The sequence below is a fragment of the Pseudarthrobacter sp. NPDC058362 genome, from assembly GCF_042723515.1.
In the GTDB taxonomy this organism is placed as follows: Bacteria; Actinomycetota; Actinomycetes; order Actinomycetales; family Micrococcaceae; genus Arthrobacter.
This window is the reverse complement of record NZ_JBHXIW010000004.1, coordinates 243,198-300,868: the sequence shown is the minus strand read 5'-3', so window position 1 is coordinate 300,868 and position 57,671 is coordinate 243,198. Positions and strand designations below refer to the sequence as shown.

Genomic DNA, 57,671 nt, shown 5'->3' with positions numbered 1-57,671 from the left:
GTCCCACGCGACACCAGTCCTCGGACCTCGTCGAGGAGTCGCATGATCCGCGGCACCTCAGCGGGCGGGCCGCTGATGGTCAGTTCGTTGCCACGGACGTGGAAGTTGACGTTGGGGAACTGCTCCTCGATAAAGCGAAGCGCTTCATCATGGCTGCCCAGGGACTGAACCATCTGGTCGGAGTTATCGAAGAGGACCACCTCCGTCCGGACTCCCGGAAGGGAATGGGGGAACTCTGCTGCGGCGCCCTCTCCGGTGAGCCGGCGCTTTCCGTTCGCTGATTCAGTCATAGTGCTGGCCCGCGGGCCCGTGATCCCCTTCAAGTCTGATAAACGTTTGCCGCCGGGAAAGGGCGGAGCCGGTGCCGGCGTCGTTCTTCCCAACGGGTCCTTACATCTTACGCCAGGAGGCCCCCTCCGGCCGCTCCTGACCGCTCACGTAAGCCTGCCCCGGGGTGCCGACCGGCGGCACCGGCCGATTATGTCTCAAGTTCATATCAGCCGGATATCGTTCCCGTTGCAGTTCGCTCCGGAGGGTCTGATCCGGGGTTCCAGCCACGGGTCCTGTGCGATGCTGGAAATCCAGCTTCCGTTGGAAGGAGCCGCCCGGGGATCGGCGCACCACCCAGAAAGGACAGGGACATCATCGTGCCGGAAACCACCGCTCCCCGCAGGGGCGCACGCGCGGACCGCCGTGTGCGTACCGCGGTCGTGGCGGGTTTTCTGGCGGTGCCCCTGCTGACCGGATGCATCGCAGAGCCTGTCCCGGAACCCACAACACCTTCCGGCTCCGGCACGACTGCAGCGGGAACTCCGGGCGTCCCGGCCACAAGCGCACCGCTTGAAACGACACAGTCCTCCAACAAGGCCCCGGTCTATTGGATTGGCCGCAGCGGCCCGAGCGTCTTCCTTTACCGCGAGTTCCGGGACGTGCCGGAGCAGGAGAATCCCGTGACCCGGGCGCTGCGGGCCATGATGTCCGAGGAGCCGCTGGATCCTGATTTCTTCACGCCCTGGCAGAATCCCAGCAGCCTTGCCACGTCCATCTCGGGCAAGGACGTCATCAACGTGGACGTCTCCGAGGATGCCTTCAACAGCAACCTCGATGCGGATATGGCTGCCCGCGCGGTGCAGCAACTGGTGTACACGGCAACGGCCGCCGCGGCGAGTTCCGGGCTGATCGACTCCGGCCAGCAGATCAGGGTGCGCATCCTGGTGGACGGCCATACCGACTATCCCGCCTTCAAACATATCCAGCTGGGCGACCTGATGTCGCGCGCGCCCGGGATGGTGGCTCCGGTCTGGATCATCGACCCGCAGGAGGGCGTGGAACTGGGCGCGGGTACCGTCAAGATCACCGGACGCAGCACCAAGGCCGGAAGCAAGCTGCGCTGGCAGGTCCTGAAGGGCGCCGAGGGCGAGGCGAAGGCGCCGTACCTCACCGGTGAAGCGACAGCCGCCGCGGAAGCCGGGCGGTCCGGCGTCTTCACCCTGGACCTGAAGCTTCCCGCTGGTGACTACGAGCTGAAAGTTGCGCAGGCGGGTGCCGGTGACGGACCCGACCGGAACGCAGATACCAGGTCGTTTACCGTCCGGTAGTGTCCCAGCGGCCCAAGACATCGCTGGCGAGGACGACGGCGGCGGGCCCGGCCGTCGAGGAACGCAGGACGTGCGTGCCGAGCAAGGCCGTCACCGCCCCCTTATCGCACAGCCGTGTCACCTCGCGCGGACTGATGCCGCCTTCCGGACCAACGATCAGCAGCACTTCCCGCACGCCGTCGCCACGGACCCGCCATGCTTCAAGGACGTTTCGCAGCGGGCGGACCGCGTCCTCATGCAGGATCACGGCCAGGTCTGCGGCTTCCACGGCCGCGGCAAGCGCGGAGGTGTCGACCGCGGGACGCACCTCGGGGATCCACGCGCGCCGCGCCTGCTTTGCGGCCGCCGCAACCACGGACTGCCATTTGGAGTGCGCCTTTGCGGCCCGGTCACCCTTCCAGCGCACGATGGAACGTTCCGACTGCCACGGAACAACCGCGTCGATGCCCAATTCAGTGGCCGTCTCGATGGCCAGTTCGTCCCGGTCGCCCTTAGCGAGGGCCTGTACCAGTATCAGCCTGACGTCCGGCCGTGCCTCGGCTGTGATGGTAAGGCACTCGACTTCCAGCCGGGACGGCCCGGACGAGGTGACCGTCCCGGTCAGGCGCCTGCCGACGCCGTCCACGATGTCCAAGGGTTCACCCTGCGCCAGGCGTTTTACGGCGACTGCGTGCCGCGCCTCGGGGCCTTCCAGGACGAAGAGCGCGCCGGGACGAACCCCGTCGAGGCTTCCGGCGGGGGCGAAAAAGACCGGGTTGCTCACCGCTACAGGTTACCCAGCCGGTCCCGGAGCTTGGCGAACATGCCGCCGCTGGCGGCCAGCTTGCCTTCGGTGATCTGTTCTCCACGCAGCTTGGCCAGCTGGCGCAGCAGGTCTTCCTGGGCAGCATCCAGCCGTGCCGGGGTTTCCACCTGCAGGTGGACCTTCAGGTCTCCGCGGCCGTAGCCGCGCAGGTGGGTTACGCCAAGTCCGCGGAGGGTGATGATTTCGCCCGACTGCGTGCCCGGCTTGACGTCGATTTCCTGGATCCCGTCGAAGGTCTCCAGGCTGACATCGGTGCCCAGCGCTGCCGCCGTCATGGGGATGTTCAAGGTGGCGTGCAGGTCATCGCCGTCGCGGACGTAGGTGGCATCGTTGTTGACGCGGATTTCCACGTAAAGATCGCCTGACGGACCGCCGGCGGGGCCCGCCTCTCCCTGTCCCGAGAGCTGGATCCGGGTGCCGGTGGCAACGCCGGCAGGCACCTTGATGGTCAGTGACCGGCGGCTGCGGATACGGCCCTGGCCGCTGCACTCGTTGCAGGGATCCTTGATGACAGTGCCGAAACCTTCGCAGCTGCCGCAGGGTGCGGCGGTCATGACCTGGCCCAGGATCGAGCGGACCGCCCGCTGGACCTGGCCGCTGCCGCCGCAGATGTCGCAGCGCTCCGGGTGGGAGCCCGGCTGGCAGCAGGAACCTTCGCAGGTGGGGCAGGTGACCGCGGTATCCACCTCAAGCTTCTTGTTGACACCGAAAACGGCGTCGCGCAGCTCGATGCGGACGCTGATCAGGGCGTCCTGTCCGCGCCGTACACGCGATGCCGGACCGGTGGTGCCGCCGGCGCCGAAGAACGTGTCAAAGATGTCCTGGAACGCAAACCCCTGGCCTGCATATCCGCCGCCGCCGAAACCGTTGTCGGTGCCGTTCTCGTTCCCCGTGGTGTCGTAGACACGGCGCTTCTGCGGGTCCGAGAGGACCTCGTAGGCGTGGGTCACTGCCTTGAAGCGGTCCGAGGCATCCTGGCCGGGGTTGACGTCGGGGTGGAGCGTGCGGGCCAGCTTGCGGTAGGCCTTTTTGATCTCTTCCCCCGTAGCCTCCGGCGAGACTCCAAGGACGTCATAGTGGCTGCTCAAAGTTGGTTTCTCTTCCTTGTTGTAACGTCAGGGTCCCAGGATCCGGGACAGGTACCGTGCCACGGCGCGCACAGCGGCCATGGTGGTGGGATAGTCCATCCGGGTGGGCCCGAGTACTCCGATTTTCGCTGCGCTGTCCGGACCGTAGCCCGTGGCCACCACGGAAGCTTCCGCCAGGCCGTCGTAGGGGTTTTCCCGGCCGATGCTCACGGCCACGCCGCGGTGGTCCTGCGCCATTTCGCTCAGGAGGCGCAGCATGACCACCTGCTCCTCCAAGGCTTCCAGGACAGGGCCGATACTCAGCGGAAAGTCCACGTTGGAACGGGCCAGATTTGCTGTGCCGGCCATGACCATACGGTCTTCCCGGCTGTTGTGTGCCAACGCTTCGAGGCCGTGCGCCAGGGCCTGTGCCGCCTGCCGCTGCCCGGGGCTAACCGCGGTGACTACTGCGGAGAGGGACTGGGCCAGCTGGCTGAGCGGAGTTCCGCCCAGCGATCCCAGGAAGCGGGTCCGCAGCGCGGCCAGGGCGTCGTCCCCCAGGTCCTGCCCGACGTCGATCACCCGCTGGTCCACCTTGCCGCTGTTGGCGATCAGCACCACCAGCACCTTGCGCGGGGCCAGCAGTACGAATTCGATGTGGCGGACCAGCGCCCGGCTGAGGTGCGGATACTGCACCACGGCCACCTGGTTGGTGAGCTGCGACAGCAGGCGCACGGTCCGGTCCAGGACGTCGTCGAGGTCGTCCGCGCCCTCCAGCAGCGACTGGATGGCGCGGCGCTCCGCCTGGGACAGGGGCTTCACTGCCGAGATTTGGTCCACGAACAGCCGGTAGCCCTTGTCCGTGGGTATCCGGCCCGCACTGGTGTGCGGCGCGGTAATGAGTCCCTCATCCTCCAAAGCGGCCATGTCGTTGCGGATGGTTGCGCTGGAAACGCCAAGATGGTGCCGCTCCACGAGGGCCTTCGAACCCACCGGTTCGCGCGAGTGGACGTAGTCCTCGACGATGGCCCGCAGCACTTCCAGCTTGCGCGGTTCGCTCACACTCCACCTCCATCCAGGGTCCGGGACGGCCTCGCCTCCCCGTTCAGTCCGCCTTGGCGGTTAGCACTCGACATGCCTTAGTGCTAACAGTCTATTATGCCTCGGCCCGTTGTTAGCATTGGAACCGCTCCGGGCAGAACCGGGTACTGACTAGCACTAGGCGGAACGAATCCATGGATTACCAGAACTGGGGCCCCCGTGACCTAGCGGCTCCCGCCAGGACCGCGCCGCCAGAGGTCCCGGTTGAGCGTGGCATGGTCCTGGAGGACGTCCAGTCGGGCTGGGTGGGAGCAGTGACCCGGGTCGAGAAGTCCGGCGGTATGCACGTGGTCGCACTGGAGGACCGGCGCGGAAAGTCCCGCTCCTTCAAATTGGGATTCGGGTTCCTCCTCGATGGCCGGCCCATCCGGCTGATGCCGCCTGCTCCCCGCGCAGCCGCGGGACGGCCGGGCGCAGGACAGCCGGGCGGACCCGGCCGCACCGCGTCCGGGTCTGTACGTGTGACCGGGCAACGCGCCCAGGTGGCCAAGGCGAGCCGCATCTGGGTGGAAGGCAAGCACGACGCCGAACTGGTGGAGAAAGTCTGGGGGGACGACCTCCGGGTGGAGGGAATCGTCGTCGAACCCCTCCATGGCATTGACGACCTCGCCGCGGCGGTCTCGGAGTTCCGCCCCGGCCCCGAACGGCGCCTCGGTGTCCTGGTGGACCACCTCGTTCCGGATTCGAAGGAATCCCGCATCGCCGAGGCGGTGATGCGCTCCCCCGGCGCAGCCGGGAACGTCCTGATCGTCGGTCACCCGTACGTGGACGTCTGGCAGGCAATCCGGCCGTCCGTCCTGGGCATCGACCGGTGGCCTGTGGTGCCCCGCGGGCAGGACTGGAAAACCGGGATTCTCGCGGCGTTCGGCTGGCCTCATGAGACGAAGGAGGACATCGGCCTGGGCTGGCAGAAACTGTTGGGCGCAGTCCGGACCTACGCAGACCTCGAGGCGTCGCTGCTGGGACGCGTGGAAGAAGTGATTGATTTCCTGACCGTCCCCTAGCAGGAAGGGGGGAGTCATGGCCGGCAGACAGTATTCTTGGTAGTGCGGGTTCGCAGAATCATGGCGGACCGGCAGCACTGGGCACCAAGCGCAGTTGGCACAACGCACTTTAGAAGGAATCAGACCGTGGCAGAAAACGCACGTGATCACAGGAACCGCCAGGACGGCCCGGGCCGCTCCGAATACCACGGCGTTCCAGCGAATGCGCTGCCGCTGACGGCCAGCGAGGACCGGCAGTGGGCCACGCTGGCGCACTTCGGCGGCATCCTGGGTTGCGTGCCGTCGCTCCTGATCTACCTGATCTTCCGGGACCGCGGCCCGTTCACGGCGCAGGAATCCAAAGAGGCGCTGAACTTCAGCCTGCCGCCCACCATCGCGGCCGTGATTGCCAACATCCTGGTGTTCGTCCCAGTAGTAGGCAACATCTTCGCGGTCATCGCCACCCTGATCTGGATAGCGCTGACCTGCTTCTCCGTCTCCGCCGGCATCCATGTGAACAAGGGCCAGCCGCACCGGTACCAGTACAACCTGCGCTGGATCAAGTAACCTCCAGCAACGCAGGGTCAGTCCGGGAGGAGTCGTCGCACCACGGCGTCTGCCAGGAGACGCCCCTTGAGGGTGAGTACCAGGCGGCCGCGAAACGCGGCGACGGGATCCACCAGCCCGTCGGCGATCAGTCCGGCCACCTCGTGGCGGCCCGCCGGAGTCAGTGAGTCGACCGTAAGCCCCGTCGCCAGCCGCGTCTCCAGCATCACGTGTTCAACGGCCTGGGTCCCGGGGTCCAACGTTTCCCGGCCCGCAGCCGGTGACAGCCCCTGGACCAGCCGGCCGGCGTAGGCCGCGGGGTGCTTGACGTTCCACCAGCGCACCCCGCCCACGTGCGAGTGTGCACCGGGGCCAATCCCCCACCAGTCGTCCCCACGCCAGTAGGCCAGGTTGTGCCGGCAGGCGTGGCCCGGCGTCCGGGACCAGTTGCTGACCTCGTACCAGCCAAGCCCGGCAGCGGTGATGAGCTGGTCGGCGAGCTCGTACTTGGTGGCGTGGTCGTCGTCGTCAATCCCCGGTACCTCGCCCCTGCGGATCTGTGCCGCAAGCTTGGTCCCGTCCTCCACGATCAGCGCGTAGGCGCTGATGTGGTCCGGACCGTAGGACAGCGCTGTTTCGAGAGAGAAGCGCCAGTCGTCCAGCGACTCCCCCGGTGTCCCGTAGATCAGGTCCAGGCTGACGTCCAGGCCGGCTTCCCGCGCCCACCGGACCACCTGCGGCACCCTCGCCGGCGAATGGGTCCGGTCCAGGACCTTGAGCACGTGCGGCACCGCGGACTGCATGCCGAAGGATACCCGGGTGAAGCCCGCCTCCTTGAGCACGGCGAGCGATTCCGGCGTGACCGAATCCGGATTGGCCTCCGTGGTGACCTCGGCGCCTGCCACGATGCCCCACCGCGCAATGGCCGTGCGCAGGATCAGGGCAAGGTCCGCGGCGGGCAGGAGCGTGGGCGTCCCGCCGCCGAAGAAAACCGTGCTGAGCGGACGTTCTGGCACACCGGACCCGGCCAGCACCCCGGCCGCGAGCTCCACTTCTGCGGCAGCGGTGGCAGCGTAGGCATCCTGCGACGCCCCGCCGCCGAGCTCCGTGGCCGTGTAGGTGTTGAAGTCGCAGTACCCGCAGCGTACGGCGCAGAACGGAATATGGACGTACAGGCCGAAGGCGCGGCCGTCCGCACCTTCCGCTGCCTGGGCAGGCAGAAGGCCGTCCGACGGCGCGGGGTCGCCGAGGGGAAGAACGCTAGGCATTGCTGCGGCCCTGGGTCAGTCCGGCCACGGTGATCACTACTTCTTCGCCTTGTCCTTGGACTCGTCGGTGGTCAGCGCGGCGATGAAGGCCTCCTGCGGGACCTCTACGCGGCCCACCATCTTCATGCGCTTCTTGCCTTCTTTTTGCTTCTCGAGGAGTTTGCGCTTACGGCTGATGTCGCCGCCGTAGCACTTGGCCAGGACGTCCTTGCGGATGGCGCGGATGCTTTCGCGGGCAATGATCCTGGAACCAATGGCGGCCTGGATGGGCACCTCGAACTGCTGGCGCGGAATAAGCTCGCGCAGCTTGGTGGTCATCATGACGCCATAGGCGTACGCCTTGTCACGGTGGGTGATGGCAGAGAAGGCATCCACCTGCTCACCCTGCAGCATGATGTCCACCTTGACCAGATCGGCGACCTGGTCACCATCGGCCTTCCAGTCCAGGGATCCGTAGCCGCGGGTCTTGGACTTGAGGATGTCGAAGAAGTCGAACACGATCTCGGCCAGCGGGAGCCGGTAACGGATTTCCACCCGGTCCTCGGAGAGGTAGTCCATGCCGCCCATCACGCCGCGGCGGCTTTGGCACAGCTCCATGATGGCGCCCACGAACTCGTTCGGGGCCAGGATGGTGGCTGCCACCATGGGCTCGCGGACCTCGGAGATCTTTCCGGACGGGTACTCGCTCGGGTTGGTCACGTGGACCACCTTCTTATCCTCAAGCGTTACTTCGTACTCCACGTTGGGTGCGGTGGAGATCAGGTCCAGGTTGTACTCGCGTTCCAGCCGCTCACGCGTGATTTCAAGGTGGAGCAGGCCGAGGAAGCCGACACGGAATCCGAAGCCCAGGGCCGCGGAAGTCTCGGGCTCATAGACGAGGGCGGCGTCGTTGAGCATCAGCTTCTCCAGTGCATCGCGCAGCACGGGGTAGTCCGTGCCGTCCAGCGGGTACAGGCCGGAGAAAACCATGGGCTTGGCATCAGCGTAGCCGGGGAGCGAGTCCGCGGCAGGCTTGGCCATGTTGGTGACGGTATCGCCCACCTTGGACAGGCGTACGTCCTTTACGCCGGTGATCAGGTAACCCACCTCACCGACCCCCAGGCCCTTGGACGGTGTGGGCTCCGGTGAGCTCACACCGATTTCGAGGAGTTCGTGGGTGGCCCGGGTGGACATCATCTGGATGCGTTCGCGGGGGTGCAGCATGCCGTCCACCACCCGGACGTACGTGACCACGCCGCGGTAGGTGTCATAGACGGAATCAAAAATCATGGCGCGCGCAGGGGCGTTGGCGTCGCCGTGCGGAGCCGGCAGGTCGCGGACGATTTTGTCCAGCAGTGCCTCGACGCCCATTCCGGTCTTTCCCGACACCCGCAGTACGTCCTCCGGGTCGCCGCCGATCAGGCTGGCAAGTTCTGCTGCGTATTTCTCGGGCTGCGCTGCCGGGAGGTCGATCTTGTTCAGGACCGGGATGATGGTCAGGTTGTTTTCCATCGCCAGGTACAGGTTGGCGAGGGTCTGCGCCTCGATGCCCTGGGCGGCGTCCACCAGGAGGATGGCCCCCTCGCACGCGGCCAGCGATCGGGAAACCTCGTAGGTGAAGTCAACGTGGCCGGGCGTGTCGATCATGTTCAGCGCGTAACTGGTGCCGTCGAGTTCCCAGGGCATGCGGACTGCCTGGGACTTGATGGTGATGCCACGCTCGCGTTCAATGTCCATCCGGTCCAGGTACTGGGCCTTCATATCGCGGGGCTGCACCACGCCGGTCAGTTGCAGCATCCGATCGGCCAGGGTGGATTTGCCGTGGTCAATGTGCGCGATGATGCAGAAATTCCGAATAATAGCCGGATCTGTCGCGGCGGGCACCGGGGCGGTGCGGGCCATGGGAGACACGCAAAGTCCTTACTGTTGGCTTTTCCGCGGCCGGCCGGCAGGAACGTTCACCATTACCTTCGGAGGGGCCGCACATCTTCAACGACCAGTGTCCCACGTCCTGGCAGGTGCCGCCGCATTCCCGTGCGGATTGCCGGGCAACGGCAAAGCGACAGCACCCGCCGGGGTAGCATGCCCGCCCTCCATCGCGGCCCGGCGATAGTGTTGCCACATGGCAATCAACCTCCGTTCCCTGGCGGGCGCCGTCCGCGCGGGCCTGCGCTCCCTGCGGCGGCAGGCGGCCACAACCGCTGCTTCCCTCCCGTCCACGTCCTATCCCGGGGATTTCCACGGCAGCGCCACCATCCGGTACACCCCCACCCCCGACGGCGATCCGGACCCCGGCGAAGTGGTGTGGGCGTGGGTGCCATATGAGGAGGACCCCAACCGCGGCAAGGACCGGCCTGTGCTGCTGGTGGGCCGGCACGGGCGATATCTGCTGGGCCTGATGCTTACCTCGCGGGACCGCGTACCCGCGCCGCCGCCGGCCGGTATGCCACCCCGGCCCCGTGAAGGGTCAGGCGATTACGTCGAACTCGGCCCGGGCGCGTGGGACAGGCAGGGCAGGCCCAGCGAGGTGCGCGTGGACCGGGTCCTGCAGATCAGGCCGGACAGCGTCCGGCGCGAGGGCGCCGTTCTGGACCGGAAGCGGTTCGATGCGGTGGCCTCCGCGCTGGTGCAACGCCAGGGCTGGACACGGCATCCCTGAAAATGGCCAGCCCGGGCCCTGACCTGCTATTCTTTATAGCTGTGTGTCCGTGCAGGTCGACGGCCACTGATGGTTGGCCGCCATAGGTATCCCCACGCCGCTCAGTCAATGGCCAATCTGAAAGCCCTCTAGACCATTTCCGCATTAAAAAGAGAGTTCACACGTGGCGAATATCAAGTCCCAGAAGAAGCGCATCCTCACCAACGAGAAGGCCCGCCTGCGCAACAACGCAGTCAAGTCCGAGCTGAAGACGGCCATCCGCGCCGTCAACACCGCCGTTGAGTCCACGGACAAGGATGCAGCTGCTGCTGCCCTGGTTGCTGCCAGCCGCAAGCTGGACAAGGCTGTCAGCAAGGGTGTTCTGCACAAGAACAACGCAGCGAACCGCAAGTCGGCGATCTCCAAGAAGGTCAACGCACTGTAAGGTTTCCAGTTCGTCTGAACTGATGGCTGTGGCCGGTACCCCTGGGGTGCCGGCCACACCGCTTTAAGTGGATTGCCCGGGTTCCAAGGCTCTTCCCGGGCGACCCCTCACCGGACGCGGCTATCTGCCCTTGACGGAAGTGGCAATGATGCGGACGGCATGCTCCACCGCATACACGGGGTCCCGGGAGAGCCCCTTCACCTGCGCGTCAGCCTCTGCGGTGGCCTGGATGGAGCGGACCAACCCGTCCGGCGTCCAGCGGCGGACGTCACGCTGCGCCTGCTCCACGAGCCACGGCTGCATGCCGAGCTCGGCCGCGACCTGCGCCGCCGAGCCGGAGGCGCCGGCGACCCGGGCCACAGTCCGCAGCTTGGCAGCGAGTGCCGCCACCAGCGGAACGGGGTCCGCGCCCGTCGCCAACGCATGGCGCAGGGTGGAAAGTGCCAGAGGGCCGTTGCCGGCCATCGCAGCGTCCGCCACCTTGAAGGCAGTGGCTTCGATCCGGCCGCCGTAATAGCGGTCCACTACTTCGACGGTGACGGCAGAGCCCGCGTCAGCGATCAGCTGGCTGCAGGCCGCCGCCAGCTCGGACAGATTGGCTCCCACCGCGTTGACCAGCGCATGCACTGCTTCCTGGTCGATCCGGCGGCCGGCAGCTTTGAACTCGGTGGCTACGAAGGCGGCCTTGTCCGCGTCCTTCTTGAGCGGCTGGCAGTCCACCACGGGCCAGCCGGCCTTCTTGACCGCGTCCAGCAGCTTCTTTCCCCGGTTGCCGCCGGCATGACGCAACACCAAGACCGCGTCGTCGCCGGGATGGCCGAGGTACGCCAAGGCGTCTGCCAGGAAGGCGTCATTCATGGCCTCCACGGCCTCGACCTCGATGAGCTTCCCTTCGCCGAACAGGGAGGGGCTGACCTGCATGGCCAGCGTGCCGGCCTCGTAGCCGGCGGCGTTCATCCTGGTAACCTCGACCTCCGGGTCCGCGGACCTGACTTTGGCTCGGATACTGTCCACCGCCCTGGCGGCAAGATAGTCTTCCGGGCCGCTGACCAGGACGACGGCGGCCGGGGCGGCGTCGCGCCAGGCAGACGCGTTCGATGCCGGCGAACGGGTTGCGCGTTTTTGCGCAGCGGCCATCGGGGGTTCCTTCCGGAAAGTGCTGTTGGGTATTCCAGTCTGCCATGCCCGCGCTTCGGGCCCGCGCCGCAGGAGCGGTCCTTGGCAGAAAGAACGTGTTCCACGAGTTCGAGCAGGCGTTCAGTCCGACGGTGCGCCCGAACCGCGAGCCCGACCATAACCGCGGGCCGCAGGATCGCCGCCAGCAAGCCATACATGAAGGCTGACAGCAGCATCATGGTCACCATCCCCGCAGGCCCCTCCGGCCATGGCAGCGAGGCCCCGGGAAGCCCGGCAGCACCCCTGGCCACTGCGGCAACCGCGCCGCAGAATGTTCCTGCCACCCCAATGAGCAGTGCCGCCGGCCATGGCGCCACGGCAACCAGCGGTACGGCAGCAGTTCCGAGCAGCGTGACAGGTGCCACCAGGGGCGCCGCCACGACGTTGGCAAGCAGCGAGTAGGTGGCGAACTGTGGCTGGAGGAGGACAATCACGGGCCCGCACAGGAGCTGCGCAGACAGGGGCACCGCCACCAGCGCCGCCACCCACCGGGGAACCCAACGGGGTGTGGCGTCCACGATGCCGCGCCCCAGGAGAATGATGCCCAGGGTAGCCAGAACGGAAAGGACGAACCCAAAGCTGCTGCCGAGGGCCGGATTGGCAAACAGCAGTCCCATGACCGCCAGACACAGGAAACTCAGGCCGCGGCCCGTCCGGCCGCCCGCAAGCGATGTAACTGCCACAGCACCCATCAGGGCGGCCCGCAGCACACTGGCGTCGGGCCCCACCAGGACCACGAACAGTCCAAGGCCCGCCAGGGCGGCACCCGCCGCCGGAGCGCGGGGCAGCCGCGCCCATCTGCAGGCGAACAGCAGCGCGCCCAGGACCAGGCTGCAGTTGGCCCCGCTGACGGCAGTCAAGTGGGTCATGCCCACCAGTTGCATGGCACCCTCGAGACCGCTGTCCAGCGCAGTAGTGTCGCCGGTGACCATACCGGGCAACAGTCCGCGCGCGTCCGTGGGCAGGAAAGCCGCCGCCGTGACGAAGCGCGCCCGCAGGTCCCTGGCCGCCCCCTGCAGCACCGTCGCCTGCAGCCCCGTCCCCGGGCCGGCCAGGGGCATCATGGAGGAAGCTGCCAGGACGCCTGCTTCAGGCCGTCCGGGATCGGCTGGCCGCAACGTGCCCGTCACCCGGAAGACCTGGCCGGGAACCACGGCCCCCCACTCTCCCCCGCCCGTGACGAGAAGCAGGGCACGCGTCCGGATGAGCGTGCCGCCGGCCGTGAGTTCGCGGGTCCTCACCGGCACGGCCCAACGGCCCGCCGGTACCGGTTCCGGCGTGGCAGCCGCCCCGGCCCCGGACCGATCTTCTGCACTCCGGTCCGCGGCCGCTCCCGGGCCCGCCAATGCCCGCGGCAACCCGCAGACTTCCACCAGCGCCACGGCCGTCCGCCTGGTTGCTGCAGCTTCTGCGACTGGTCCGTCGAAGCGGTGCACGGCCCCCGCCGAGGAGTGGGCAGCTGTGGCCACCGCGAGCAGCAGGGCGACCGCTCCGGTGGCGAGGAAGCTCCCCGTATATAGCCCACGCCTGCCCATCCGGTAGATCATCCAGGCTGCGGCAACGACCATCACGAAACAGAGCACGGCCAGCGCTGAAGCCGGCAGCCACAGGCCGGCCACGGAGGCACCCCAGACCAATAGCGCGGCAGGTACCGGCCGCAGGTCGGTACGACGCCGCGGGACGTCCGGGCCGCCGTCGGGCCCTTGTCCCGACCCTTCTGTCCGTCCCCACTGCCTCACGGCGTCAGCGGCACGCGTCCAGGACCGCGCACGGCGCGCCCGCGGCGTGTCAGGGACGGGCGCCTCCCATGAGGAAGGGCCCCCGCGAGAGGCACCACGGACTGCGGAGTCCACGTACCCGCTCCACGGGCTGGCGTGCCTGCCCCCCGGATGTGTGCGGTCCGCGGTCACCATGCCACCTCAGACCGTCACCAGGGGCAGCAGTGCTTCCAACATTTTTGGGCCCACCCCGTCCACGGCATCCAGGTCTTCGATGCTTTTGAACGATCCGTGATCCTTCCGCCAGTCCAGGATGCGCTGGGCAAGGACGGGCCCCACCTTCGGCAATGCATCCAGCTCCTCCAAGGTGGCAGAGTTCAGGTTGACCTTGGGGCTGTCCGCCCCGCCGGCACTGCTCCCCTCCACACCCGGGGCCGCCCCCTCCGGGGCTGCGGCAGTTGGGTCAGGGTGCCGGGCGTCGCCTTCCCTCGGCACCAGGATCTTCTGGCCATCGGCCAGCACCAGGGCGAGGTTCAGCCGGTTGAGGTCCGCGCCCGCTGCCGCACCCCCGACTGCGGTGATGGCCTGGTGCACCCGGCTGCCGGGCGGAAGCTGGACAACTCCGGGTTTGGCCACCGCCCCGGCCACATGGACCACCACCCGACCGTCACTCTCCCCTGCCGGTTCCCCCTCAGCATCGGCCGCGTAGGGCACTCCATCCGGCGTGCCGGTGCCTGAGCTGTGCGTGACCGGGGGCCCGGAGTCGGCGTCACTCAACGGCAGCACCTCCGGCCGGCCCGAGGCCGCCATAAACCAAAACCAGGCAGCGGCACCGAGCGCGAGGACGGCAAGGAGAAGCGACACGCGCAGCCCGACCCGCCACCGCAGGCGTACGTGCATCGGATCTGTGCGCGCCCCCGGTTCACCCTGTTCCGTGGTCAGCCGCTTCCCCGGTGTTGCTGCGTCCTGCCCGCGGCCGCGGGGACCATCTTCCGGGGCCCGGGACTGGAAGGGTTCCTGTCCATCCCCGCCGTCAAGGAGTGGGCGCACCGGGCCGCCGAGGGTAGCCTCGAGCCGGTCCCGGGCATGGCGTCCCTGGCGGCCTGGTCCTGGCTCCCGGCGTGACATGGTTCCAACCTATGGTCGGCCCCGGAGCGGAACAACGCCGGAGCGGCGTATGTGGATACCGCTCACCCCGGAGGCCCGGTCAGGCCGGGTCTTCGCCGACAATGACCGCCAGGACGCCCAACCCCGCGTGCGCCGCGAGGACTGCCGGCAGCGGGCTTATCTGGGCCGGCGGGCAGGACGGCAGGGCAGCTCCGAGTCGGGCCGCCAGGCTCTCGGCTTCCTCGGGATTGCCGAAGTGGTGTATAGCGAGCCGGACCGCCCCTGACCGCGCGCCGGCATCGGCGGCGACAATCTCCTCAAGGCGCGCCACCGCGCGGGCGGCAGACCGCACTTTCTCAAGCGGCACAATGCGCCCGTCTTCCATCGCGAGGATGGGTTTTATGGCGAGCATGGCGCCGACAAACGAGGCCGCGGCACCGATCCGGCCTCCCCGGCGGAGCTGCTCAAGGCTCGGGACGTAGAAATAGACGCGGGTGCGGCCGGCCTGCCCGGCAGCAGCCCGGGCCACCTCGGCCGCCGAACTGCCTTCCGCAGCGGCTTCCACGGCAGCCTGGACCGCAAGGCCCTGGGCCATCCCGGCAGTCCTGGAGTCAACCACTTCCACCGGAATGTCCACCCGCGAGGCCGCCAGTCGTGCCGCGTCCGCGGTTCCGGACAGGTCGCCTGAAATATGCACGGACACCACCGACTCGAAGCCGCGGCTCCGGGCGGCGCGGTAGGCCTGCTCAAACTGGCCGGGCGACGGTCGGGACGTCTTAACCGGCGTCCCAGCGGCCAGCGCAAGCGCCACCGTTTCAAGGATGTCATCTTCGCCCTCGCCGTAGATTTCGTCGCCCACCATGACCGGCATGGGGACCACGGCGAGGTTTCCGGCACCCGACACCCATTCCGCCGGAAGGGCGGCTGCCGAATCGGTCACCACAGCGGTGCGTACGACGGCGGCGGGCCGGCTCCCGCCGGCACCGGGAGCGGGTGCCGTGCGCAGCGCCGCCAGGCGTGCCCTTAGCCACGGCCAGGCGGCGGCGTTTCTGTCCGGCAAGCGTGCCTCCCCGGTGTCGGTGTCCGGCTAGGCCGGGACGATGTTCACCAGTTTAGGTGCCCTGACAATAACGGTACGGATACCGCGGCCGTCCAGGGCACGCTGCACGTTCTCCGATGCCAGGGCGAGTTCCCGAAGGCTGTCCTCGGAGACGTCGGGCGAAACCTCGAGCCGGTCCCGTACTTTGCCCTGGACCTGCACAACGGCGGTGACCGTCGCCTGGACCAGGAGCGCGGGGTCGTGGGACGGCCAGCCGGCGTTCGCAACCGAGGCCGGGTGGCCCAGGACGTGCCACATGTCCTCGGCCGTGTAGGGCGCGAAGAGGCTGAGGATGACGGCAACGGCTTCAGCTGCCTCGCGGACGGCCGGGTCTGCACCGCCCGCGCCCGAGTCAATGGCCTTGCGGGTGGCGTTGACCAGCTCCATCAGTTTGGCCACCACAACGTTGAACTTGTTGGCATCCAGGAGTTCAGCGGCGTCGGCAATGGTGCGGTGGGTTACCGAGCGGAGTGCGCGGTCACCGGCAGCCGCGTCCGTACCGGGGGCGCTCGCCACGTCCTGCGCCAGGCGCCAGGCTCGGGCAAGGAACTTGGCCGAGCCTGACGGTGACACGTCCGCCCAGTCCACATCGTCCTCGGGCGGCGAAGCGAAGATCATGGTGAGGCGGACGGCGTCGACACCGTACTTGTCCAGCTGTTCGCCGAGGTCCACACCGTTGCCGAGCGACTTGCTCATGGCCTTGCCGCCGTTGAGCACCTGGCCCTGGTTGAGCAGGGCGCTGAAGGGTTCGTTGGCTTCAATCATGCCGAGGTCGTTGATGACCTTGGTGAAGAAACGGGCGTAGAGCAGGTGGAGGATTGCGTGCTCCACGCCGCCCACGTACTGCCCCACCGGCATCCAGTCGTTGATCTTCTTCGGGTCGAACGGGCCCTCGGTGTACTGCGGCGAGACGAAGCGCAGGAAGTACCAGGAGGAGTCAACGAACGTGTCCATCGTGTCCGTGTCCCGCTTGGCCGGCCCGTGGCAGGACGGGCATTCGACGTTGACCCAGGACTCGGCGGCAGCCAGCGGAGAGGTGCCCTTGGGTGCCAGGTCTTCGCCGCGCAGGTCCGACGGCAGGGTGACGGGGAGCTGCTCGTCCGGTACGGGCACCTCGCCGCAGGATGGGCAGTGGATGATCGGGATGGGGGTGCCCCAGAACCGCTGGCGGCTGAGCAGCCAGTCGCGGAGGCGGAAGTTTACGAACTTCTCGCCTGTGCCCTGCTGTTCCAGGATGGCGATGGCGGCCGGGATGGCTTCGGACTTGGGCAGCCCGTCCAGTTCGCCGGAGTTGATCAGGGTGCCCTCGCCGGCGGTGGCCGTGCCGGACACGGCGGGGTCTTCCTCGCCGGTGTCCAGGACCGCGCGTACCGGCAGGTCGAAGGTGCGGGCGAAGTCGAGGTCACGCTGGTCGTGGGCCGGAACGGCCATGATGGCGCCGGTGCCGTAGTCGGCCAGGACGTAGTCGGCCGCCCAGACCGGCAGCTTCTCACCGTTCAGCGGGTTGATGGCGTAGCGGCCCGTGAACACACCGGTCTTTTCCCGCTCGGTAGACTGGCGCTCGATTTCCGAAAGTGCCTTGACCTGTTCACGGTACTGGTCCAGGGCCTCGGCGTGCTCGTCAGTGGTGAGTTCGACGGCGAGCGGCGCGTCCGCGGCGACCACGAAGAACGTGGCGCCGTACAGGGTGTCCGGACGGGTGGTGAACACCGTGACCTCTTTGGCGGGCTTCCCGCCGTCGGCCTCGATGACAAAGTTGACATGCGCGCCCTCGGAGCGCCCGATCCAGTTCTTCTGCATGGCGAGTACGCGCTCGGGCCAGTGGCCCCGCAGCTGCTCCATGTCATCCAGCAGCCGGTCCGCGTAGTCGGTGATCTTGAAGTACCACTGGTTCAGCGACTTCTTGGTGACCGTGGTGCCGCACCGCTCGCAGGCACCGTTAACGACCTGTTCGTTGGCCAGAACGGTCTGGTCCTTGGGGCACCAGTTGACCGGCGAGTCCTTGCGGTAGGCGAGCCCGCGCTCGTAGAAGCGCTTGAACAGCCACTGTGTCCAGCGGTAGTACTCCGGATCGGAGGTGTGCAGCCGGCGCGACCAGTCGGCGGAAATGGCGTAACGCTTAAAGGAAGCCGCCTGGGTGTCGATGTTGGCGTAGGTCCACTCGCTGGGGTGGGCGTTGCGCTTGATGGCGGCGTTCTCCGCCGGCAGGCCGAAGGAGTCCCAGCCGATCGGGTGGAGCACGTCGTATCCCTGCTGGCGCAGATACCGTGCCACCACGTCGCCCATGGCAAAAGCCTCGGCGTGGCCCATGTGAAGGTCGCCGGAAGGGTAAGGGAACATATCCAGGACGTAGCGCCGCTCGCGGGACCCATCGTCCACAGGCGTGAAGACCTTGAGGTCCTCCCACACCTGCGGCCACTTGGCCTCGATGGCGGTAAAGCTGTAGGTGCCTTCTTCGGGCACCTCCGCCGACACTGCTGATGTTCCGGTCTCTGTCTCCGGCTGAACGCCCACTGCTGCCCTCTTCTGTTCTGTCACGGCAATCTGTTCTGCCATAACGGCCTGATCCTCCTGTTGCCGGTCCGGAAGGCTCCCGGACACACAAAAGCCCCTCGCCAAGGGAGGGGCTGCCGCTCAGCTGTCCGCTATCCGGAAGCCGGCGGCTAGCTAAGCAGAAGGATCGAGCATACCCCCACTTTAGCGCACCTGACCAGCCCCAGTCGCAAACGAGCGGCTGAGGGAGCAGTTATATGGAAGGAGGGGCCGGTGGCTACCCGCCATGGTGTGGTGGGCACCGCGAAGCGGGCGGGCGGGAGTCACCGGCCCCTCTTGGAGGCAGCCCTGGACTACCTCACGTCCTCGTCGACCCAGTCCATGGATTTGGTGACGGCCTTCTTCCAGAGGCGCATTTGCCGTTCCTGCTCGTCCTTATCCATCTGCGGTTCCCAACGCTTGTCTTCGGACCAGTTGGCGGAGCACTCCCCCAGGTCCTTCCAGAACCCGACGGCCAGGCCCGCTGCGTAGGCGGCACCGAGGGCGGTGGTTTCCACGACCTTGGGACGGATCACCGGGACGCCCAGGATGTCCGCCTGGAACTGCATGAGCGCATCGTTGGCCACCATGCCGCCGTCGACCTTCAACTCGGTAAGGGGAACACCGGAGTCCGCGTTGACCGCGTCGAGAACCTCGCGGGTCTGGAAGGCAGTGGCTTCGAGTGCCGCGCGGGCGATGTGGCTCTTGTTCACGAAGCGGGTCAGTCCTACGATGGCGCCGCGGGCATCTGAACGCCAGTAGGGTGCGAACAGGCCGGAGAACGCAGGGACGATGTACACGCCGCCGTTGTCCTTTACCGACGCGGCAAGCGTCTCCACCTCCGGCGCGCTGCTGATCATGCCCAGGTTGTCGCGCAGCCACTGGATCAACGATCCAGTGACGGCGATGGAACCCTCCAGCGCGTAGTGCGGCGCCGCATCGCCAAGCTTGTAGCCGACGGTGGTGAGCAGGCCGTTCTTGGAGTGCACGATCTCCTCTCCGGTGTTGAAGATCAGGAAGCAACCGGTGCCGTACGTGTTCTTGGCCTCGCCCGTGCCGAATGCCGCCTGGCCGAACGTGGCCGCCTGCTGGTCTCCGAGGATCCCGGCTACGGGTACTTCGCGCAGCAGCTGTGACTTGTGGACGGTGCCGTACGTTTCGGAAGAGGACCGGATCTCGGGCATCATGCTGCGCGGAACCCCGAAGATCCCGAGGATCTCGTCGTCCCACTGGAGGGTTTCGAGATCCATGAAGAGGGTACGCGACGCGTTAGTGACGTCGGTTACGTGGACGCCGCCGTCCACGCCGCCGGTGAGGTTCCACAGGACCCACGAGTCGGTGTTTCCGAAGACCAGGTCGCCGGCTTCGGCCTTTTCCCGGGCACCTTCGACGTTGTCCAGGACCCACTTGATCTTGGTGCCGGAGAAGTAGGTGGCCAGCGGCAGGCCTACCTTCTGCTTAAATCGGTCGGGGCCGCCGTCCGCGGCAAGCTCGTCCACGATCGGCTGCGTGCGGGTGTCCTGCCAGACGATGGCGTTATAGACAGCCTCACCCGTGGTCTTGTCCCACACCACGGCGGTTTCGCGCTGGTTGGTGATGCCGACGGCGGCAATATCGTGCCGCGTCAGGTTCGCCTTGGAGAGCGCCGACCCGATGACCTCACGGGTGTTGTTCCAGATTTCGGCGGGGTCGTGCTCCACCCAGCCGGCCTGCGGGAAAATCTGTTCATGCTCCATCTGGCCAGTGGAGACGATGCTACCGCTGTGGTCGAAGATGATGGCCCTGCTGCTGGTGGTGCCCTGGTCGATGGCGATGACGTACTGGTTCATGCTGACATCCTTGTCTGTGCGTTGGTTTGAAACTGGTAAAGCCGGGTTTTTGCGGGGGTCACGAGGCTGCGACAACGATGATGGGTGCTATCTTGGCGACAATACCGCCCAGGGAGCCGCCCACAAGGGGTCCCACCACCGGAATCCAGGCATAGCCCCAGTCGCTGGAGCCCTTTCCCTTGATGGGCAGCAGTGCGTGGGCAATCCGGGGACCCAGGTCGCGCGCAGGGTTGATGGCATAGCCGGTCGGCCCGCCGAGCGAGACACCGATGCCTACCACGAGCAGTGCGACGGCCAGCGGGCCGAGGCCGGAGGGGGTTCCGCCAAAGGTGAGAATGACGAAGACCAGGACGAACGTGCCGATGATTTCCGTCACCAGGTTCCAGGGGGTGGAGCGGATGGCCGGGCCTGTGGAGAACACGGCGAGCTTGCTGGCTGCTTCGGGTTCCGCGTCGAAGTGCTGCTTGTAGGCGAGCCAGCAGAACGCTGCGCCGAGGGCAGCACCGAGCAATTCGCCGCCGAAGTAGGTAAGGGTGGATGCAACGGTCACGGGGACCTCCGGCGCATATTCGGCCTTGCCGTTGACCAGCAGTCCGAGGGTCACTGCGGGGTTCAGGTGCGCACCGGACTTGGCCGCGACGAACACGCCGGAGAACACCGCGATGCCCCAGCCCCAGGTCACCATCAGGAATCCGCCGCTGTTGCCTTTGGTTCCGCGTAGGGCGACATTGGCCACCACGCCGCAACCCAGCAGGGTGAGCATCGCCGTTCCGAACACTTCGGAAAGGAAAACAATTCCAAGAGACATCTTTGACTCCTTTGTAGAGGTTGCCGGCCCGCGGCAGGTTGGCGGGCCGGAGGGTGGCCGGGGCGCGCAGGCCCCGGCCGTCAGCGGGTCCTAGGAGACCAGGCTGGGTGTTTCCACCCGGTGGAGCCGCCGCAGCACATCCTGTGCGTGGACGATCTCCGCCGAACGTTGTGCGGCGTCCCAGCCGAGGCTGCGGGACAGGATGTCCGCCACCTCGTTCAGGAGTTCGCCGGTGACCAGGCCGCGGAAGGCCAGGGAGGTGCGCCGGATGAGGACATCCACGAGGTGTCCCACCTGTTCGTTGGCGGCCATGAACTCCAGTTCCCGGACACTCAGCTCCCGCGTGGAACGCAGGAGCTGGTCGGGACCGTCGTCGAGGTACGCCATGACGTCCTTGGCGCGCGTGCCGTAGCGGGTCAGCAGGACAGCTGTCCGGTCGGCATCACGTCCGGCGCCCATGTGCGCCTTGATCCACTTCTGGACACCGGCCTCGTCGGCGGGGAAATCCGCCCCGCCGCCGATGGCCAGCTGCGCCGTGGAAACCTTGCGCGCCATACCCAGCTCCCCGAGGACATCATTGGCCAGGTGCTCGGCCAGCGCGCGGAAGGTTGTCCATTTGCCGCCCACCAGGCTGAGTACGACGGCGCCGCTGCCGCCGGCTTGCGGGGCACGCCGCTCAATCCGGTAGTCGCGGGAGACGAAGCCCGGCTGGGTGGCGTCATGGCGCGGCAGCGGGCGGACACCCGAGAAGGTGTAGACGATCTGGTCCCGGCTCACCGCGATGTCCGGGAACACGTGGCCGACCAGGTCGAAGAAATAGTCGATCTCCGCGTCGGTGCAGACCGCATCCTGCGCCATGTCGGCATCCACATCCGTGGTCCCCACCAGGACGCGGTCGCCCATCGGGTAGATCAGGACGATGCGTCCGTCGGTGTGCTCGAAGAAGATTTCCCGGCCGCGGCAGGCGGCGAGCAGCCCGGGGTGGTCCAGCACGATGTGCGACCCCTTGGTACCACCCATGAATGATGAGGCCGAGCCCATCGCTCCATTCGTGAGGTCCACCCAGGCGCCGGTGGTGTTCACGATGACGTCTGCCGTGAAATCGAACTCTTCCCCGGACAGTTCATCACGCAGCCGGACAGTACCGCCGCGCCCGGTGCCGGTGTTCGGAGCGCCGGACATGGCGACGAGGGAGACGTAGTTGCTGGCGCGCGCCGAACTGCCGGAGCTGTTCCCCGCGCGGGCTGCCCCGGCTTTTTCGCCGTCCTGCAGGACATCCAGGGTGAGGCGTTCGGGGTTGTGCACGGATGCATCAAAGTAGGTGGCGGTGTACTTGAGATCGTGCCGGAGTTCCGGAAGTTCGGCCAGCGCACGCTTGCGGCCCCGGAATTGGTGGCGGGGAACAGCGCCGCCGTCGCGGGAGAACGAATCGTAGAGGCTGAGTCCCAGCTTGATGAGGAAAGCGCCGCGTTCCTTCGGCCTGCCCTGCTGCTTGTGCGTCAGGAATCGAAGGGGCGCCGCGAGGACCCCCGAAAAGGTGCTGAAGATGGGGATGGTGGTCTGCAGCGGCTTGACGTAGTGGGGAGCAATCCGCAGGAGACGGTTGCGCTCCACCACGGACTCCCGGACCAGCCGGAACTCGCCGTTTTCGAGGTAACGGATGCCGCCGTGGATCATGTGCGACGAGGCGCCGCTGGCACCCTGGCAATAGTCGCCGCGCTCCACGAGGGCCACATCCACGCCCTGAAGGGCCAGGTCCCGGAAGGTTCCCACTCCGTTGATGCCGCCGCCGACCACCAGGACCCTGGCATGCGGCCGCTGGCGGAGCCGGTTTACTGAAGGCCGTCCGGCTCCCGGCGTGGGCAGTGCGTCGCCGGCGTAACCGGCTGAATCCTTGCGTCCCAAAACTACTCCCTTGGGCTTTGGTATCTGATGCGGCCACCTTGGGTGCGCCGCCGTTCCCAACTATTCTTTGAACGTATGGAAAATGACGTCAAGCACAATGCACAAACGTGCAGATTGGACAGGTGATGGCTCCCTCGCGCACAGCCGATGCCCTTCGGGCGGCGCAGATGTACTACCTGCAGGACCTGACCATGGATGCCATAGCGCGCGAGCTGCGCACGTCCCGGTCCACGGTGTCGCGGCTCCTGTCCTCCGCCCGCGAGACCGGTCTGGTACAGATCCAGATCCGGAATCCACTGGATACCGGCCCGGAACTGGAAGGAATGATCAGGCAGCGGTATAGCGTCGACGTCCACGTGGTTCCGGTGCTTGAGAGCCTGAACGAAGCGGAAACCCTGGACCGCGTGGCGCTCCAGGCAGCCCGCACCATCGGGCCGCTGGTGGAGTCCAACGCCATTATCGGCGTGGCCTGGGGGTCCACGCTCAGTGCAGTCAGCAGGCACCTGACCCGCAAGATCACCCATGACAGCGTGATTGTCCAGCTGAACGGAGCGGGCAACATGCACACCACCGGCCTGACGTACGCCAGCGACATCATGCGGCGGTTCGGCACCGCCTACGGGGCCCGGGTGGAACAGTTCCCGGTTCCGGCGTTCTTCGATCACGCCGCCACCAAGACAGCCATGTGGAATGAACGCAGCGTTCAACGGATCCTGGCCCTCCAGTCGAAGATGGGCATTGCCATCTTCGGTGTTGGCTCCGTCCACGCCGACTTTCCCAGCCATGTCTATGCCGGCGGCTACCTCGACGAGGCCGACCTGAACATCCTCGCCGCCTCGGACGTGGTGGGAGACGTGGCCACAGTGTTTTTCCGCGGCGACGGCTCTTCCGACGGCATCGTCCTGAACGAGCGCTCCACGGGCCCGTCGCTTGCACAGCTGCGCCAGGTGCGCCGACGGATCTGCGTGGTCTCCGGCGAGTCGAAAGTCAACGGACTCCGGGGGGCGCTGGCGGCGGGACTGGCCACGGACCTCATCCTGGACGAAGGGACTGCGCGCCGCCTGGTGGAGTTCGAGGGTGTCACGGCCTGAAGTGGGTAAAGTCGAAACATGAGGAAATCACCGCAGCTCAGCCTGAACAACGGCGTGCTGATCGACCAGCTGGGCTTCGGACTCTATAAGGTGCCCCCGGCAGATACCGCAGACGTGGTGGCCACGGCCCTCAGCGCCGGCTACCGGCATTTCGACACCGCCGCCATGTACGGCAATGAAACCGGCGTGGCCCGCGGGATCAGTTCGCAACTGGACGGGCAGCCGGGAAACGGCGGATCCGGTGAGCTCCACCCCACCCTGTCCAGGGAGGACGTCTTCGTCACCACAAAGGTCTGGAACGAGGATCACGGCTACGATGCCACCCTCAAGGCCTTCGATACCTCCATGGTCAATCTGGGCCTGGACTACGTGGATATGTACCTCATCCACTGGCCGTGCGCCCGGCGGGGCTTGTTTCCGGACACCTACCGCGCCCTTGAAACGCTGTACCGGGAGGGCCGGGTCCGCGCCATCGGCGTCAGCAACTTCCAGCCCGCCCACCTGGACCGGCTCCTGCAGTCCGCCGAAGTGGTGCCTGCGGTAAACCAGGTGGAACTGCACCCCTGGCTGCAGCAGGAGGAGCTCCGTGCCAAGCACTCGGAACTGGGAATCCGCACCGAAGCATGGAGTCCTCTGGGCCGCGGCCAGGTCCTGGCCGACCCCGTTGTGGCCGCCTGCGCCACCGAGCACCGCAAAACCGCGGCGCAGGTAGTCCTGCGCTGGCACATGCAGCTGGGAAACATCGCCATCCCCAAAGCCAGTACCGAAGCACGCATCCGCGAAAACCTTGACATCTTCGGATTTGAGCTCTCCGACCGGGACATGGCCGCGCTCGCCGGCCTGGAACGCGGCCAGCGCACCGGATCCCACCCGGACAACGTCAATTAGGGGCGGCCCCGTGGAAACAGCACACACCGGCCGGTCCGCCGCGCCCCGTTTCATCAGCCCGGCCCTGGCGGAGCGCACTACCGCAGCCACGGTAGAGCTGGAAGATGCCACCGTAGCCTACTGGACCTATGAGCCGGAACAACCAACACCGGACACCCGCACCATCCTGGTGATCCACGGCTTCCGGGGAGACCACCACGGACTCCTGCGGGTGGCCGACCTGCTGCCGGATATGCGAATTATCATGCCTGACCTCCCCGGCTTCGGAGCCTCCACGGCTTTCCGGACCGGCGAGCATTCCGTGACCGGCTATGGCAGGTTCATCGCCGGGTTTCTGGCGGCCCTGGACCTGGGACCGGACACGGTGCTGCTGGGACACTCGTTCGGTTCCATCGTTGCTGCGCATTTCGTGGCGACACACCCCGGGGCCGTCACGCCGCTCATCCTGGTGAACCCTATCGCTGCGCCGGCGCTTGAAGGCCCCAAGGGGATCATGACCCGGCTCGCTGTCCTCTACTACAAACTGGCGGCCAGGCTGCCCAGCAGACCGGGGCAGGCCCTCCTGCGCAGCCCGCTCATTGTCCGCGTGATGAGCGAAGCGATGGCGAAAACCCGGGATCCGGACCTGCGCCGGTTCATCCATGGCCAGCACCATGCCTACTTCAGCGCGTTCGCCAACCGCGAGAGCCTGCTCGAATCCTTCCGGGCATCAGTGGGAAGCCACGTGTCGGAGGCGGCTGGCGGCCTCACCCTCCCCGTCCTCCTCATCGCGGGCGAAAAAGACGAAATCGCCGCCCTGCCCGACCAGCACCGACTGGCCGCGATCCTGCCTGACGCAGAACTCAAGGTGATTCCCGGCGTCGGACATCTGATCCACTACGAAACCCCGGAACCGGCCGCCGCACACATCCGCAGCTTCCTTAAGGACCATCCCGCGTGAAGATCATCATCGATGCACGATTTACCAGGATCGGCCACCACGACGGCATCAGCCGCTACGGCGCCAGCCTGATCGCGGCCACGGCCAGGATCGCCGAAGTTTCAATGTTGATCTCCGACACCAGGCAACTGGGGATGCTCCCGGACGTGCCGTACACAGTGATCAACAGCCCATTGTCTCCCCGCGAGCTGTTCGTCGCCCGGACAGTCAACAAACTCGGCGCCGACGTGGTGGTATGCCCCATGCAGACGATGGGCACATGGGGCCGCAGGTACGGCCTGGTGCTGACCCTGCATGATCTCATCTACTACGAACACCCCGCCCCGCCCGGCTTCCTGCCCGCCCCGGTCCGGCTCCTGTGGCGGCTGTACCACAAGGCCTACTGGCCGCAGCGGCTCCTCCTGGACCGGGCGGACACGGTGGCCACCATCAGCCGCACGACGCAGGCGCTGATCGCCAAGTACCGGCTCACCCGGCGCCCGGTCAGGATCATCAGCAACGCTCCGCAGCCGGGGCAGGTGCCACGGGACGCCGCCGCCGGAGCCGAGAAATCGCTGCTGTACATGGGTTCATTCATGCCGTACAAGAACGTCGAGGCCATGGTGGCCGGGATGGCAGGACTCCCTGGCTATACCCTGCACCTGCTCAGCCGGATCACTCCTGCGCGCCGGGCCGAACTCGAGCCCCTGGTCCCGCCGGGCGCGTCGGTGGTGTTCCACAACGGGGTCTCCGACGAAGAGTACGACGCGCTGCTGCGCCGGGCCACGGCCCTGGTGAGCCTCTCCCGTGCGGAAGGTTATGGCCTGCCGCTGGTGGAAGCCATGGCTGTCGGAACCCCGGTGATTGCCAGCGACATTCCGATCTTCCGCGAGGTGGGCGGCGATGCAGCCGGCTACGTTGATCCGGACTCCCCCGGCCAGTTCAGCGAAGCAGTGCTGCGGCTGCAGGATCCGGAGTACTGGGAGTCCGCCTCCCGCCGTTCAGTGCAGCGTGCCGCGGAGTTCAGTTGGGATGAATCCGCCCGGCAGTTGGTGGACGTGGCCGCCGAGATCGTTGCACGGCGCCGGCGCTAGAGGACGTCCACGCCGTCCAGCCGCAGCTGGACAGGTTCGTCGGTTCTTTTCGCTGCGGCAGCGGCCTTCGTCGCGCGGAGTACCCGGGCGACGGCGGACGCCTGGCCGTACGGGAAAAACAGCAGCGTCCGCACGTCCTCAGCGGGCCGCCGGGACGTTGCCGGACCGGAAAGCAACGGGGCGGGACCGGCGCTGCGGAGCGTGACGCCGGCTGCAGCGAGTTCTCCCAGGGCCGTGGCGGTGAAGTGTTCGACGGCGGCCCTTGGGCCAGTAACCGAGGCAATGCGGACTGCGGGGGGAAGCTGGAGTTCAACCCGCAAGGCGAGCTCGCGAGCGGCATAGCCGGACGGATCCCAGCGAAGCAGCGCTCCGACTGCGGCCGTTTCCGCTGCGGTCACCACCACGAGGCCACCTTTGGCTGCCGGGCGGACCAAGGCGGCAGCATTGAACCACCGGCGGACTGTGTCTTCACCAGCCCGCAGATTCTCGCGGCGCAGCAGTGAGTCCCCGTCCAGCAGCAGCGCCGCCGCGTACCCGCCCTCGGCCACCGGTTCTGCGCCGATGGTTGCCACTACGAGGGCCTTCGCCGCGCCAACGGAGGCCTTCACCTGGTCACCGGAGGAGGTGACAACTGTCTTCCCCGGAAAACCGCGGCCCAGTTCCTCGGCCGTACGCAGCACACCGGTGGCGCCCTTCCGCAGCCGGCGGCCGCCGCAGTGCGGGCAGGCCCAGTCGGGCGCCGTGGTGGAGCACCAGCGGCATTGGGGCGCCGGCGAGCTGCCGCCGGGATAGGCCAGCGGCCCCTGGCACACCTGGCAGCGCGCAGGCTCCCGACAAGTTTCGCAGGCGAGGGACGGCAGATAGCCGGCACGGGCCACCTGCACCAGGACAGGGCCCCGTTCCAGCCCTTCCCGGGCTGCACGCCACGCGGCACCGGGCAGCCGGGCAATGCTGGCAAGTGGGTCGCGTTCCTGTTCGAAGCTGTCCGCCGTGTTCAGCACGCGCGGCACCGCGCTACGCACAACCGCCCGGTCGGCCTCGACGGGCAAGGCCCAACCGGACTCCACCAGCCGCTGTACCTCGGTGCTCCGGGCGTGTCCGGCCAGGAGGCAGGCTGCGTTTCCCTGCCCGGCCCGCAACAGCAGGACTTCCCGGGCATGGGCATACGGGGCACGCTGTTCAATATGGAGGTCATCGCCGTCATCCCAGCAGATCACCAGGCCCAGATTCCGTACCGGCGCGTACGCCGCGGATCGGGTGCCAATGACAATCTGTGCCGTGCCGGCCAGGACCCGGAGGAAGTTGCGGTACCGCGGCGTCGGTCCGTCCTCAGCGGTCAGCCGTGCGATGGCCCCGGCGGGCACCAGGTCCGCCAAAGCCGCCTCCAGCCTGCCAAGGTCCCGCTGGTCCGGCACCACCACGATGGCGCCGCGGCCCGAAGCGTGGACGGCTGAAACTGCGGACGCGAGAAGGTGCGGCCAACCTGCGGGACCATACCCCTGGAGCGGGTTGACGACGGCGCGCGGGCACCCGCCGTCGGACAGGTGACGGAGGAACGCGGGGCCGTTGCGGTAGGTGTCCCAGGGGGTCGGCGCCGCAGAGCCGCCATGCGCCGTCGCCGCTCCGGGGGCAGGCGCTGCGGCCTCCGCCGCCACGTAGTCCTTCTCCGCACTGGCTACGCGCGGCGGTACCGCCACGCGCAGCACGTCACTGACCGTGCCGGCATAGCGGGCGGCGACGGCGAAGGCAAGGTCACGGACCTCAGGCGTAAGGACAGCGACCGGGGACACTACTTTCGCCAGCGGCACCAGCGAGTGGCCGGCGTCCGATTCCGCGACGCGTTCCAGCAGGTACCCGCCAAGGTCCTGGCCGTTGAACTTGACCTTGACCCGGACGCCCGGCTGCGCAGCCTGGTCCATGTCCACCGGAACGGCGTAGTCGAAAGGCCGGTCCAGGTGCGGCAAGGAGGACTCCACCAGCACCCGGGCCACTGGCAGGTGCGGCGCCGGGGTGATGCCCGCGGGCATCGTCCGGGTCGGAAAACCCTGCAGGAGGGACGGCTGGAGGGACTGTTCAGCGGCCACCCGGCTGCCTCCCTTCAGTGCGGCGGTGCTGCAGGGCAGCCGGAATCAGGCGTTGAAGTAGGCCTTCAGTTCGTCGACGCGGTCCAGCCGTTCCCAAGTGAAATCGGGTTCGTCCCTGCCAAAGTGGCCGTGTGCTGCCGTCTTGGCATAGATGGGCCGCTTCAGGTCCAGGGCATCGATGATGGCACGCGGACGGAGGTCGAAGATCTCCGCTATGGCAGCACTGATCCGGGCCGGGTCCACCGTCTCGGTGCCGAAGGTCTCCACGTAGGTGCCCACCGGGCGCGCCTGGCCGATGGCGTAGGCGATCTGGATTTCGGCCCGCTTTGCCAAACCGGCTGCCACCACGTTCTTGGCAACCCAACGCATGGCGTAGGCGGCCGAACGGTCCACCTTGGACGGGTCCTTGCCGGAGAAGGCCCCGCCGCCGTGGCGGGCCATGCCGCCGTAGGTGTCCACGATGATCTTGCGGCCTGTCAGTCCGGCATCACCCACCGGGCCGCCGATGACGAACTCGCCGGCCGGGTTGAGGATGTTCCGGGTCCGCGAGATGTCCAGGTTGGCACCGGCCAGGACGGGGTCGATCACGATCGAGGCCAGGTCCGCGCGGAGCTGGTCCAGGCTGGCGCCCTCGGCGTGCTGGCTGGAGATCACCACGGTTTCCACGGAGACCGGAACGTTACCGTCATAGCCAACCGTCACCTGAGTCTTGCCGTCCGGCCGGAGGTATGCCAGTTCCCCGCTCTTGCGGACCTCAGTGAGGCGCTCGGACAGGCGGTGCGCCAGCCAGATGGGCGTAGGCATGTAGGAGGCGGTTTCGTCGCTGGCGTAGCCGAACATCAGGCCCTGGTCCCCGGCGCCCTGGAGGTCGTAGTCGTCTTCCTGGCGTCCCTCACGGGCTTCGAGGGAGTTGAATACTCCGCCGGCGATGTCGTTCGACTGCTGGCCGATGGACACCGAAACGCCGCAGCGTGCACCGTCGAAGCCATTGGCGGAGGAGTCGTAGCCGATGCCCAGGATGGTCTCGCGGACAATCTGCGGGATCTCGACGTAAGCATCGGTGGTGACCTCGCCGGCCACATGGACCAACCCGGTGGTGGCCATGGTTTCCACTGCCACGCGGGATTCGGGATCTGCGGCGAGCAGGGCGTCCAGGATGGCGTCACTGATCTGGTCGCAGATCTTATCCGGGTGGCCTTCGGTCACGGACTCGGACGTGAAAAGCCGGAGTGCGGACGGCATGGCCGCGTGGGACGGGGGAAGATGCAGCGGTAAAGTCACTCAACTACCTTACTGGTTGGGATCCCTGCCCCCGTCGGGAGACGTCGGCAGATGTCGCAGTTCGAAGCAATCGTGGGCTGGAACACGTTTAAGGGCGGGGCGAGACCCGCTCCAGTTCAAGGCCGATCCTGGCCACGATGGCGGCGGCAACGTCGGCCTTGGTGCCGGCCGCCTCCTGTGGTTCGGCGCCGGAGCGGGCAAGGATGACCACGGAATTGGTGTCCTGGCCGAAAACCCTGTCCGTACCTACGTGATTGACCACCAGCAGGTCGCAGCCCTTGCGCTGGAGTTTAGCCTCCGCGTGGGCCAGCACGTCGCCGTCGTCGTCGCCCGTTTCCGCGGCGAACCCGACAATGAGTTGGCGTCCGGCACGGCCCGCCGCGTTCCGGCGTTCGACGAGTTCGTGGAGGATGTCCGGGTTCCGCACCAGGGCGATCATGGGATCCCCGGCGCCGTCGCGTTTCTTGATCTTGGTGTCCGACACCTCTGCGGGGCGGAAATCCGCTACGGCGGCGGACATGATGACGACGTCGGAACCCGCCGCTGCGTCCAGGGCGGCGTCCCGAAGTTGCAGCGCAGTGTCCACCCGGGCCACCTCGACCCCGGCGGGCGGCGCCACATCCATGTGCGCGGCAAGCAGGCGCACGGTGGCGCCGGCATTCCGGGCTGCCACGGCGAGGGCGACGCCTTGCTTCCCCGAGGACCGGTTACCCAGGAACCGCACGGGGTCCAGGGGCTCCCTCGTGCCGCCGGCGCTGATGGTTACGATGCGTCCCGCCAGCGGCAACTGATAGTCGGAGCGGCCCTGGACCAGTGCCATGGCGGCTTCGAAGATGGCTTCCGGTTCGGGCAGCCGGCCGGGGCCGGAGTCCGTCCCCGTGAGCCGTCCGGTGGCGGGCTCCAGGACAGCAGCGCCGCGTGAACGGAGGGTCTCCACGTTGGCTTGGGTTGCCGGGTGCTGCCACATCTCGGTGTGCATGGCCGGGGCGAAAAGGACGGGTCCGCGCGCCATGAGCAGAGTGTTGGTCAGCAGGTCCCCTGCCAGGCCCGCTGCAGCCTTCGCCAGGAGGTCTGCGGTTGCCGGTGCAATGACCACCAGGTCCGCCTCGTGACCCAGCCGGACGTGGTTGACCTGGTGGACATCGTCGAACACGCTGTTGCTGACAGGGTTCCCGGAGAGGGCCTCCCAGGTGGCGGTGCCGACGAACCGGGTGGCCGCTTCGGTGGGGATCACCGTGACGTCATGGCCGGCTTCAGTAAAAAGCCGGAGGAGCGATGCCACCTTGTAGGCGGCAATCCCTCCCCCGACTCCGAGGACTATGCGCACGTGACCTCCGTCAGCAGCGGGTCAGCCTGGGCAGATTATTCTGCGGCTTCGATCGGCGTGGAAACGAGCTTGCCCTCATTGATCTCGCGCAGGGCGATGGACAGCGACTTCTCGTTGAGCTTGGTGTCGACCAGCGGGCCGACGTACTCGAAGAGGCCCTCGTGCAGCTGGGCGTAGTAAGCGTTGATCTGACGAGCACGCTTGGCACCGAAGATCACCAGGCCGTACTTGGAATCGGCTGCCTCAAGCAGCGAGTCGATCGGCGGGTTGATGATGCCTTCAAGGTTCGTGGACACGAATTCTCCAAATTCCTAGCGGGCTGATGCGGTCCGGCGGTCAGCGCGGGTGCGGGGTCAGCCCCATGAGTGAAACAAGCTCGTCCGCTGCCCGGCGGACATCGTCATTAATGACGGTGTGGTCAAACTCCGGTTCAGCAGCAAGTTCCAGTTTAGCGGTTTCCAGCCTGCGCTGCTGTTCCTCGGGTGTTTCCGTGCCGCGGCCCACCAGCCGGCGCACCATTTCGTCCCAGCTGGGCGGGGCCAGGAAGACAAACTGGGCGTCCGGAACGGCGGCTTTGACCTGCCGGGCGCCCTGCAGGTCAATTTCCAGCAGCACCGACCGACCGTCCGCGATGGCCTGCTTCACCGTGCTGCGGAGCGTGCCGTAGGTGTTCTGGCCGTGGACCACTGCCCATTCCAGGAATTCCCCCTCGGCGACCAGGCGTTCGAACTCGTCCTTGGTCTTGAAGAAGTAGTGCACGCCATCCACTTCGCCGGGGCGGGGAGCCCGCGTGGTGGCCGATACGGAGAGCCAGACTTGGGGGTAGTTGTCCCGGATGTAGGTGGATACGGTGCCTTTGCCAACGGCCGTGGGGCCAGCGAGGACTGTCAGTCCGGGTTTCTTGCTCACGTATTCCTTTAGTGGAGGGGGTTCGGGGTGACGGGTGGGGCCACAGCGGACGCGGCGTCCGCCTATTTCTCGTCTATAAAATCTACCAGCGCCTGGCGCTGGTGCACGCCGAGACCGCGGACCCGCCGGGACGACGCAATGCCAAGCTGCTCCATGATGGCCGCCGCCCGGACCTTGCCGATGCCGGGCAGCGCTTCGAGGAGTTCCACGACGCGCATCCGCGCGAGGGCGTCGTCTCCGGCGGCGGCTCCGATGATGTCGGCCGCGGACCGTTTACCGTTCTTGAGGCTTTCCTTGGCAGCGGCGCGGGCGGCGCGGGCGGCCGCGGCCTTGTTCAGGGCATCAGCCCTTTCCGACGCGGACAATGGTCGCAGGACCATGGCAGGCACCCCCGGACTTGGCGGATTTCATCCAAGGGCGGCCGCCCATGGACCTGTCCTGAAACTACCCCCTGCCGCAGCATGAAGCAATGCATCGGGGAAAACGGGTGGCTATGCCGCCGTGAGCCCGTCCAGCGTCCGCGCCGCGGCCTCCCGGAGGCCCGCCAGGTCCGGACCTGCGGACAGGATTTCCCTGCTGGATGTGCCAAGGACCAGCGGATATGCGCCGCCGAAGGTGGAACGCAGGTCCGCCGGCGTGGCTCCCTGCGCACCCAGGCCCGGAGCGAGGACGGGGCCGCGGACGGCCGCGAGGTCCAGGCCGAGGTCTGCCAGGGCCTGCCCGACGGTCGCGCCGACCACCAGGCCCACCGATCCCATGGCGCCCGGGTACCGGGAGTTCTCCGCCGCAGCTGCCATGGCGATTCTCCGTGCCACCGAATCAGCGCCGCCGGCATGCTGCACGGACGGCCCTTCCGGATTGGAGGTCAGCGCCAGCACGAACACCCCACGGCCCGTGGCCGCCGCAAGCTCCAGGGCCGGACGGAGGGACTCAAAGCCCAGGTAGGGACTGAGGGTCACGGAGTCTGCTGCCAGCGGGGATCCGTCGCGCAGCCACGCATCGGCGTACGCGGCCATGGTGGAGCCAATGTCGCCGCGCTTGGCGTCGGCGATGGTCAGGACGCCCGCCTCGGCCGCGGCGGCCAGCAGTTCCTCAAGGACTGCAATACCCGCGGAACCGTGCCGCTCGTAAAGTGCCACCTGCGGCTTTACCGCGGCAGCGAGGGACGCCACCGCCTCAATAACCGTGTGCGAGAAACGGCGCAGCCCCTCGACGTCGTCCGCCAGGCCCCACGCTGCCAGCAGCGAAGGGTGCGGGTCGATGCCGACACACAAGGGACCGCGGGCGGCCATGGCCGCGCCAAGCCGGGCACCGAACGGTTCCCGGCCCGGCGCGGAAACCGGTACCGCCTGCTCAGGCATTCTGCAACGCCGCCTTCTGCGACTCGGCAAGGGCCGCGGCGTGCTCCTGCAGGCTGGTGACCGACCATTCGTAGGTACGCATCGCCTCGATGGCCTGGACCGCGGCGTTGAACTCAGCCACCGTCGTGATGCACGGGATGCCGATCGACGTGGCCGCGGCGCGCAGCTCGTAACCATCGCTGCGGGCCTCGCCACCGGAAGGCGTGTTGAAGACCATGTCGATCTGCCCGGCGACGATAAGGTCGGCGATGGTACCTTCGCCCTCGGCGCTGCTTCCCTCGGCGACCTTCCGGACCGGAGTGGCCTGGATGCCGTTACGGCGCAGCACGTCCGCGGTGCCGCCGGTGGAAACGATCTCGAATCCGAGGTCGGACAGCCGCTTGACGCCCATGATCACCGAACGCTTGTCCCGGTTGGCGACGGACACGAAGACCTTGCCCTCGGTAGGCAGGGCGTTGTTCGCTGCGGCCTGGCTCTTGGCGAACGCGGTGTCGAAGTGCTTGTCGATGCCCATGACTTCGCCGGTGGAACGCATCTCGGGGCCGAGGAGGCTGTCCACCACCTTGCCTTCCAGGGTGCGGAACCGGCTGAACGGCAGCACCGCTTCCTTGACCGAAACGGGCGAGTCCAGCGGCAGCGTGGAACCGTCCCCGGTTTCCGGCAGCATCTTGTAGGCGCTGCGCAGCTGCCCGATGGTCACGCCGGTACCGATCAGTGCGGCCGCCTTCGCCATCTGCACACCGGTGGCCTTGGACACGAACGGCACCGTACGGGACGCGCGGGGGTTGGCTTCCAGGACGTAGAGTACGTCCGAGGCCAGCGCAAACTGGATGTTGATCAGCCCGCGCACGCCTACTCCTTCGGCGATGGCGCGCGTTGCGGTGCGGACCCGTTCCAGGACGTTGGCTCCCAGGGTAATGGGCGGCAGGACACAGGCGGAGTCGCCGGAGTGGATCCCGGCTTCCTCGATGTGTTCCATGATGCCGCCCAGGTAGAGGTCCTTCCCGTCGAAGAGGGCGTCGACGTCGATTTCGACGGCGTCTTCCAGGAACCGATCGATCAGCACCGGGTGGTCCGGGGTGATTTCGGTGGCGTTGGCGATGTACCGGGACAGGTTGGGTTCGTCGTAGACGATTTCCATGCCGCGGCCACCCAGCACATAGGACGGGCGGACCAGGACCGGATAGCCGATCTCGTCAGCGATCTTCTTGGCGTCCTCGAAGGACACGGCGGTGCCGTTCTTCGGGGAAACCAGCCCGGCCTTGTCCAGGACCCGGGAGAACATACCGCGGTGCTCGGCGAGGTCGATGGCCTCCGGGGAGGTGCCCAGGATGGGGACTCCGGCGTCGGCCAGCTGCTGGGCCAGCTTGAGCGGGGTCTGGCCGCCGAGCTGGACGAATACGCCCATAACGCCGCCGGTGCGTTCCTCGGCCGCGATAACCTCCAGGACGTCCTCGAGCGTCAGCGGCTCGAAGTAAAGGCGTGTGGAGATGTCGTAGTCGGTGGAGACGGTTTCCGGATTGCAGTTGACCATGACGGTCTCGTAGCCGGCCTTGCGCAGTGCCATGGACGCGTGGACGCAGGAGTAGTCGAACTCGATGCCCTGGCCGATGCGGTTCGGCCCGGAGCCGAGAATCAGGATCGACGGCTTCGCGTGCAGCGCCACCTCGTCCTCCTCGTCGTACGCCGAGTAGTGGTAGGGGGTGTACGCGGCGAACTCGGCGGCGCAGGTGTCCACGGTCTTGTAGACGGGGCGGATGCCGAGGGCCTGGCGCACTCCGCGGACCACGGCCTCGGAGTTGTGGGTGAGGGAGCCGATCTGTTCGTCGGAGAAGCCGTGGCGCTTGGCCCGCTTGAGCATGTCCGCGGTGAGGGCGCCGGCCTGGCGGATTTCGTGCGAGATCTCGTTGAGGAGCTGGAGCTGGTCCAGGAACCAGGGGTCGATCTTGGTGGCCTCGAAGAGCTGCTCAACCGTGGCACCGCCCAGCAGGGCGCGCTGCACCTGGTGGAGCCGGTCCGTCGTCGGGCGCTTTGCCTTTTCGATGAGCTCAGCGACTTCCCATTCCGGGACGGAGCTGAAATCCAGCTGGGAGCCCTTCTGCTCCAGGGAGCGCAGGGCCTTCTGCAGGGCCTCCGTGAAGTTGCGGCCCATGGCCATGGCTTCGCCCACCGACTTCATGGTGGTGGTGAGGGTGTTGTCCGCGGCGGGGAACTTCTCGAACGCGAACCGGGGCACCTTGACCACCACGTAGTCCAGGGTCGGTTCAAACGACGCCGGAGTCTTCTGCGTGATGTCGTTGGGGATCTCATCCAGGGTGTAGCCCAGGGAGAGCTTGGTGGCGATCTTGGCGATGGCGAAGCCGGTGGCCTTGGAGGCCAGCGCCGAAGAGCGGGACACGCGGGGGTTCATTTCGATGACCACCACGCGGCCGGTGGCCGGGTCGATGGCGAACTGGATGTTGCAGCCGCCGGTGTCCACTCCCACTTCGCGGATGACGGCGATGGAGATGTCGCGCAGCCGCTGGTATTCGCGGTCGGTAAGGGTGAGGGCGGGCGCCACCGTGATGGAGTCGCCGGTGTGGACGCCTACCGGGTCGAAGTTCTCGATGGAGCAGACCACCACGACGTTGTCGTTCTTGTCGCGCATCATCTCGAGCTCGTATTCCTTCCAGCCCAGGATGCTCTCTTCGAGCAGCACCTCGCTGGTGGGGCTGTACTGCAGGCCCTGGCCCACGATGCGGCGAAGGTCGTCCTCGTTGTAGGCGAGGCCCGAGCCCAGGCCGCCCATGGTGAAGGAGGGGCGGACCACCATGGGATAGCCTAGGTCGTCGGCCGCCTTCAGGGCCTCGTCCATGCTGTGGATGATGTGGCTGCGCGCGGATTCGGCGCCGCAGCGTTCCACCACGCCCTTGAACTTCTCGCGGTCCTCGCCAAGTTCGATGGCTGCAATGTTGGCGCCGATGAGCTCCACGTTGTACTTCTCGAGCACACCGTTCTTGTCCAGCGCGATGGCCGTGTTCAGCGCGGTCTGTCCGCCCAGGGTGGGCAGGACGGCGTCGGGACGTTCCTTGGCGATGATCTTCTCCACCACCTCGGGAGTGATGGGTTCGATGTAGGTGGCATCGGCGAACTCGGGGTCCGTCATGATGGTGGCCGGGTTGGAGTTCACCAGGATGACGCGGAGGCCTTCATCTTTCAGGACGCGCAGCGCCTGGGTGCCGGAGTAGTCGAACTCGGCCGCCTGGCCGATGACGATCGGGCCGGAACCAATGACGAGGACGCTCTTGAGATCGGTACGTTTCGGCATTACTTCTTGTCCTCAGTCTGGTTGTGGTGCTGGTCGGCGTTCATGTCGGTTCCGGCTGCGGGGTTCTCCGCGCCGGCGGGGTGCTTCCCGTCCACCGGCTCCTTGGACAGGTTGGCGGTGCGCCCGTCGCGGGTGCCCTCCATGAGTTCGATGAAGCGGTCGAACAGGTAAGCGGCGTCGTGCGGGCCGGCGGCGGCTTCCGGGTGGTACTGGACCGAGAACGCCGGGATGTCCAGGCACGCGAGGCCCTCGACGACGTCGTCATTGAGGCTGACGTGGCTGACCTCGACGCGGCCGTAGCGCTCTTCCGGCGCCCGGGTGGCGCCGTCCAGCGGAGCGTCCACGGCGAAGCCGTGGTTCTGGGAGGTAATTTCCACCTTGCCGGTGCGGCGGTCCATCACAGGCTGGTTGATGCCGCGGTGGCCGTAGCGCAGCTTGTACGTGCCGAACCCGAGCGCGCGTCCCAGGATCTGGTTGCCGAAGCAGATGCCGAAGTAGGGAATCTTCTCGTCCAGCACCGAGCGCAGCAGGCTGACCTGGGTGTCAGCCGTGGCGGGGTCGCCAGGTCCGTTGGACATGAAGAAGCCATCCGGGTTGACGGCCTTGACGTCGTCCAGCGTGGCCGTCGCAGGCAGGACGTGGACCCGGACGCCGCGCTCGGCGAAACGGATCGGCGTCATGGCCTTGATGCCCAGGTCGATAGCGGTAATGCTGAACCGCGGTTCGCCTTCCCAGCCGTGGTCCTTCGGCTCCACTACGTAGGCTTCGTCCACGCTGACTTCCTCGGCCAGCCGCGCGCCCTCCATCGGGGCGCTGGCCAGGACGGCATCCACCAGGTCCTTGTCCGTGGCGAGTGCCGCGTCGCCGGAGAAGATGCCGGCGCGCATGGTCTTGTGCTCGCGCAGGTGGCGGGTGATGGCCCGGGTGTCCACGCCCTGGATGCCAACTACTCCCTGGGCTACGAGCTCCTCGTCGAGGGAACGCTCGGAGCGCCAGTTGGACGGGCGGCGGGCGGCGTCGCGGACAATGTAGCCGGCCACCCAGATGCGGCGGGACTCGGCGTCCTCACTGTTGACGCCGGTGTTGCCGATGTGCGGGGCGGTCTGGACCACCAGCTGGCGGGCATAGGAGGGATCGGTGATGGTTTCCTGGTAGCCGGTCATGCCGGTGGCGAAAACCGCCTCGCCCAGTGCGGTGCCGGTAGCGCCGTAGCTGGTGCCGCGGAAAATGCGTCCGTCTTCGAGGACCAGCGCTGCGGGAGCGGAGGTGGATGTTGTCACTGTATTCGCTTTCACTGTCTTACTTTCCACTGTTGGCGTCAGCCGCCGGGGCTGAAGAAATCAAGTTCCGGAGTGCCGTCAGCAGCACGTCCTTGTCCGCGGCCCGGCGGGTGCGGAAGCCTGTGTCCAATTCGTGCCGGCCATGCAGCCAGGCAAGCACCAGCAATCCGTCCGTTTCCACGAACTTACCGGCCATGCCGCTTTCCTGGCGAACATCCGCCAGGGCTGCTGCGGGGATGTACAGGGCCGGCGCGCCTGCGCGGTCGAACATCACGCCGTGCGGGTAAACGGCCAGCGTGGCGTTGGTGCGGATGCCGAGGCCGTGCACAGCAATCCGGTCGAGCCAGTCGCCTCCGGTGGTGGTGGCGACATACTGGCCTTCCGCTGCGGCTACCGGCTCACCGGGTGCGCCGGGCACCTCGGGGAGGCGGTCGACGTCGGACTGGCGCCTGAGGCGGTTCCGCCACCCTGCGCGGATCATCAGGAGGGAGGCCGCGATCAGCACCAGGGTGATGATCGCGGTGAGAAGTTTGGTATCCATCAGGCAGCTCCCGCCGGGGTCTCCGGCGAAAGGACGCAAGGGGTATTGAGCTCGCCGTCCAGAACGGTGGGGTGGCCGCGATAGAAGGTGGCTACCACCTTGCCGGGCAGTTCCCTGCCCTTGAACGGCGAATTCCGGCCCTTGGTGGCCATCCGGAACGGGTCCACGGTCCAGCGGGCGGCCGGGTCCACCAGGATCAGGTTGGCCGGTTCGCCTTCCGCCAGCGGCCTGCCCTGGTCCGTCAGCCGGCCGATGTGGGCGGGGGCGGTGGAGGTGACGCGCGCAAAGTCCGCCCAAGTCATCAGGCCGGTCTCGATCATGGTGTGCTGCACTACGGAGAGGGCGGTTTCCAGCCCGGTCATGCCCATGGCCGCCTGCGCCCACTCGCATTCCTTGTGCTCGCTGGGGTGCGGAGCGTGGTCGGTGCCCACCACGTCGATGGTGCCGTCGGCGAGGCCGGCGCGCAGCGCCTGGACGTCGGCGTCGGTGCGCAGCGGCGGATTGACCTTGTAGACGGGGTCGTAGCTGCGGACCAGGTCGTCGGTCAGGAGCAGGTGGTGCGGGGTGACTTCGGCGGTGACGTTGATCCCTCGGGCCTTGGCCCAGCGGATGATTTCCACGGACCCGGCCGTGGACACGTGACAGACGTGCAGGCGCGAGCCGACGTGCTGGGCCAGGAGGACATCACGGGCGATGATGCTTTCCTCGGCCACGGCGGGCCAGCCGGCAAGGCCCAGGACTGCGGAGACATCACCCTCGTTCATCTGTGCCCCGGCGGTAAGGCGCGGCTCCTGCGCATGCTGGGCCACCACGCCGTCGAACGCCTTGACGTACTCCAGCGCGCGGCGCATCAGGACCGGGTCATGCACGCAGATGCCGTCGTCGGAGAACATCCGGACGCGTGCGCGGGAGTCCGCCATGGCGCCGAGCTCGGCCAGCTGCTCACCCGCCAGGCCCACGGTGACGGCGCCGACGGGGCGTACATCAACCCAGCCTGCCGCGCGGCCCAGGCTGTAGACCTGCTCCACCACTCCGGCGGTGTCAGCGACGGGAGTACTGTTAGCCATCGCATGCACGGCTGTAAAGCCGCCCAGGGCGGCGGCGCGTGAACCGGTCTCCACGGTTTCGGCGTCCTCGCGGCCGGGCTCGCGGAGGTGGGTGTGAACATCCACCATCCCGGGCAGCGCCACCAGGCCACCGCCCTCGATGACAGTGGCGTCCTCGGCTGAAAGTCCGGTTCCGGTGGCGGCGATGACACCGTCCCGGATCAGCAGGTCGGAGGCTTCGCCGCCCAGGATGGCGGCTCCGCGGATCAGGTACGTTCCGGTGTTGGCGGCCATCAGTTGTTCTCCTTGGGGGAATGGGTGCCGGCGTAGGCCAGGGCAGGGGCGGCTTGTGTCCGGGTGTCCCCCGACAACAGCAGGTACAGTGCGGCCATGCGGACCGAGACGCCGTTGCGGACCTGCGCCAGGACCGTGGACCGGGGCGAATCGGCTGCAGCGGCGCAGATTTCCAGGCCGCGGTTCATGGGGCCGGGGTGCATGATGATCGTGTCTTTCATGCCGAGGTTGTCCAGAGCCTGCAGCCTGGTGTCGCCGAAGCCCCAGCGGCGCGAGTACTCGCGCGTGGTGGGGAAGAACGACGCGTTCATGCGTTCGCCCTGGACGCGCAGCATCATGACAGCGTCAGCCCCCTGGGCCAGGGTGTCGTCCAGGTTGTAGCTGACCCTGCAGGGCCATTTTTCGACGCCGATGGGCAGCAGGGTGGGCGGCGCCACCAGTGTGACGTCTGCCCCGAGGGTACGCAGCAGCCAGACGTTGGAGCGGGCCACGCGGGAGTGCAGGACGTCCCCCGCGATGACAACCCGCATGCCCTTCAGGTCTGCGCCTTCGGACGCGGTGCCGGACAGGCGGGCCCAGTGGCGGCGCATGGTGAAGGCGTCCAGGAGTGCCTGGGTGGGGTGTTCGTGGGTGCCGTCGCCGGCGTTGATCACGGCCGCATCGATCCAGTCAGTGGCAGCAAGGCGGTGCGGGGCGCCCGAGGCCCAGTGCCGAATCACGACGGCGTCTGCCCCCATGGCGGACAGCGTTTGGGCGGTGTCCTTCAGGGACTCCCCCTTGGACACCGAGGATCCCTTGGCGGCGAAATTGATGACGTCCGCGGAAAGGCGCTTGGCTGCAGCCTCAAACGAGATACGGGTGCGGGTGGAGTCCTCGAAGAAGAGGTTCACCACGGTGCGGCCCCGCAGCGCGGGCAGCTTCTTGACTTCCCGCTCCCCTACCGCGGACATCTCTTCGGCGGTGTCGAGGATACGAACGGCGTTGGCCAGGCTGAGGTCTTCAGTGGACAGCAGATGCCTCATGGACGCCCCTCGATGACAACCTCGTTGACGGCGGCGGAACCGGCCGGGGTATCGGTCTCCTCGAGCCGGACCCGGACTTTCTCGGCCGAGGACGTCGGGAGGTTCTTTCCCACATGGTCCGCCCGGATGGGGAGTTCGCGGTGGCCGCGGTCGATCAGGACGGCAAGGCGCACGATGCGGGGGCGGCCGAGATCCACGAGGGCGTCCAGCGCGGCGCGGATAGTGCGGCCCGAGTACAGGACGTCGTCAATGAGGACCACCACCTTGTTGTCGATGCCCGTCCGCGGCAGCTTGGTGGGGTAAGGAGGCCGGGTGCCCTGGCGGGACAGATCGTCCCGGAACATGGTGACGTCAAGCTGCCCCACGATTGCTGCGGGGTCCACGGACGGATCAGCGGCTGCGATCTTGTGCGCCAGCCGGAGTGCCAGCGGATAGCCGCGGCGCGGGATGCCCAACAGGACCAGGTCCTGGGACCCCTTGTTGGCTTCAAGGATCTCATGGGCGATACGAGTGAGTGCCCGGTCGATATCGGCCTGGTTGAGGACAACCCTGGCCGGACCCGGCGCGTTGGTGACAGAAGTCAACGCTCGTCTCCCCTTTCCCCGCCTCACGGGACGGAATTAAAAAAGGATCATGTGCGTTCCAAAATTACCACAGGCGCCGTCCGCGGACGGCCCGGACCGGCGCGGTGCTGGTCACACGCCCTGCTCCACAGGCGTCCGGATCCGCCGCTAGGCTTTCGTTATGCCGACACCTCCCCCACTGCCGCGCGATGCCAACCCCAGCTGGATGGGACATGTCCAGCCGCAGGACTACCGTCCCGCTCCCGGGCATTTCGGCCCCGCCGTGCAGCCTGCGGCGCCTCTTGGCGGACCACCTGGCTGGTGGGGCGTTCCCGGACCGGCCGCGACGCGCCGCCGCGGCGGGCTGGTATGGCTCACGTTTGCCGTCACTCTGCTGGCGTTCGCCAGCCTGTTTCTGGTGGTCCCGCCGCTGCTGGCCAGCACGGGCCCTGCCGGGTTTCTGGGCGGTTTTGTAGCCTCCCTCTTTCCCTTGGCGGTTGTACTCCTGACAGTCAGGGTGATTGACCGGTGGGAGCCGGAACCCAAGCGCCTGCTGTACTTCGCCTTCACGTGGGGCGCCGCGGTGTCCATCGCCGCGACGATGCTGCTGCAGCCGCTGTTCCTGGTCGGGGCGGAGTTCCCGAGCGAAGCAGCGCTTCGGACCTACCTCGTCACTGTCCAGGCGCCGATCGTGGAGGAATCAGCCAAGGGTTTGGGACTGCTTGTCCTGTTGCTGGCCGCGCGCAGGCATTTCGACGGGCCGGTGGACGGCGTGGTATTTGCTTTCACCATCGCCGCAGGCTTCGCATTCACCGAAAACATTCTGTATTTTGGCCGTGCCATCGCTGATCCGGTCGTGTCAGGGGACCTGGCGCAGGTGTTCGTCCTCCGCGGCATCATGTCCCCCTTTGCCCACGCGGTATTCACCGGCACCACGGGGCTGGTCATGGGCTTCGCTGCCCGGCGCGGGCGTGCTTGGACAGCCGTGATGGCATTCGCCGTGGGCGTGCTGCCGGCCATGTTCCTGCACAACCGTTGGAACAGCATGGGCGAGAACTTCCTGGCTGAATACGTGCTGGTACAGGTACCCCTCTTCCTGGCCGCCGTGGCCGGCATCGTGGTCCTGCGCATTGCCGAGAATCGACTCACCCGGCAGCGCCTGTTGGAGTACGCCGCCGCGGGCTGGTTCACCGTGGACGAGGTGGAAATGCTTGCCACAACGGCCGGACGGCGTGCGGCGCTGAGATGGGCGGGCGGGCTCGGTCGGAAGCGGCAGATGAAGGAGTTTGTGGCGGCGGTGACCCGGCTGGCTAACATTCGGCAACGGATCCTCAGCGGCCGGGACGTGCCACTCCACCAGGCCGAAGAGCGGCTGCAGCTGCAGCGCGTGCTGGCGCTCAGGGCCGCCGTAGCCGGCTGAACCGAAACAGCAAAGGAGCCGGCCGCCTGGTTGGCGGTCGGCTCCTTTAGCGGGGTTGGTCCTGTCAGTGGGTCTCCAGCTACGCCAGCAGCGAGGGTTTCAGCTGCTGCAACCGGCCCAGCAGTCCGTTGATGAACTGCGGCGATTCGTCGGTGGAAAGCGTCTTGGCCAGAGCCACCGCTTCACTGACGGCGACGCCGTCCGGAACATCGTCGTTGTAGAGCAGTTCCCAGGTACCTATCCGGAGGATGATGCGGTCCACGGACGGCATCCGTTCAAGGCTCCAGCCCTGCGAATAAGTTTCCAGGAACTCGTCGATGGCAGTCTGCCGGGAGACAACGCCTTCGATGATGTCCACGGTGTACGGATTGACCACCTGGTCCGTTTTTTCCCGCCGCGCCCGGAGGACGTCGAAGGCCGACACCGAACGCTGTTCGGCCTCGAAAAGAACATCAAGGGCCCTGCTACGGGCTTTGCCGCGGGCGCTCACTACTCAGAGACCCGGCCGAGGTAGCTGCCGTCGCGGGTGTCCACCTTGACCTTGGTGTTGTTCTCAATGAACAGGGGAACCTGGATCTCGTAGCCGGTCTCCAGCGTCGCGGGCTTGGTGCCGGCGGACGAGCGGTCGCCCTGGAGGCCCGGCTCGGTGTACGTGATTTCGAGGACTACGCTCGGCGGCAGCTCGATGTAGAGGGGGTTGCCCTCGTGGATGGCGATGTTGACCATCTGGTTTTCGAGCATGAAGTTGGTGGCGTCGCCAACGGTGGCCCCGGAAACGGTGATCTGGTCGTAGTCCGAGGTGTCCATGAAAACGAAGTCGGCGCCGTCCTGGTACAGGTACTGGTAGTCGCGGCGGTCAACCGTGGCGGTTTCGATCTTGAGGCCGGCGTTGAAGGTCTTGTCCACAACCTTGCCGGACATCACGTTCCGCATCTTGGTGCGGACGAATGCACCGCCCTTGCCCGGCTTCACGTGCTGGAACTCGATAACGTTCCAGAGCTGGCCCTCGAGCTTCAGGACCGTTCCGTTCTTGATGTCGTTAGTGGTTGCCACTGGTTTCCTCTGGTTTCTGTTCCTGGCCGCGTGGTCAGGCTTCGTATGCCGGCCGGCAGGGTCGACGGCCTGCCAGCGCGTGTTTGTCAAAAATCGCGGGTCTGCAAAAATCCAAGAACTATTCTACCGGTAAATCCAACCGGCTTTCGGGCAGGGCCCCGGCCATGCACCCGGACGGGCCCGGACGACGACTTTCAGCAGGCCAGGTCCAGCACATCCCGGGCGCGCTGCAGCGCCACCGTCGACGAATAGATTTGTGCGGCATCCGCCGACTGCGCCACACGCAGGTCCAGCGCCCGGGTGAACGAATCGACGGCGGCCGAAACCTGGCCGGCGGCGTACTGGGTCTTACCGAGGAACTGCAGCGCCTGCGCCTCCATCGGGGTGCCCTGGACCTCCGAGAGCAACTGCCGGAAGAGCTCCACGGCGTGGTCCAGGCGCTTGGAGACCAGGAGCACCTCGGCTTCGAAGGCACGCAGGCGGAACGACTCGGGATCGGCGAAGCGGGCTTCCGCCAGAAGCTCAGCCGCCTCGGCTGCCTGGCCCTGGACCAGCAGAACGAAAATCCGGTCCGCGGGGTCCCGGGACGCATCCAGCGCAGCCTGGCACGCCTCGGAGTTCACGATCTGCGGCAGGAGTGTCTCCGGGTTGATCCGGATGCCCGGGAACCCGGTTTCCGGCCAGTCACTGGTTCCGGTCACATCGCCCTGCATCAGGAAGCGATTTCCTGGTAGGCGGCAAAGAGCAGTGACGTATCCGGAACATCGAGGATGCCCGGCCTGGCGATGCCGTCCAGCACCACGAAACGCAGGAGGTCACCGCGGGACTTCTTGTCGCGCCGCATTCCGTCCAGCAGGCCCTGCCAGCGGTCCCGCCGGTATGTTACCGGCAGCCCAAGCCCCTCAAGTATGCTCCGGTGCCGATCGGCATCGGCATCACTGAGCCGCCCAACGCTGCGGGCCAGTTCCGCGGCGAACATCATTCCCACGGACACGGCAGCGCCGTGGCGCCACGAGTACCGCTCCACCAGTTCGATGGCGTGGCCCAGCGTGTGGCCGTAGTTCAGGATCTCCCGCAGTCCGGATTCCTTGAGATCTTCGGAGACTACCGCGGCCTTGACAGCAATGGCCCGTTCGATGAGTTCGCGGATGACCGGGGACTGCGGATCGACGACGGCGGCCGCGTCCTTCTCCACCAGGTCCAGGATGGCGGGGTCGGAGATGAACCCGCATTTGATGACCTCTGCCATCCCGGACACAATCTCGTTCCGGGGCAGTGTCTGGAGGGTATCAAGGTCCGCAAGGACGGCGGCCGGCGGGTGGAAGGCGCCCACCAGGTTCTTGCCCTCCGCGGTGTTGATCCCGGTCTTTCCCCCCACGGCTGCGTCCACCATGCCCAGCAGGCTGGTGGGCATGTGGATGACCTTGACCCCGCGAAGCCACGTTGCCGCGACAAAGCCAGCCAGGTCCGTGACGGCGCCGCCGCCCACGGCCACGATGGCGTCGGACCGGGTGAAGTCGTTTTGTCCCAGGACCTGCCAGCAGAACGCGGCGACCTGAATGTGTTTGCCTTCCTCGGCGTCCGGGATCTCGGCAGTGAGGGAGGTGAAGCCGTCCTCCGCCAGTTCGTCCCTAACGGTGTCACCCGTCAGGCGGAGCGCGCGGGGGTGGATGACCAGCACGCGCCGCACCCGCTCCCCCAGCAACGCCGGAAGGTTACCGAGCAGCCCGCGTCCGACGACGACGTCGTAATTTTCCGCGGCACTGGCGCCAGTAACTTTGATGACCGTTGATTCGGTACTCACTTTTCAACTTCCTGTTGGGCAGCTGCGAAGTCACGCAGCGCTGCTTCCAGCCGGGCGCCGAGCTCGGCCACCGAGCCGTGCCGGACGTCCAGGGTGATATCCGCAAGCCGCTCGTAAACAGGCCTGCGGGTGGCGAACATGGCCTGCCAGCGGCCCATGGCGTCGCCTGCCAGCAAGGGGCGGCCGGAGTTTTTGGCGATGCGCGACGCGACCGTATCGGCGTCGCATTCGAGGTACACCACGGTACACCGGCTGATGATCTGCTGCGTTCCCGAATCGAGCACCGCCCCGCCACCAAGGGAGATCACGGTGCCCTGGCCTTCCGCGGATTCCACGGCGGCGGCCACAGTCCGCGCCTCGATTTCACGGAACGCGTGTTCACCGCGGCCGGCGAAGATCTCGGCGATGGATCCGTGGGTTGCCACGACCACCGCATCGGTGTCCACAAACGGGGCACCCAGCTGCTGCGCCAGTTGCTGGCCAAGGGCCGACTTCCCCACGGCCATGGGGCCGATGAGCACGATGGGGCGCTTTTCCGGCCCGGTGAAGGCGCCGTCTTTGTTGCGGTGGGGCACTACTGGCCGATCGAGTCCAGGGAGGCCGGGATGTTGTCCAGGTAGCCCTTGATGTTGCGCGCCGTCTCCGCCACCGAGTCACCGCCGAACTTCTCCATGACGGCTTCGGCGAGGACCAGTGCAACCATGGCCTCCGCCACGACGCCGGCGGCAGGGACTGCACAGACGTCGGAGCGCTGGTGGTGTGCCTTGGCCGGTTCACCGGTGCTGACGTCGATGGTCTTCAGGGCGCGCGGTACGGTGGCGATGGGCTTCATGGCTGCCCGGACCCGCAGGACATCACCGATGCTCATGCCGCCCTCAATGCCACCGGCACGGTTGCTGGCGCGAATGATGCGGCCGTCCGCGTCCCGGACGATTTCATCGTGCGCCGCGGATCCACGGCGGGCAGCGGTACGGAAGCCGTCGCCCACTTCCACGCCTTTGATGGCCTGGATGCCCATAAGGGCTGCGGCAAGCCGGGAGTCGAGCCGGCGGTCCCAGTGGACGTAGCTGCCCAGTCCGGGCGGCAGTCCGTAAGCGAGGACCTCCACCACGCCGCCCAGCGTTTCGCCCTCCTTATGCGCCGCATCGACCTCGGCGACCATGGCGTTTGATGTGTCGCGGTCAAAGCAACGCAGCGGGTCGGCGTCCAAGGCAAGGACATCCGAGGGGACGGGAAGCGGCCGGCCCTCGGGAACCGTGACGCTGGCAATGGAGACTGTGTGGCTGACCAGTTCAATGCCGAGGTGCTTCAGGAGCTGCGCGGCAACGGTGCCCATGGCTACACGGGTGGCGGTTTCGCGGGCGCTGGCGCGCTCAAGGACTGGCCGGGCTTCGTCGAAGCCGTACTTCTGCATGCCGGTGAAATCTGCGTGCCCCGGGCGGGGCCGCGTCAACGGCGCGTTGCGGGCCTGGTCGGCCAGGGCTTCTGGTTCAACGGGGTCGGCAGACATGATCTGCTCCCACTTGGGCCACTCGGTGTTTCCCACCTGGATGGCAACCGGGCCGCCCTGGGTAATGCCGTGACGGACGCCGCCAAGGATGGTGACGACGTCCTGTTCGAACTTCATGCGTGCGCCGCGGCCATAGCCAAGCCGGCGGCGGGCGAGCGAGTCGGCAATGTGGCCGCTGGTGATTTCCACCCCGGCGGGGACGCCTTCAATAATTCCCATCAGAGCCGGGCCATGGGATTCACCGGCTGTCAACCAACGCAACATATCTTCCATCCTGCCACGGGGGGCGGTCACAAAGCCCGTCGGGGAAGGCCGACTGAGGCGCACATCACATCTATGACGGCTGCGTTGACGTCGCCGTCGCGGCGTGTAAAAAGCCGCACCTGCTCCACGGCCTGGTAGAGCAGCATCTCCAGTCCCGGGACCACGGTGCCGCCGCCGGCCTGCCAAACGGAGGCGGCGAGGCTGGGCCAGGGATCATACGCCACATCCAGCAGCACGCCGGGAGTTCGGGTTTTCAGGGCGGCGATTTCGGAGCCTAGACCATCCGCGGCCCGGGGCGGCAGAGTGGAGATGACGACGTCGGCCTCCGCCGCGGGGCGGGCAGCTTCAGTCAATGGACGGACGTCCAGATCCAGGCCCAGGCTGCCGGCAGCGGCGCGGACATCCCCGGCGCGGGAGGGGTCACGGACATAGACGTGCACGCGATCCGTGCCCAACTCCTTCAGCGCGGCCACAGCCGACGCCGCGGTGCCTCCCCCGCCCAGGATCACGGCGGACGGGGCCTGGCCGGCTCCCCCGTGCCGGAGCGCATTGACGATACCGGCCACGTCCGTGTTGTAACCGATAGTCCGGGCGGCGTCCCCCCCGTCCTCGAAGGACACGGTGTTCACCACCCCCAGCGTCCGGGCAATGCCGCGGACCTCGTCCAATTCTGGCAGGATGGCGGTTTTCAATGGCATGGTCACCGAGAGGCCACGCCACCCGGGCTGGTGCCGGACCTGCTGCATGAATCCGGGCAGCAGCTCCTCGGTGACGTCGATGGCGGTGTAGCTGATGTCCATCCCTAGCCGGGCGTAGGCTGCCCGGTGCAGTGCCGGCGACTTTGAGTGGCCGATGGGATGGCCCAGGACAGCAGCCCTCAGGCTCACGTGCAGCGTCCTTCATTCGCCCGGCACCAGTTGTTGTACTGCTCCACGTAGGCGTTGTGCTCAGCCAGCGTCTTGGCGAACTTGGTCTCCCCGGTGTCCAGGTTGATGGTGACCCAGTACAGGAAGTCGTTCTTGGTGGGCTTGGCGGCAGCGTCGATGGCCGTCCGGCCCGGGGAACCGATGGGGCCAGGCGGAAGGCCGGGGTTCGCGTACGTGTTGTACGGGTTCGACTTGTCCCGGCGCTGCTCTTCGGTGAAGTTGAAGCTGCGCGTCCCCAGCCCGTAGGTCACGGCGGAGTCCACCTGGAGGTAGCCGTTGGTCTGGTCGTTGGGCTTAAGGCGGTTGTAGATGGCGCCGGCAACGTTGCCGTAGTCCGCCTGGCCGCCTTCGGCCTGGACGATGCTGGCTACCGTGACGGCCTGGTACTGCTTGGCGGGGTCCGTGATTCCCTGCGCCACCAGTTCGTCCACCGTGGTGTCCACCAGCTTCTGCAGGATGTCCTTGGCCGAGGTACCCAGCGGGAAGCGGTACTCTCCCGGCGCCAGGTATCCCTCGAGGTTCTTGGCGGCGGGGGGCAGGCCGAACTGGGCCGGTTTGTCGCTGAAGGACTGCAGGTCCTGGATGGAAATGCCGGATCCTTCGGAGATGGCCTGAAGGGACTCGCCGATCCGCAGTCCGGCGCTTAGCGCAAAGTAGATGACCTTCTCCGACCCTTCGCCCAGGAGGACGCTGACGGCGTCGGAGTTCTTCATCTCCCGCTTAAACGTGTAGTCGCCCGGAGAGAGGGTTCCGCCCGAGGCGTTGAACGCCTGCAGGAAGGTGTCTGCGTTGGCGATGACCTGTTCGTTTTCGAGGGTGGCAGCGACTGAGCGGCTGCCTTCACCGTTGGCGACGGTCACCTGGACCTCTCCCGTGCCGGGGCCGGGAAAATCGCTGGGCCGGGAGTCGCCAAGGAGCGGTTTGAGGAACTGCGCTCCCACTGCGACCGCGGTGATAAACACGGCCAGCGTGAGGAACAGTGCAAGAATCCGACGGCGGCGCCGAACCTTCTTTGAGGGCCGCGGCGGTGCGGCAACCGCGGCCGGAAGCAGACCGTGGTGGAGATCGTCGTCGTGATGCTGATCTTCGTGGAGCTCCGGGTGGTGAAAGTCCTCCCTGAGGAGAACCGCGTCCTGGTGCAGCCCATCATCGTAGCCGTGACCGTGGCCCGGCTCTTCCGCGTAGTGCTGACCCGCGTAGTGGGGTTCGTCCACGAGTGGCGCGTCAGGCTGCTGTTCTGCACCGTGATGCGCTTCAATCCGGAGGTCCTGGCGCACGTTGATTCCAGGCGGTGTCACCGGAGCGGGCGGCACCGTGGCAGCGGCAGGCTCCTGCGCGGCGGGCGGTTCCACAGGGGCCGGCGGCACGGCCGGCTCTTCCTGCGGCAGGGCCACCGGTGGCTGGACCGGCTGGGGCGGGATGTCATGGCCCGTCTCATAGGCCTGCTCCGGAACGGCCCCGTGCTTGCCGGTCTCAAGGCTCTTTTCCCGGGCGCGCAGTTCCTTCCGGGTCAGCGGACGCCCGGATCCTCCGGCCCGCGAGCCGGAGGCGTCGTCGATGTTGGCAGGGCTCACTGTTGCCTTCCATTATCTGAAGATCGGGCCGTATCCACCGGCAGGTCCCGGGCGGGCTGGTCCAGTCCGCCGGATGCCGGCTCGATGGCAGGGGCCGGCGCGTCCACTCGTGAACCGACGTCCGCTCCCCTGGCTTTTTGCATGTCGATCGCGTGCTGGAGGATACCTGCCGCCGCGACCTGGTCAATTACTTTACGGTGGTCCCTGCTGCTCATGCCAGCCTGATGCAGGTTGCGGTGGGCTGTAACGCTGCTGAGCCGCTCGTCCACCAGGTTCACAGGCACCTCGAGGCCACGCGCGGACAGCTCGGCAGCCAGGAGCCCGGCGTAGTCCGTGGCCATCTGCGCCGACGCCCGCTCCTCGCCCTTGAGCGTCCGGGGCAGCCCGACAAAGACCTGCACTGCGCCGAGGTCCGCGGCGAGGTCCGCGATGATGCGCACGTCCGAGTTCTTCTTGGCGTTGCGGTCCAGGGTCTTGTAGGGCGTGGCCAGGATCGAGTCACGGTCGCAGAGCGCCACGCCGACCCGGACAGTGCCTACGTCCACCCCCAGTTTCACGCCCTGGGGGTATCCGCCGGCCGGTTCAGGATGGGTCATGATGAGGTTTAGCGGGCCGAGATGGCGTCGACAATGGCGGTGAGGGCAGCGGGAACCTTCGTCGCGTCGGTTCCGCCGCCCTGGGCCACGTCGTCCTTGCCGCCGCCACCGCCGCCGAGAACACCGGCGGCCAGGCGTACCAGCGCACCCGCCTTGACACCGAATTCGCGGGCAGCCTCATTGGTGGCCACCAGGACCATGGGACGGCCGTTCGCCACACCCGCTACCGCCACCGTTGCCGCGGCGGAACCGAGCCGGTTGCGCAGGTCCAGGGCGAGCCCGCGAAGATCATCCGCACCGCTGACGGTCCCGGCGTCGTGCGCAATCACGCTGACGCCGGCGGCGTCCCTGGCGCTGCCCACCAGCTGCGCTGCCGAAGCGGCCAGCTGTTCCTTGCGCAGCCGGTCCAGTTCCTTTTCCGTGGCCTTCAACTTGGACAAGGTGGTGGCGATGCGGTCGGCCAGCTGGCCGGAGGGAACCTTCAGCATCTCCGTCAGTTCCGTCACCAGGGCACGCTCGGCAGCAAGGTGGCGGAAGGCATCCATGCCCACGAAGGCCTCGACGCGGCGGTTTCCAGAACCCACCGACTGTTCGCCGAGCAGCGAGAGGCTGCCGATAAGGGACGTGTTGGCCACGTGCGTACCGCCGCAGAGCTCGCGGGACCAAGCGCCGTCGATTTCCACGACGCGGACCTCGCTGCCGTAGTTCTCGCCGAACAGCGCCATGGCGCCCAGTGCCTTCGCCTCGGCCAGGCCCATGACCTTGGTTTCCACCCGGAAGTTGTTGCGAATGGCGAGGTTGGAGACTTCCTCGATTTCGGACCGGGTGGCCGTGCTCAGGCCTTCGCCCCAGGCAAAGTCGAAGCGCAGGTAGCCGGCCTTGTTGAAGGAGCCGCGCTGGGTGGCTTCCGGCCCCAGGATCTGGTGCAGTGCAGCGTGGACAATGTGGGTGCCGGTGTGCGCCTGCTCTGCGGCATGGCGCCGTTCGCGGTCGACGGCGGCACGCACCAGGGCGTCGGACGCAATTTCGCCCTCGCGGACAATGGCCTTGTGGACGCTCAGGCCCTTCAGCGGACGCTGGACGTCCAGGACCTCGACGACGAAGCCGTCACCCGTGATCAGGCCGGTGTCCGCTGCCTGCCCGCCGGCCTCGGCGTAGAACGGCGTCTCGGAGAGCACCAGTTCGATTTCGTCGCCCGTGGACGCCTGCTGTACCGGAAGTCCGTTGGTGAGGATCCCGCGGACCCGGGATTCGCCGTCGAGCTCTGTGTAGCCGGTGAAGATAGTTTCGCCCTGGGCGAGGATCTCCTGGAAGGCGCTGAGGTCGGCGTGGCCGCCCTTTTTGCCCTTGGCGTCGGCCTGGGCGCGCTGCCGCTGTTCCTGCATGAGGCTCCGGAACGCCGCCTCGTCCACTTTCAGGCCCGCTTCCTCTGCCATTTCGAGGGTGAGGTCGATCGGGAAACCGTAGGTGTCGTGCAGCGTGAACGCGTCCGAGCCGGACAACGGGCGGTTGGCCGCCTTGGACTCGCGGACCGCGTCTTCAAGCCGTGCAGTGCCGGAGGCGATGGTGCGCAGGAACGCCTTTTCTTCGGCGTAGGCGATCCGGCTGATGCGGTCGAAATCGGTTTCCACCACGGGGTAGACACCCTTCATGGCGTCCCGCGAGGCCGGCAGCAGCTCCGGCAGGCAGGCCTGCTCGACGCCCAGAAGGCGCATGGAGCGAACGGCGCGGCGGATCAGGCGGCGCAGCACGTAGCCGCGGCCCTCGTTGGAGGGGGTGACACCGTCGGAGATGAGCATCAGCGCGGAGCGGATGTGGTCGGCCACGACGCGCATCCGGACATCATCCGTGTGGTGCGGGTCGTCATCGGACTCTGCGGACGTGTATTCCTTGCCGGAGAGCTCGGCTGCCTTGTCGATGACAGGACGCACCTGGTCGGTCTCGTACATGTTCTCGACGCCCTGGAGGATCATGGCGAGGCGTTCCATGCCCAGGCCGGTGTCGATGTTGCGCTTGGGCAGCTCCCCCAGCACATCGAAGTCTTCCTTGGAGCGGACGTTGTCGATCTGGTACTGCATGAACACGAGGTTCCAGATCTCGATATAGCGGGTCTCGTCGGCGAGGGGGCCGCCTTCAACGCCGTAGGCCGGGCCGCGGTCGTAGTAGATCTCCGAGCACGGGCCCGCCGGGCCGGGCTGGCCGGTGTGCCAATAGTTGTCCGACTTGCCCATCCGCTGGATGCGTTCTGCCGGGACGCCGGTGTTCTTCAGCCACAGTTCGGCAGCCTCGTCGTCCTCCTGGTACACGGTGACCCAGAGGCGTTCCGGCGCGAGGCCGTAGCCGCCGTCGTCAACGCTCTTGGTGAGCAGTTCCCAGGCGAACCTGATGGCGTCTTCCTTGAAGTAGTCGCCGAAGGAGAAGTTGCCGCACATCTGGAAGAAGGTGCCGTGGCGGGCCGTCTTGCCCACTTCTTCGATATCGCCGGTGCGGATGCACTTCTGGACGCTGGTGGCGCGCGAGTAGGGGGCTTCCTCACGGGCAGTGAGGTACGGGATGAACGGCACCATGCCGGCCACCGTGAACAGCAGCGAGGGGTCGCTGGATACCAGCGACGCGGACGGAACCGCCGTGTGGCCCTTGCTGACAAAAAAGTCCACCCAGCGCTTCGTAATCTCCTGCGACTTCATGTGCTGTCTTCTTACCCTTCTTGGTCCGCGCACCTGCACGGATTGATCGTTCATTGGCAGGCCCAAGGATGGTCCTGCCGGTTTGCTTCCGGCCTGCCGGGGGTGGCGGCCAGGGCGGTCAGCGGCGGGCCGCGTCCGCTGGCTCGACGCCCAGGGCCGAGCGGAGGTCGGACTCCCGCTCATGCATGCCGGCCCGCACCGCATCGGCGAAGTCGTAAATGCCGTCCGCAAGCCGGCCCACGGCCCGGTTCAGGCCTTCCGGTCCAAGATTGGACTGGGCTTCGGTCACTTTCTTGAAGGCGATGACTCCGATAGCCACGCCAATTCCCATCCAGACAAGTCTTTTCATGGTCTGTCTCTTCCGTGGTTCAGCGGCTGCGGCGGCCGGTAGCGGGCTTCTTACGGTTGGCCAGCGCGGTCCGGACGCCGTAGCTGAAGGCCGCGACCTTGATCAGCGGCGATCCCATGGTGGCGGCAACCAGTGAAGAAAGTGCAGACAGGTTCGCCGAGGCGTCAGAGACGTTGGATGAGATCCCGTCCACCTTCTTGAGCTGCTGGTTGGTGGTGGAGACGGTGGCCGTCACCTCATCCATGAGTGGAGTGGCCCCGTCACTGAGCGACCGGATGGCGGTGCGCACCTCGTCGAACACCCTGCCCAGTTTCATGATGGGCACTGCCAGCAGCAGCACCAGGAGCGCAAACACCCCGGCAGCGATCAGGCCGGCAATATCGCCACCAGACATATACGTTCATCTCCTCGAAATCCTGTGGATCGGCATCACCGCGGCGCGCCCCGAAAAGGGCTTCGCCGCAGATGTCCCCCAAGTACCTTACATACAAAGAAGCCCGCGGCGCTTGCCACGGGCTTCTTTGGATACGCTGCTGGGATTTAGCGTGCGTAGAATTCGACGACGAGCTGCTCTTCGCAGGTCACGGGAACCTCGGAGCGCTTGGGGCGGCGGACCAGGCGGGCCTGCAGTGCCTCCAGCTTGACGTCCAGGTAGGCCGGAACGGCGGGCAGCACGTCGCGGTGGGCGCCGGCTGCTGCAACCTGGAGCGGAACCATGGTCTCGCTGCGGCTGTGGACGTGGACCAGCTGGCCCTCGCCGACGCGGAACGACGGGCGGTCGACGCGGACGCCGTCAACCATGATGTGGCGGTGCACAACAAGCTGGCGGGCCTGGGCGATGGTGCGGGCGAAGCCGGCACGCAGGACCAGGGCGTCAAGACGCATTTCGAGCAGTTCGATGAGGTTCTCACCGGTCAGGCCCTTGGTGCGGCGGGCTTCTTCGAAGGCACGGGTCATCTGTGCTTCGCGGATGCCGTACTGGGCGCGCAGACGCTGCTTTTCGCGCAGACGTACGGCGTAGTCGGAGTCCTGCTTCTTGCGGGCGCGGCCGTGCTCACCGGGGCCGTACGGGCGGCGCTCCATGTACTTGGCGGCCTTGGGGGTCAGAGCAATGCCGAGGGACCGCGAGAGGCGGGCCTGACGGCGAGCACGAGTGTTGTTAGCCACTTGTGTCCTTCCAATATCTGCGGTGTGTCAGTGTTACTGGCCTCCACGATGGAGAGCATCGGCCAACCGCTGCCTTTTGCTACTGGGCGCAGGGCATAACCTACTTGAAGAAATTCAAGGGGATTGTGCGTCCGTGCCTTGCCAGACAAACATCTATCCTACCACGGCGCCTATGTGCCGCGGATAATCTTCCGCAGCCGCTCCAGCCGTACCGCGATGTCCCGTTCGGCGCCGTTGGCCGTGGGCTGGTAGTAGTCCTTGCCCACCAGGTCGTCCGGCGGGTACTGCTGGGTGGCCACGCCGTGCGGGGCGTCATGGGCATACTTGTAGCCGAGCCCGTGCCCCAGCTGCTTGGACCCCGGATAGTGCGAGTCGCGCAGGTGGGCGGGAATACCATTGCCCAGCCCGGCGCGGACATCCGCAATGGCCTTGTTGATCCCGAGATATGCGGCGTTGGACTTGGGGGCGGTGGCCAGGTGGACCACAGCCTCGGCCAGGATGATCCGGCCCTCCGGCATGCCGATCAGCTGCACTGCCTGGGCTGCGGCCACCGCGGTCTGCAGGGCGGTGGGGTCCGCCATGCCGATGTCCTCCGCCGCAGAAATCACGATCCGCCGTGCCACGAAGCGGGGGTCCTCCCCCGCCTCCAGCATGCGGGCCAGGTAGTGCAGTGCCGCGTCCACGTCCGAGCCGCGGATGGACTTGATGAACGCGCTGGCCACGTCGTAGTGCTGGTCCCCGGCGCGGTCGTAACGAACGGCGGCGACGTCCAGGGCACGTTCGGTGTGCTTAAGTTCGACGTTCACGGGAGCGCCATCGCCGACGGCGGCGTCATCGGCGTCGCCAAACGCGACGCCGGCAGCGGCCTCCAGGGCGGTCAGCGCGCGCCGGGCGTCACCGCCGGAGAGCCGGACCAGGTGTGCCAGGGCTTCGCCGGAGAGCTCGACCTTGCCGTCCAGGCCACGCGGATCCTGGACAGCACGGAGCAGGAGTCCTTCGATGTCGGCATCAGTGAGCGGCTTGAGCGTCAGCAGCAGGGACCGGGAGAGCAGCGGGGACACCACCGAGAAGGAGGGGTTTTCCGTGGTTGCGGCCACCAGCACCACCCAGCGGTTCTCAACGCCGGGCAGCAGGGCGTCCTGCTGCGCCTTGTTGAAGCGGTGGATCTCGTCCAGGAACAGGACGGTGGTGGTCTTGTAAAGGTCCCGGGCCGTGAGGGCATCGTCCATGACGCGCCGGACGTCCTTCACGCCGGCGGTAATGGCGGACAGCTCCACGAACTTGCGGCCCGGGCCCCTGGCGATCACGTGGGCCAGGGTGGTCTTGCCCGTCCCGGGCGGTCCCCACAGGATCAGTGAGGCCGGCCCGGCTGGCCCCGCGGCCTCCGCGCCTGCCGCCAGCTGGCGGAGCGGCGAGCCGTGGCCCAGCAGGTGCTGCTGGCCCACCACCTCGTCGAGGTTGCGCGGCCGCATGCGGACTGCGAGGGGGCTGCGCGGAGCAGTACCGCTGCCTGCGCCGGGTTTGGCGCCACCGTCCGGCCCGTCGTCGTCGCCAGCATCCTGCCCGAAGAGATCATCCACATAGATAGGCTACTTGCAGTCAATCATTCGGCCCGCGCCGACAGCCCTCCCCCGCGGGATGGCAGTTCACAGCAATGTTGTGAAGTAACACTGCCGCGAAGTGCCATCCCGCGGAGGGGACGTACAGAAGAGGAGGCCGACATGTCCGCAGCCCGGGGCGCGCGCCCGCCGTCCGTGCGCACTACGTTCGTGCCCGGCGCCCGGCTGCCGGGCTGGGCGGCGCGCTTTGGCAGCGCCCATGGCGGCTGGTCTGTCAGCGATGACGACGACGGCGTGCGGCTTCTGGCGGCCGACGGCACCGCGGCGCTGCTCCAGCCGCCATGGCCAGTGGACGGCCGGCCGGGGCGCGGAGCGGACGTCCTGGAGCGGCTGGCCTCGCTGGCTTCCCAGCCGCGCCGGGTTGGGCTGCTGCTGGTGCGGCGGGGAGGCTACGGCATAGGAGTAACCTCCGAGGGCAGGCTACTGGCCAGCAAGGCGGGAACCCGGTACGTTCAGGGACGCACGTCCGCGGGCGGCCAGTCCCAGCAGCGCTTTGCCCGCCGCCGCGGAAATCAGGCTGATGCGCTGGTGGATGCCGTTGCCGCCCAGGCAGCAGCGCTGTTCGGCTCCGCCCCGCCGTTCGAGTACCTTGCGCCCGGCGGCGACCGGACGCTCGCGGAGCAGGTCCTGGCGCACCCGGCCCTGCGGGACTACTCGGGTGCGCCCAGGCTGGCCTGGCTGGACGTACCCGAGCCGCGTGCCGCCGTCGTCCTTAAGGCTGCCGGCGACGCCTGCTCCGTGCGGGTCCAGGTGACCGACGGGCCCGGCGGGGACTGACTCAGCCCGTAATTGCGCCTATTAGTTCAGGGTCCAGGACCGCTTGGACAGGCCGTACCAGAACCCGTCGATGGCGGTCTTCGCCTCGATATTCCCGGAGCCGTACGCCGCACCGAGGGCGACGTAAAGCGGAGCCCAGTGCTCGCTGCGCGGGTGCGCCTCCCGGGCGGCAGGCGCCTTCTTCATGAAGTCCAGGATGGCGTCAACATCGCCGCGGGTCATGGCCTCCTCCGCCCAGTGGTCGAATTCGCTGGAGGCCGACGGCGGCGCGACGTCAGGTCCGCCGGCCGGGTTGAACCAGCGCAGGTTGTGCG

At 67.1% G+C, this 57,671-nt stretch carries 53 protein-coding genes (2 of these 53 cut by a window edge); 11 read left to right on the top strand and 42 right to left on the bottom strand.

Features of this window, described 5'->3' with window-relative positions; translation table 11 throughout:
* A protein-coding gene (locus tag ACFWIX_RS11100; protein WP_377216165.1) for a PhoH family protein crosses the window boundary here: on the bottom strand, window positions 1-290 show its 5' end (the start). Its footprint begins 796 nt before the window's first position; the window shows 290 of its 1,086 coding nt (coding positions 1-290); its start codon is at window positions 288-290; its stop codon lies beyond the left edge, outside the window.
* 357 nt (window positions 291-647) lie between these two features.
* Between ACFWIX_RS11100 and ACFWIX_RS11095 the strand changes: the two genes are divergently transcribed.
* A complete protein-coding gene (locus ACFWIX_RS11095) occupies window positions 648-1,598 on the top strand; it encodes a GerMN domain-containing protein (protein WP_377216164.1) in 951 nt (316 codons plus the stop codon).
* On the opposite strand, the gene ACFWIX_RS11090 is transcribed toward ACFWIX_RS11095, so the two are convergent.
* Genes ACFWIX_RS11090 through hrcA form a run of 3 tightly spaced genes read right to left on the bottom strand, consistent with a single transcriptional unit; the run spans window position 1,585 to window position 4,532 of the window.
* On the bottom strand, window positions 1,585-2,361 hold the full coding sequence (locus ACFWIX_RS11090) for a 16S rRNA (uracil(1498)-N(3))-methyltransferase (protein ID WP_377216163.1): 777 nt from the start codon (window positions 2,359-2,361) through the stop codon (window positions 1,585-1,587). The genes ACFWIX_RS11095 and ACFWIX_RS11090 overlap by 14 nt on opposite strands.
* Before the next feature lie 2 nt (window positions 2,362-2,363).
* Complete coding sequence (dnaJ, locus tag ACFWIX_RS11085) at window positions 2,364-3,491, bottom strand: molecular chaperone DnaJ (protein ID WP_377216162.1); 1,128 nt, start codon at window positions 3,489-3,491, stop codon at window positions 2,364-2,366.
* A 27-nt stretch (window positions 3,492-3,518) separates the two neighbouring features.
* Window positions 3,519-4,532: a heat-inducible transcriptional repressor HrcA gene (hrcA, locus tag ACFWIX_RS11080; protein WP_377216161.1), complete on the bottom strand. Its 1,014-nt coding sequence runs from the start codon at window positions 4,530-4,532 to the stop codon at window positions 3,519-3,521.
* Window positions 4,533-4,705: 173 nt separating this feature from the next.
* Here hrcA and ACFWIX_RS11075 point away from each other — a divergent pair, with 173 nt between their 5' ends.
* Both ACFWIX_RS11075 and ACFWIX_RS11070 read left to right on the top strand, forming a co-directional pair.
* Window positions 4,706-5,575, top strand: coding sequence for a DUF3097 domain-containing protein (locus ACFWIX_RS11075; RefSeq protein WP_377216160.1), 870 nt, complete (start codon window positions 4,706-4,708; stop codon window positions 5,573-5,575).
* A gap of 126 nt (window positions 5,576-5,701) precedes the next feature.
* Entirely contained in the window at window positions 5,702-6,121 is a 420-nt protein-coding gene (locus ACFWIX_RS11070) for a DUF4870 domain-containing protein (RefSeq protein ID WP_377216159.1), read from the top strand.
* Between the two features lie 17 nt (window positions 6,122-6,138).
* Here the strand turns inward: ACFWIX_RS11070 and hemW are convergent, their stop codons facing one another.
* Both hemW and lepA read right to left on the bottom strand, forming a co-directional pair.
* Complete coding sequence (gene hemW, locus ACFWIX_RS11065) at window positions 6,139-7,368, bottom strand: radical SAM family heme chaperone HemW (protein WP_377216158.1); 1,230 nt, start codon at window positions 7,366-7,368, stop codon at window positions 6,139-6,141.
* 36 nt (window positions 7,369-7,404) lie between these two features.
* Window positions 7,405-9,258 carry a translation elongation factor 4 gene (lepA, locus tag ACFWIX_RS11060; RefSeq protein ID WP_377216157.1) on the bottom strand — a complete coding sequence of 618 codons (1,854 nt, stop codon included), beginning with the start codon at window positions 9,256-9,258 and terminating at the stop codon, window positions 7,405-7,407.
* 211 nt (window positions 9,259-9,469) lie between these two features.
* On the opposite strand from lepA, the gene ACFWIX_RS11055 reads away from it, so the two are divergent.
* Both ACFWIX_RS11055 and rpsT read left to right on the top strand, forming a co-directional pair.
* Entirely contained in the window at window positions 9,470-10,006 is a 537-nt protein-coding gene (locus tag ACFWIX_RS11055; RefSeq protein ID WP_377216156.1) for a type II toxin-antitoxin system PemK/MazF family toxin, read from the top strand.
* A 163-nt stretch (window positions 10,007-10,169) separates the two neighbouring features.
* The gene (gene rpsT / locus ACFWIX_RS11050; protein ID WP_011692086.1) at window positions 10,170-10,430 is read left to right on the top strand and encodes a 30S ribosomal protein S20; all 261 of its coding nucleotides are present in this window, start codon (window positions 10,170-10,172) and stop codon (window positions 10,428-10,430) included.
* A gap of 120 nt (window positions 10,431-10,550) precedes the next feature.
* Here rpsT and holA read toward each other — a convergent pair whose 3' ends face one another.
* The 8 genes from holA to ACFWIX_RS11010 form a co-directional block, all read right to left on the bottom strand.
* On the bottom strand, window positions 10,551-11,444 hold the full coding sequence (holA, locus tag ACFWIX_RS11045) for a DNA polymerase III subunit delta (protein WP_377216155.1): 894 nt from the start codon (window positions 11,442-11,444) through the stop codon (window positions 10,551-10,553).
* Entirely contained in the window at window positions 11,384-13,345 is a 1,962-nt protein-coding gene (locus tag ACFWIX_RS11040; RefSeq protein WP_377216154.1) for a ComEC/Rec2 family competence protein, read from the bottom strand. Before ACFWIX_RS11040 ends, holA begins: the two co-directional genes overlap by 61 nt.
* A gap of 180 nt (window positions 13,346-13,525) precedes the next feature.
* The gene (locus ACFWIX_RS11035; protein WP_377216153.1) at window positions 13,526-14,452 is read right to left on the bottom strand and encodes a ComEA family DNA-binding protein; all 927 of its coding nucleotides are present in this window, start codon (window positions 14,450-14,452) and stop codon (window positions 13,526-13,528) included.
* A gap of 79 nt (window positions 14,453-14,531) precedes the next feature.
* Window positions 14,532-15,491: a DegV family protein gene (locus ACFWIX_RS11030; protein WP_377216152.1), complete on the bottom strand. Its 960-nt coding sequence runs from the start codon at window positions 15,489-15,491 to the stop codon at window positions 14,532-14,534.
* A 27-nt stretch (window positions 15,492-15,518) separates the two neighbouring features.
* Window positions 15,519-18,044, bottom strand: coding sequence for a leucine--tRNA ligase (leuS, locus tag ACFWIX_RS11025; protein ID WP_377216196.1), 2,526 nt, complete (start codon window positions 18,042-18,044; stop codon window positions 15,519-15,521).
* A 332-nt stretch (window positions 18,045-18,376) separates the two neighbouring features.
* Complete coding sequence (gene glpK, locus ACFWIX_RS11020) at window positions 18,377-19,891, bottom strand: glycerol kinase GlpK (RefSeq protein WP_377216151.1); 1,515 nt, start codon at window positions 19,889-19,891, stop codon at window positions 18,377-18,379.
* Window positions 19,892-19,949: 58 nt separating this feature from the next.
* The gene (locus ACFWIX_RS11015; RefSeq protein ID WP_377216150.1) at window positions 19,950-20,699 is read right to left on the bottom strand and encodes an MIP/aquaporin family protein; all 750 of its coding nucleotides are present in this window, start codon (window positions 20,697-20,699) and stop codon (window positions 19,950-19,952) included.
* Between the two features lie 90 nt (window positions 20,700-20,789).
* Window positions 20,790-22,604 (bottom strand): glycerol-3-phosphate dehydrogenase/oxidase, encoded by a 1,815-nt coding sequence (locus tag ACFWIX_RS11010; RefSeq protein WP_377216149.1) that lies wholly within the window; start codon window positions 22,602-22,604, stop codon window positions 20,790-20,792.
* Between the two features lie 125 nt (window positions 22,605-22,729).
* Here ACFWIX_RS11010 and ACFWIX_RS11005 point away from each other — a divergent pair, with 125 nt between their 5' ends.
* Genes ACFWIX_RS11005 through ACFWIX_RS10990 form a run of 4 tightly spaced genes read left to right on the top strand, consistent with a single transcriptional unit; the run spans window position 22,730 to window position 26,596 of the window.
* On the top strand, window positions 22,730-23,695 hold the full coding sequence (locus ACFWIX_RS11005) for a sugar-binding transcriptional regulator (RefSeq protein ID WP_377216195.1): 966 nt from the start codon (window positions 22,730-22,732) through the stop codon (window positions 23,693-23,695).
* An 18-nt stretch (window positions 23,696-23,713) separates the two neighbouring features.
* Window positions 23,714-24,583, top strand: a complete 870-nt coding sequence (locus ACFWIX_RS11000; RefSeq protein WP_377216148.1) for an aldo/keto reductase — start codon at window positions 23,714-23,716, stop codon at window positions 24,581-24,583.
* A 10-nt stretch (window positions 24,584-24,593) separates the two neighbouring features.
* Window positions 24,594-25,523, top strand: coding sequence for an alpha/beta fold hydrolase (locus tag ACFWIX_RS10995; RefSeq protein ID WP_377216147.1), 930 nt, complete (start codon window positions 24,594-24,596; stop codon window positions 25,521-25,523).
* Window positions 25,520-26,596 (top strand): glycosyltransferase family 4 protein, encoded by a 1,077-nt coding sequence (locus ACFWIX_RS10990; RefSeq protein ID WP_377216146.1) that lies wholly within the window; start codon window positions 25,520-25,522, stop codon window positions 26,594-26,596. The genes ACFWIX_RS10995 and ACFWIX_RS10990 overlap by 4 nt, the downstream gene beginning before the upstream one ends.
* On the opposite strand, the gene ACFWIX_RS10985 is transcribed toward ACFWIX_RS10990, so the two are convergent.
* From ACFWIX_RS10985 to pyrR, 13 genes are all read right to left on the bottom strand, one after another.
* Window positions 26,593-28,623, bottom strand: a complete 2,031-nt coding sequence (locus ACFWIX_RS10985) for a primosomal protein N' (protein WP_377216194.1) — start codon at window positions 28,621-28,623, stop codon at window positions 26,593-26,595. The two genes, ACFWIX_RS10990 and ACFWIX_RS10985, sit on opposite strands and share 4 nt — an antisense overlap.
* A gap of 102 nt (window positions 28,624-28,725) precedes the next feature.
* Complete coding sequence (metK, locus tag ACFWIX_RS10980) at window positions 28,726-29,961, bottom strand: methionine adenosyltransferase (RefSeq protein ID WP_377216145.1); 1,236 nt, start codon at window positions 29,959-29,961, stop codon at window positions 28,726-28,728.
* A gap of 88 nt (window positions 29,962-30,049) precedes the next feature.
* Window positions 30,050-31,288 (bottom strand): bifunctional phosphopantothenoylcysteine decarboxylase/phosphopantothenate--cysteine ligase CoaBC, encoded by a 1,239-nt coding sequence (gene coaBC / locus ACFWIX_RS10975; protein ID WP_377216144.1) that lies wholly within the window; start codon window positions 31,286-31,288, stop codon window positions 30,050-30,052.
* Between the two features lie 35 nt (window positions 31,289-31,323).
* Window positions 31,324-31,584: a DNA-directed RNA polymerase subunit omega gene (gene rpoZ, locus ACFWIX_RS10970; protein ID WP_003800778.1), complete on the bottom strand. Its 261-nt coding sequence runs from the start codon at window positions 31,582-31,584 to the stop codon at window positions 31,324-31,326.
* Window positions 31,585-31,624: 40 nt separating this feature from the next.
* Window positions 31,625-32,197, bottom strand: coding sequence for a guanylate kinase (gmk, locus tag ACFWIX_RS10965; RefSeq protein WP_377216143.1), 573 nt, complete (start codon window positions 32,195-32,197; stop codon window positions 31,625-31,627).
* 62 nt (window positions 32,198-32,259) lie between these two features.
* Window positions 32,260-32,577 carry an integration host factor, actinobacterial type gene (gene mihF, locus ACFWIX_RS10960; RefSeq protein WP_377216142.1) on the bottom strand — a complete coding sequence of 106 codons (318 nt, stop codon included), beginning with the start codon at window positions 32,575-32,577 and terminating at the stop codon, window positions 32,260-32,262.
* Window positions 32,578-32,688: 111 nt separating this feature from the next.
* On the bottom strand, window positions 32,689-33,558 hold the full coding sequence (gene pyrF, locus ACFWIX_RS10955) for an orotidine-5'-phosphate decarboxylase (RefSeq protein ID WP_377216141.1): 870 nt from the start codon (window positions 33,556-33,558) through the stop codon (window positions 32,689-32,691).
* Window positions 33,551-36,865: a carbamoyl-phosphate synthase large subunit gene (gene carB / locus ACFWIX_RS10950; protein ID WP_377216140.1), complete on the bottom strand. Its 3,315-nt coding sequence runs from the start codon at window positions 36,863-36,865 to the stop codon at window positions 33,551-33,553. Before carB ends, pyrF begins: the two co-directional genes overlap by 8 nt.
* Window positions 36,865-38,160 carry a glutamine-hydrolyzing carbamoyl-phosphate synthase small subunit gene (gene carA / locus ACFWIX_RS10945; protein ID WP_377216139.1) on the bottom strand — a complete coding sequence of 432 codons (1,296 nt, stop codon included), beginning with the start codon at window positions 38,158-38,160 and terminating at the stop codon, window positions 36,865-36,867. The genes carB and carA overlap by 1 nt, the downstream gene beginning before the upstream one ends.
* 4 nt (window positions 38,161-38,164) lie before the next feature.
* Window positions 38,165-38,686: a hypothetical protein gene (locus tag ACFWIX_RS10940; RefSeq protein WP_377216138.1), complete on the bottom strand. Its 522-nt coding sequence runs from the start codon at window positions 38,684-38,686 to the stop codon at window positions 38,165-38,167.
* Entirely contained in the window at window positions 38,686-40,026 is a 1,341-nt protein-coding gene (locus ACFWIX_RS10935; RefSeq protein ID WP_377216137.1) for a dihydroorotase, read from the bottom strand. Before ACFWIX_RS10935 ends, ACFWIX_RS10940 begins: the two co-directional genes overlap by 1 nt.
* On the bottom strand, window positions 40,026-41,048 hold the full coding sequence (locus ACFWIX_RS10930) for an aspartate carbamoyltransferase catalytic subunit (RefSeq protein ID WP_377216136.1): 1,023 nt from the start codon (window positions 41,046-41,048) through the stop codon (window positions 40,026-40,028). Before ACFWIX_RS10930 ends, ACFWIX_RS10935 begins: the two co-directional genes overlap by 1 nt.
* Window positions 41,045-41,632, bottom strand: coding sequence for a bifunctional pyr operon transcriptional regulator/uracil phosphoribosyltransferase PyrR (gene pyrR / locus ACFWIX_RS10925; protein WP_377216135.1), 588 nt, complete (start codon window positions 41,630-41,632; stop codon window positions 41,045-41,047). Before pyrR ends, ACFWIX_RS10930 begins: the two co-directional genes overlap by 4 nt.
* Window positions 41,633-41,792: 160 nt before the next feature.
* On the opposite strand from pyrR, the gene ACFWIX_RS10920 reads away from it, so the two are divergent.
* On the top strand, window positions 41,793-43,031 hold the full coding sequence (locus ACFWIX_RS10920; RefSeq protein ID WP_377216134.1) for a PrsW family intramembrane metalloprotease: 1,239 nt from the start codon (window positions 41,793-41,795) through the stop codon (window positions 43,029-43,031).
* Window positions 43,032-43,110: 79 nt separating this feature from the next.
* Here ACFWIX_RS10920 and nusB read toward each other — a convergent pair whose 3' ends face one another.
* The 14 genes from nusB to ACFWIX_RS10850 form a co-directional block, all read right to left on the bottom strand.
* The gene (nusB, locus tag ACFWIX_RS10915; RefSeq protein WP_377216133.1) at window positions 43,111-43,521 is read right to left on the bottom strand and encodes a transcription antitermination factor NusB; all 411 of its coding nucleotides are present in this window, start codon (window positions 43,519-43,521) and stop codon (window positions 43,111-43,113) included.
* Window positions 43,521-44,084, bottom strand: a complete 564-nt coding sequence (gene efp / locus ACFWIX_RS10910; RefSeq protein ID WP_377216132.1) for an elongation factor P — start codon at window positions 44,082-44,084, stop codon at window positions 43,521-43,523. Before efp ends, nusB begins: the two co-directional genes overlap by 1 nt.
* 194 nt (window positions 44,085-44,278) lie before the next feature.
* Window positions 44,279-44,797 carry a tetratricopeptide repeat protein gene (locus ACFWIX_RS10905; RefSeq protein ID WP_377216131.1) on the bottom strand — a complete coding sequence of 173 codons (519 nt, stop codon included), beginning with the start codon at window positions 44,795-44,797 and terminating at the stop codon, window positions 44,279-44,281.
* Window positions 44,797-45,888 carry a 3-dehydroquinate synthase gene (gene aroB, locus ACFWIX_RS10900; protein WP_377216130.1) on the bottom strand — a complete coding sequence of 364 codons (1,092 nt, stop codon included), beginning with the start codon at window positions 45,886-45,888 and terminating at the stop codon, window positions 44,797-44,799. The genes ACFWIX_RS10905 and aroB overlap by 1 nt, the downstream gene beginning before the upstream one ends.
* On the bottom strand, window positions 45,885-46,394 hold the full coding sequence (locus ACFWIX_RS10895; RefSeq protein WP_377216193.1) for a shikimate kinase: 510 nt from the start codon (window positions 46,392-46,394) through the stop codon (window positions 45,885-45,887). The genes aroB and ACFWIX_RS10895 overlap by 4 nt, the downstream gene beginning before the upstream one ends.
* Before the next feature lie 68 nt (window positions 46,395-46,462).
* Window positions 46,463-47,662, bottom strand: a complete 1,200-nt coding sequence (gene aroC / locus ACFWIX_RS10890; protein WP_377216129.1) for a chorismate synthase — start codon at window positions 47,660-47,662, stop codon at window positions 46,463-46,465.
* Window positions 47,663-47,688: 26 nt separating this feature from the next.
* Window positions 47,689-48,549, bottom strand: coding sequence for a shikimate dehydrogenase (locus ACFWIX_RS10885; protein WP_377216128.1), 861 nt, complete (start codon window positions 48,547-48,549; stop codon window positions 47,689-47,691).
* Window positions 48,546-50,162 (bottom strand): endolytic transglycosylase MltG, encoded by a 1,617-nt coding sequence (gene mltG / locus ACFWIX_RS10880; RefSeq protein ID WP_377216127.1) that lies wholly within the window; start codon window positions 50,160-50,162, stop codon window positions 48,546-48,548. Before mltG ends, ACFWIX_RS10885 begins: the two co-directional genes overlap by 4 nt.
* Window positions 50,159-50,758, bottom strand: a complete 600-nt coding sequence (gene ruvX, locus ACFWIX_RS10875; protein ID WP_377216126.1) for a Holliday junction resolvase RuvX — start codon at window positions 50,756-50,758, stop codon at window positions 50,159-50,161. The genes mltG and ruvX overlap by 4 nt, the downstream gene beginning before the upstream one ends.
* 8 nt (window positions 50,759-50,766) lie before the next feature.
* Entirely contained in the window at window positions 50,767-53,445 is a 2,679-nt protein-coding gene (gene alaS, locus ACFWIX_RS10870; RefSeq protein ID WP_377216125.1) for an alanine--tRNA ligase, read from the bottom strand.
* Between the two features lie 118 nt (window positions 53,446-53,563).
* Complete coding sequence (locus ACFWIX_RS10865; RefSeq protein ID WP_377216124.1) at window positions 53,564-53,794, bottom strand: DUF6167 family protein; 231 nt, start codon at window positions 53,792-53,794, stop codon at window positions 53,564-53,566.
* Between the two features lie 19 nt (window positions 53,795-53,813).
* A complete protein-coding gene (locus tag ACFWIX_RS10860) occupies window positions 53,814-54,188 on the bottom strand; it encodes a DUF948 domain-containing protein (RefSeq protein ID WP_377216123.1) in 375 nt (124 codons plus the stop codon).
* Window positions 54,189-54,334: 146 nt separating this feature from the next.
* On the bottom strand, window positions 54,335-54,961 hold the full coding sequence (rpsD, locus tag ACFWIX_RS10855) for a 30S ribosomal protein S4 (RefSeq protein WP_066276228.1): 627 nt from the start codon (window positions 54,959-54,961) through the stop codon (window positions 54,335-54,337).
* Between the two features lie 170 nt (window positions 54,962-55,131).
* The gene (locus tag ACFWIX_RS10850) at window positions 55,132-56,541 is read right to left on the bottom strand and encodes a replication-associated recombination protein A (protein WP_377216122.1); all 1,410 of its coding nucleotides are present in this window, start codon (window positions 56,539-56,541) and stop codon (window positions 55,132-55,134) included.
* 141 nt (window positions 56,542-56,682) lie between these two features.
* Between ACFWIX_RS10850 and ACFWIX_RS10845 the strand changes: the two genes are divergently transcribed.
* Window positions 56,683-57,357, top strand: coding sequence for an acVLRF1 family peptidyl-tRNA hydrolase (locus tag ACFWIX_RS10845; RefSeq protein ID WP_377216121.1), 675 nt, complete (start codon window positions 56,683-56,685; stop codon window positions 57,355-57,357).
* 21 nt (window positions 57,358-57,378) lie between these two features.
* On the opposite strand, the gene ACFWIX_RS10840 is transcribed toward ACFWIX_RS10845, so the two are convergent.
* A protein-coding gene (locus ACFWIX_RS10840) for a dioxygenase (RefSeq protein ID WP_377216120.1) crosses the window boundary here: on the bottom strand, window positions 57,379-57,671 show its end. 505 nt of this gene lie beyond the right edge of the window; the window shows 293 of its 798 coding nt (coding positions 506-798); the start codon falls outside the window, past its right edge; its stop codon occupies window positions 57,379-57,381.

Coding starts and splice junctions, on each gene's coding strand:
- ACFWIX_RS11075 (WP_377216160.1), top strand. CDS start 4,706: ATGGATTACCAGAACTGGGGCCCCCGTGACCTAGCGGCTCCCGCCAGG.
- hemW (WP_377216158.1), bottom strand. CDS start 7,368: ATGCCTAGCGTTCTTCCCCTCGGCGACCCCGCGCCGTCGGACGGCCTT.
- ACFWIX_RS11055 (WP_377216156.1), top strand. CDS start 9,470: ATGGCAATCAACCTCCGTTCCCTGGCGGGCGCCGTCCGCGCGGGCCTG.
- ACFWIX_RS11035 (WP_377216153.1), bottom strand. CDS start 14,452: ATGTCACGCCGGGAGCCAGGACCAGGCCGCCAGGGACGCCATGCCCGG.
- glpK (WP_377216151.1), bottom strand. CDS start 19,891: ATGAACCAGTACGTCATCGCCATCGACCAGGGCACCACCAGCAGCAGG.
- ACFWIX_RS11015 (WP_377216150.1), bottom strand. CDS start 20,699: ATGTCTCTTGGAATTGTTTTCCTTTCCGAAGTGTTCGGAACGGCGATG.
- ACFWIX_RS11005 (WP_377216195.1), top strand. CDS start 22,730: ATGGCTCCCTCGCGCACAGCCGATGCCCTTCGGGCGGCGCAGATGTAC.
- ACFWIX_RS11000 (WP_377216148.1), top strand. CDS start 23,714: ATGAGGAAATCACCGCAGCTCAGCCTGAACAACGGCGTGCTGATCGAC.
- ACFWIX_RS10985 (WP_377216194.1), bottom strand. CDS start 28,623: ATGCCCGCGGGCATCACCCCGGCGCCGCACCTGCCAGTGGCCCGGGTG.
- mihF (WP_377216142.1), bottom strand. CDS start 32,577: ATGGTCCTGCGACCATTGTCCGCGTCGGAAAGGGCTGATGCCCTGAAC.
- pyrF (WP_377216141.1), bottom strand. CDS start 33,558: ATGCCTGAGCAGGCGGTACCGGTTTCCGCGCCGGGCCGGGAACCGTTC.
- carB (WP_377216140.1), bottom strand. CDS start 36,865: ATGCCGAAACGTACCGATCTCAAGAGCGTCCTCGTCATTGGTTCCGGC.
- ACFWIX_RS10940 (WP_377216138.1), bottom strand. CDS start 38,686: ATGGATACCAAACTTCTCACCGCGATCATCACCCTGGTGCTGATCGCG.
- ACFWIX_RS10935 (WP_377216137.1), bottom strand. CDS start 40,026: ATGGCCGCCAACACCGGAACGTACCTGATCCGCGGAGCCGCCATCCTG.
- ACFWIX_RS10930 (WP_377216136.1), bottom strand. CDS start 41,048: ATGAGGCATCTGCTGTCCACTGAAGACCTCAGCCTGGCCAACGCCGTT.
- ACFWIX_RS10920 (WP_377216134.1), top strand. CDS start 41,793: ATGCCGACACCTCCCCCACTGCCGCGCGATGCCAACCCCAGCTGGATG.
- ACFWIX_RS10905 (WP_377216131.1), bottom strand. CDS start 44,797: ATGCAGGGCGATGTGACCGGAACCAGTGACTGGCCGGAAACCGGGTTC.
- ACFWIX_RS10895 (WP_377216193.1), bottom strand. CDS start 46,394: ATGGCCGTGGGGAAGTCGGCCCTTGGCCAGCAACTGGCGCAGCAGCTG.
- aroC (WP_377216129.1), bottom strand. CDS start 47,662: ATGTTGCGTTGGTTGACAGCCGGTGAATCCCATGGCCCGGCTCTGATG.
- ruvX (WP_377216126.1), bottom strand. CDS start 50,758: ATGACCCATCCTGAACCGGCCGGCGGATACCCCCAGGGCGTGAAACTG.
- alaS (WP_377216125.1), bottom strand. CDS start 53,445: ATGAAGTCGCAGGAGATTACGAAGCGCTGGGTGGACTTTTTTGTCAGC.
- ACFWIX_RS10865 (WP_377216124.1), bottom strand. CDS start 53,794: ATGAAAAGACTTGTCTGGATGGGAATTGGCGTGGCTATCGGAGTCATC.
- ACFWIX_RS10860 (WP_377216123.1), bottom strand. CDS start 54,188: ATGTCTGGTGGCGATATTGCCGGCCTGATCGCTGCCGGGGTGTTTGCG.
- ACFWIX_RS10845 (WP_377216121.1), top strand. CDS start 56,683: ATGTCCGCAGCCCGGGGCGCGCGCCCGCCGTCCGTGCGCACTACGTTC.